The sequence below is a fragment of the Gordonia namibiensis NBRC 108229 genome (assembly GCF_000298235.1).
Lineage (GTDB): Bacteria > Actinomycetota > Actinomycetes > Mycobacteriales > Mycobacteriaceae > Gordonia > Gordonia namibiensis.
The window spans coordinates 1-55174 of the sequence record NZ_BAHE01000008.1 but is presented as its reverse complement, the minus strand read 5'-3'; the positions used below and the strand labels follow the sequence as shown (position 1 = coordinate 55174).

Sequence of the window (55174 nt, the reverse complement as noted above, 5' to 3'; positions counted from 1 at the left end):
TCTGCTGCGATTCGACGACGCCGTCGTCCAACGCGATCGCCGGACGCAGGCTTCGACCCTGGGCGATCTTTCCGGCGCGCGGGTCGATACCGATCTCGGCGGAGTACTTCTCGGCCCACGCATCGGGGTTGGCCTTGGCCCAGTTGCTGGCACGCGCGATGCCTGCCACCAGTTCACGAACGGCGGTGTTGCGGCGCGGATCGGCGAGCGCCTGGTCACCGGCGATGCCGAATCCGTAACCGTTGGAGACACCTTCGGCGGTCACCAGCGTCTTCGGGTTGTTCTCGAGCTGCACGATCGCGGTGTAGGGATCCCAGATGGCCCAGGCGTCGACGTTGCCGGAGGTGAACGCGGACAACGCATCTGCTGGTTGCAGGAACACCGGCTGCACGTCCTTGCCGGGCCCGAGGGTCAGATTCGCCTTGTTCAGCTGAAGCAGCAGGTGGCCGTGAGCCGAGCTGCCCTTGGCGACGGCCACCTTCTTGCCGGCGAGGTCGGCGACCGAGGTGAGGGTCGAGTTGCCGGGGATCAGGATGGCGTCACCGCTCGCGTTGTTCGCGAAGCCGGCCACCACCTTGACCTTCGCGTTCGACGCCGCACCGAAGATGGGCGGGGTGTTGCCGGTGACGGCGAAGTCGATCTTGCCCGCCGTGGCCGCCTCGATCTGCGGCGGACCCGAGGTGAAGGTGGAGAACTCGACGTCGAACGGCAGCTTCTCGAGTTCACCGGACGCCCGCAGAAGCGCTGCGGTGCCGCCCTTCTGGTCACCGACGTGCAGTATCAGGTCTTGCAGCGAGGAGACCTCGACGGTCTCATCGGCGATCGAGTCCGCGGTGTCGTCACGCTGCACGCAGCCGGCGAGCCCCAGTGTCAGTGCAGCCGTGGCCAGTACGGCCGCGAGCACCCTCCGTCGAGAGGACGGGGTGCGGGACGGGCGAGCGGGAACGTCGGTGATTCTCATAGGTGTTGCGGCGCTTTCGGTGTGGGTGAACGTGGACGAACCGGAATCAAGCGGTGGTCAGCGGGCGGCGTCGGCGACACCGAGGGCGGTGAGGAGTTCGGCACGCAGCCGCGGGATCTGCGGGTCGACGGCGTCGTCGGAGTCGTCTCCGGCGGCGCCGCCGCGGGGATCGGGGACCGCGATGTCCTCGACGATCCGGCCGTCGGCCAGCACGACGACCCGGTCGGCGAGTCGGAGCGCCTCGTCGACGTCATGGGTGACGAGCAGAGCGCCGAATCGGTTGTGGCGCCAGAGCGAGATCAGCAGTTCGTGCATGGTGCGGCGGGTCAGGGCGTCGAGCGCACCGAACGGTTCGTCGAGCAGCAGGAGCTGTGGACGTGCGACCAAGGCGCGGGCGAGCGACACACGCTGCGCCTGGCCACCGGACAGTTGGGCCGGCCAGGCACCGGTCTTGTCGGTCAGGCCGACCTCGTCGAGGGTTCGGCGGGCGCGTTCCCTGGCCTCGGCCTTGCCGACCTTCTCGCGGACGAGTCCGAACACGACGTTCTGCAGCACCGTGCGCCACGGGAAGAGACGCGGTTCCTGGAACGAGACCGCCGGGAATCCCGCAGTGCTCACCGTTCCGGATTCGGTTTGCGACAAACCTGCGAGCAAGCGCAAGAGCGTCGATTTGCCGCTGCCGCTGCGTCCGATGAGCGCGACGATCTCGTGCGCGCCGACGCGCAGCGTCACATCACGGAGGACCAGATTGTCGCCATAGCCGAGACTGGCGTTCTCGACCTCGGCGGCGTACGCACGGGCGTCGTTGCGCGCGGTGGGCACGGTGACCTCGAGGTCGCGGGTGGCGATGGCGGTCATGGGGGGCTCTCTCCTGCTCGGGGTGACTCTTGTCGGGGCAGCGCGTTGCACGTCAACGGTTCTGGTACCGGGTGGTGTAGCGCTCGAGGGCGCGAACGATGGCGTCGGTGATCAGACCCAGTGCGGCGTAGACGATCAGGCCGAAGAAGATGATGTCGGTGCGCAGGAAGTCGCGTGCGTTGTTGATCAGGTAACCGAGCCCGGAGGTGGCGGCGATCTGTTCGGCGACGATGAGACTGAGCCAGGCGATCGCGAGCGCCTGACGGAGGCCGACCAGGATCTGCGGCATCGCTCCCGGGATGATGAGGTCGCGGATGGTGGTGATCCGTGAGAATCCCAGCACGCGGGCGGTTTCCACGAGCCGTGGGTCGATCTGCCGGATGGCGGCGGAGGTGTTGAGGTAGAGCGGGAAGAGTGCCCCGAGGGCGACGAGCAGGACCTTGGGCATCTCCCCGATCCCGAACCAGAGGATGAACAGCGGGATCAGGCCGAACAGCGGCAACGCCCGGATGGCCTGCATGTTGGGGTCGACGATGGAGTCGGCGTACCGGCTCAACCCGACGAGGAGACCGAGTCCGACGCCGACCAAGACACCGATCGCGAGACCGATGGCCACACGCTGCGCGGATGCGGCGACGGCGTCGAGGAGATGACCGTTGGACAGCACCTCCCAGCCCGCCTCGGCGATCAGCGACGGCGCGGGCAGGCGATCTTGCGGGATGACGCCGAGCGCACTGCCCAGCTGCCACAACACGAGGACGGCGATCGGCGAGAGGGCCCGGATGACCGTGTGCAGTCGACGGTTCTTCGTCTTCGTCTGGGCGGATGCCGAATTCGCCGAATCGGACTCGTCGGGAACTCGTGCTCCGGGCGCGCTGATGCTCAGGGTCTGGTCGGCCACGGGGCCGACGCTACGAACCGGGGCAGGGTCGGCGACACCCTTCGATTCAGCTTGAGTGCAAGTCCACCTTCCGGCGATGTGTCGGGTACCGCACCTAGTCCCGCGGGATCGGCGGCGCATGATCGGGCGCCATGAGCGCCGCGATCCGCGAGAAGATCGGGTTGCCTCCGTTGTCGTAGGAACCGTCGGGACCGAACGCCTCTGCTTCGTAGGTCACCGCGACCGCGATGGACACCTTCTCCTCGGGCAGGTAACCGACCACGGCGGCATACCCGTTGAACAGCGGGTTCTGGACGATCCAGTCGCCGGTCAGGACCACGCCCATGCCGTAGGTGTAGCGCTCGCTCATCTCCAGGCACGTCGCGCAGCCGTACAGCGGGCGGGCGACACCGCGGAGCCGGGTCGAGGTCATCGTCTCGTAGGACTCCTTCGACAGAGTCTCACCGGCGAAGAGCTTGCGTCCGGTTGCCTCGACGTCGTAGATGTTCGAGGTCTGGATGGCCCCGTGGGTGATGCTCCACGACGGGTTCCATCCGGTGGTCTCCTCGTAGAACGGTGTGTCCGGCGGCAGATTCAGGAATCCGCGGCGTTCGGAGGAGTATGCGTGCAGGGCGGGCTCGGGGATGACCGCGGTCAGACTCGACACGGTGTTCTCGAGTCCCAGTGGCTCCGAGATCCGTTCGCGGAGCAGCTCTTCGACAGGCTTGTTGGTGATCTTCTCCAGCGCGAGGCCGAGGATGACGTAGTTGGTGTGAGCGTAGTTCCAGTTCGTGCCGGGCTTGTACAGCAGTGGCTTGTCCACCGCGTAGGACAGCATCTCGTCGGTGGTCCACGCCTTGAACGGGTTGGTGAGCTCGGTCGTCTCGAAGGCGTCGTTGCCGAGGACATAGTCCTGGTACCCGGAGGTCATCGTCGCGAGCTGACCCAGCGTGACCTCGTCGGCGTGCGGGATCTGCGGAACCCATCTGTCGAGGGTGTCGTCGAGGGACACCTTGTCCTCGTCGACGAGCTGCAGCAGGACCGCGGCCACGTACGCGATGGCGACGGCCCCATTGCGGAAGTGCATGTCGGGGGTGGCCGCGACACCGGTCTGTGATTCGCCATACCCCTTGGTGATCACCTCGTCGCCGTCATCGGTCACGCGGACGATCACCGCTTTCAGGTGTTTCGACGCCTTCAACTCCTCGACGATCCGCTCGATCGCCGCAGCTTTCTCCGGGGCCGACGAGGCGCCGGAGGATTCGGCAGGCCCCGATCCGCCGGAGCCACACGCCGCGAGTACCGCGACCATCAACATCACCACGATCGTCGACCAGCGCTTTGCCATACGGTCAGCGTCCGACATGGGTCGTGGTCGCGAGTCGGAACCGGCGGATTCGGCACGCAAACGCGGCGTACCGTCTTCTTCTGACCCGACCAGCACGACCCGAGGCGGCCACCATGACCACCACCCAGCCGATCATGCCGGCCGCGTTCATCGGACACGGCAACCCGATGAACGCACTCGAGCGCAACAAGTACACCGAGGCATGGCGAGCACTGGGGCAGGCGGTCCCGAAGCCGCGGGCGATCCTGGTGATCTCGGCGCACTGGTACACCAACGCGACGGCGGTGACGGCGATGCCGCGCCCGCGCACCATCCACGACTTCTACGGGTTCCCGCAGGATCTCTTCGACGTCCAGTACCCCGCGCCCGGTGACCCCGAGGTCGCCGAGATGGTCTCCGACGTCGTCAAACCCACGTGGTGCGGCCACGACCTGGACAGCTGGGGCATCGATCACGGCACCTGGTCGGTGCTCGTGCACACGTTCCCCGACGCCTCGATCCCGGTTCTCCAGTTGTCGCTCAACGCCTTCAAGGACTTCGAGCACCACTACGAGCTGGGCCGCAAGCTGGCGCCGCTACGTGAGCGGGGTGTGCTCATCATCGGCAGCGGCAACATCGTCCACAACCTGCACGCGATCGATTTCGCCAAGGCCGACTCCGGCTACGACTGGGCCCACCGGTTCGACGACGCCGCCCGTGAAGTGCTGCAGGACAACCCCTCTGACGTCCTGAGTCTCGACGGGCACCCCGACTTCGACAACTCGGTGCCGACGCCGGATCACTACCTGCCGCTGCTCTACATCGCCGGGCTCGCACAGGAGTCGCCGCTCGATCTGCTCGTCGACGGGCATGCGGCCGGTTCGATCTCGATGGCCGCCTACACGCACGGCCTGGACGTGAAGACGGGAACGTTCGGCGACGCGCCGGCCGCCGAACTTCCCGACGGTTTCCCGCCCCTGGACTCCAACATCTGAATCCCGCGGCCGAGTAGGCCCGAGGCGCCAGCCGAGCCGCCCCCGCCGGCCGAGTAGGCCCGAGGCGCCAGCCGAGGGCCGTATCGAGGTCTCAGGACTTCAGGAACTCGTCGATCTGGTTGATGGCCGCGGTGGAACCCTCGACGACACCCATGTCGAGCACCTTCTGAAGTGCTTCGGCGGATTCGAAGGTGCTGATGTAGGTGGCGACGGTCTTGCCGTCCTTCTCCACGAACGAGTACGAATTACGCGACCCGGGCATGTCGGTGATCGGGTTCATGTCCGCGTCGGCGAACCCGTCGAGAAACGTGAAACCGTGTGGCTCGTCTACGGATTCGACCTTCCAGTAGCCGCCGAACTTCTCTCCTTCGGGACTGGTCATGTAGTAGGTGACCTTGCCGCCCGGCTTGAACTCGTGGTCGACGACGGTCGCCGGGTAGGTCGGCGGGCCCCAGATCTTCTCCAGCTGGCGCGGGTCGGCGTAGATCTGCCAAACACGGTCGACGGGGGCGGCGAACTCCGCGTTGATGGTGATCGTGCGGGCGTCGAGGTCCGGGGTGATGTCGATGACAGGCATGGGTCATTCCTCCGATGATGTTGCAGTTGGTGGGGTTTCGAGCGAGAGCAGGTCGTCGATGCGCGCGATACGGCCACGCCACACCTGTTCGAGTTCGGAGAGCATCGAGGCCACCGAACGCACCGCGGCGACATCGCCGCTGGCAAGTTGCTCGCGCCCCTGACGTCGTTTCGTCAGCAGGCCCGCCTTCTCCAGCACGGCGACATGCTTCTGCACTGCCGCGAAGCTCATGTCGTATTTCGCGGCGAGCACCGAGACCGAGTGTTCACCGGCAAGCACGCGCCGCAGGATGTCACGGCGAGTGCGATCGGACAGCGCGTGGAACAGGGCATCGGCCCTGTCCTCCTCGTCTGGCGATGTGCCAGTGGTTCCGGCCACATCTCAAACATACAACCGATCAGTTGTATGTCAACCCCTGCGGCGACATTCACCGCGTTCAGGACCGCACGCCCCCTTGCTGCCTGAGGTGCGAGGAGCGCAAGCCGCCGGGCTGAGTAGTGACGAAGGAGCGTATCGAAGTCGACGAGCCACGAAGGCCTGGCGACCTACAGCTCGGTGACTCGACCACCCTCGACATGCCAGTGCCGGTCGACGCGAACGTTGGCGAGCATCCGCCGATCGTGGGTGACCAGGAGCAGCGCCCCGTCGTAGGAGTCGAGTGCCGATTCCAACTGCTCGATCGCGGGGAGGTCCAGATGGTTGGTGGGCTCGTCGAGCACCAGGACGTTCACTCCGCGGGCCTGCAGCAACGCCAGTCCGGCGCGGGTGCGCTCCCCCGGCGACAGCTCGCCGACCGCCCGGTCGACATGGTCGGCGCGTAGACCGAACTTGGCCAGTAGCGTCCTTACGTCGGCCATGGTGTGGTCGGGTACCAGTTCGGCAAAGCGATCGGCCAACGGCGTCGTACCGGTGAACTGCCCACGCGCCTGGTCGATCTCACCGATCGCGACGTTGGCGCCGAGTTGCGCTGTCCCCGAATCGGGTTCGAGGTGACCGAGGAGGAGTCGCAGCAATGTCGATTTGCCGGCACCGTTCGGCCCGGTGATGCCGATACGCTCTCCCGCGTTCACCTGGATCGAGACCGGCCCCATCACGAAGTCCCCCTGTCGCACAACGGCGTTGTTCAACGTCGAGACGACCGAGCTCGATCGTGGTGCGGAGCCGATGGTGAATTCGAGGACCCATTCCTTGCGCGGTTCGGCGACCTCGTCCAGGCGCGCGATCCGACTCTCCATTTGCCGCACCTTCTGCGCCTGTTTCTCACTCGATTCGGTGGCGGCGCGGCGTCGGATCTTGTCGTTGTCGGGCGCCTTGCGCATCGCGTTGCGCACTCCCTGACTCGACCACTCCCGTTGGGTACGCGCCCGTGCCACGAGATCGGCTTTCTTCGCGGCGAACTCCTCGTACTCCTCACGCTTGTGCCGGCGCGCCACCTCGCGTTCTTCGAGGTAGCTCTCGTAGCCGCCGCCGAAGACAGTGTTGGTGTGCTGGGCCAGGTCGATTTCGAGAACCCGGGTGACGCTGCGTGCGAGGAACTCTCGATCGTGACTCACGAGCACGACCCCGCCACGCAGACCTGCGACGACCTCCTCCAGTCGGGCGATGCCATCGAGATCGAGATCGTTGGTCGGCTCGTCGAGCAGCACGATGTCGAATCGGGAGCACAGGAGTGCAGCGAGGCCGACCCGCGCGGCCTGTCCACCGGACAGGGCGGTCATCGGCGTGGTGTCGGGGTCGATGACATCGGTGGCGAGACCGAGGTCGGCGAGGACCGCCGGGAGGCGTTCGTCGAGATCGGCAGCGCCGGTGGTGAGCCAGTGATCGAGTGCCGCCGCATAGACGTCGGCAGGGTCGTCGGCACCGGCCGCGGCGGACTCGTCCGCAAGCGCCTCGGCCGCAGCGTCCATCGCCTGCGTGGCAGCCGTGCAACCGGTGCGACGCCCCACGTATTCACGGACCGTCTCACCCGGAATCCGCTCGTGTTCCTGAGGAAGCCAGCCGACGAAGGCGTCCGACGGTGCCCGCGACACCGACCCCGCCAGCGGCGCGAGATCACCGGCCAGGACGCGTAGCAGCGTCGTCTTACCCGCCCCGTTCGCGCCGACCACCCCGACCACATCGCCGGGAGCGACGGTGAGGTCGAGGTGATCGAACAGGACGCGGTGGGCGTATCCGCCCGCGACATCCTTGGCGACGAGAGTTGCGGTCATCGGTCAATGGTCGCACCACCGGCGACGCCGGCCGTGCCCGGTCAGGCCCTGGTCTTCCCCTGCGTCGGCGCGGTGGCCGGTTCGTCGGGCGCCTTGCCCAGCGCGAACTTTCCGTCCTGGAACATGAGGGGGTAGAGGATGCCACCGATGAGGCCGCCCAGCAGCGGTGCGAGCCAGAACAACCACAACTGTCCGGGGGCTCCGTTGCCGTTGAAGAACGCGACCGCCGTCGAACGCGCCGGATTGACCGAGGTGTTGCTGATCGGGATGGAGATCAGATGGATCAGCGTCAGGGTCAGACCGATTGCCAGCGGCCCGAATCCGGCGGGTGCCCGGCCGTCGGTGGCGCCGAGCACGACCAGCAGGAAGAACGCCGTCAGGACCACCTCGGCGATCAGGACCGCCACGAGGGTGTAGTTGTTCGGCGAATGGTCTCCGTAGCCGTTGGCGGCCATGTTGCCGGTCGCCTCGAAGCCCGGTCGGCCGCTGGCGATCGCGTACAGGAGGGTGCCGGCGAGCAGGCCGCCGACGACCTGGGCGATCCAATACCCCGGCAGGTCTTTCACCGGCAGTCGGCCGCTGACAACCGCCCCGAGGGTGATCGCCGGGTTGAAGTGGGCGCCCGAGACGTGCCCGACGGCGTAGGCCATCGTGACGACCGTCAGGCCGAACGCCAGTGAGACGCCGAGCAGACCGATGCCCAGCTGGATCAGGGTGTCGTTGTCCTCGCTGGCGTTCGCGACGTACTTGGCCGCGAAGATGGCGCTGCCGCAGCCGCCGAAGACCAGCCAGAACGTGCCGAACAGCTCGGCCAGCAACCGGCGTGGAGTACTTGCTGTCATGAGACCGTGTCTCCTTCGCCCGGCTCGTCGATTACAGGCACGGCGACGCCGAGCCGGTATGTCCCCGCCACCGTGTCCCGAGTGGACCGCAGTCCCCGAGAAATGTCTGCCCGTTTACGAATCTCATGCTCAGAATTGACGCTCGCGTGTCCTTCGATGCTCATTCGACTGCATGAAAAACGGCATTCCGTGCGTTCACGAAATGGGCCGGGAACGCAATCTTCGCGACCTGGCACACCCGGCCTGAGCTGCGAAAACATTCGCTTGAATGCTACCGGGTCGACCTTTCTCGAACACCCTGTTGGGCGCGTTTGTGCGCGGTACTGTCGCGTAGTCGGTGACCGCCTCCGGTCGAATCTCGCGTAATCGCCTCAGAGAAGGAGCCCATCGTGGGTAGTCCCTACGATCCCAACCAGCCCACTCGGCTCGGCCCGCAGGATGGGCAGCAGCCGTACGGTCAGGAACCGTACGGGCAGCAACCGTACGGGCAGCAGCCCTACCCACAGCCGGGTTACGGACAGCAGCCGTACAGCCCACAGCCCGGTGGTCAGCAGCCTTTTGGTCAGCAGCCTTATGGTCAGCAGCCTCCCCCACCTCCGGCGTCGTCGGGTGGCGGCAAGAAGTGGTGGTTCATCGGCGGCGGTGGCCTCCTGCTCGTGCTGATCGTCGTGGTGGCGGTCGTCCTCGCGTTCACGCTGGGCGGCGGCGACAGCTCCGATGAGCCGAAGGTCCCGACGGCGTCGGCCGTCGCCCTCCTGCTGCCGGAGTCCGAGTTCCCGGACATCACCGGCGAATTCACGCTGGAGACCGAGCAGTCCGACGACGACTCCACCACTGTCGACAACGAGAAGTGTGCTCGATTGGTGAAGACCCCGGACACCAGCGCCGACTTCGCGCAACGCGAACTCTCCGAGACCGTCGACGGCGGCGAGGTCTTCTTCGGTCTCGACCAGTACAGCGCCGACGTGACCAAGCCCGCCGATGGCGGCTACGACGACTTCGACGAGATCCTCTCCGCCTGCGAGACCTTCACACTGAACCTCGAGGAGGACGGCGAGACCATCCCCGTCGCAATGAAACTCGACAAGCAGACCCTGCCCATCAGCGGCGACTACAAGGCCGTCCGGATGACCGGTCAGTTCTCCATCTCCGACATCGAGGTCCACATGGTGGGCACCCTCGTCGTCGGCGAGGAGCGCGGCGTGTCGTTCTCGGTGTCGCACAACACCTTCAGCGACAGCGCTCCGTCGGTCAGCTCGGAGGTCACGAGCAACCTCGCTGAGATGTACACCGCGCAGCGTCAACAGATCACCGACGCCGCCTAGTTACGACGCGCTACGAACCCGCCGCCTCCGAGACCGGTTCATCGGCTTCGGCCGATGTTCCGGTACCGGAGGCGGCGACCTCGCGTTCTGGCACCTCCCGGGGATTGAGAACGGCACAGATCGGGTATCGCTCGCACGTCAGATGGCCGGCAAGCGGAAGAGGTGGGTGTGGCCGGAACGGACGCGTTCGACAAGATGGTCGAGATCATCGACTACCCGGTGTTCGTCGTGACCACCGTCGCCGACGGTCGCCGGTCGGGATGTCTCGTGGGTTTCGCCACCCAGACCAGCATCGACCCCCGCCGTTTCCTCATCGGCATCTCGCAGGCCAACCACACGCACGGCATCGCGACCTCCGCCGAACACCTTGCCGTTCACCTCATCCCGAGCGCTCACCGCGAGCTCGCCGAACTGTTCGGAGGGCAGACCGGCGACGAGGTCGACAAGTTCGCGAGGTGTCGCTGGTCAGAAGGACCGTACGGGCTGCCCATTCTCGAGGACTCGGAGATGTGGTTCGCCGCAAGGATTCTCGATCGCATCGATGTCGGCGACCATACGGCGCACATCGTCGAACCGGTCGACGGCGCGGTGGTCGTCGACGATCCGTCGCGCGATTCGTGGGTCAGTTTCGCCGATGTCCGCCACATCGACCCGGGGCACGACGCATGAGCGACAAGACGCTGCAGGACCATCCGGATTTCGACGCCCCGACCTTCGCCGAACGCCATTACGCCGACTTCCCTGAGGGTGTGCGCACCAACATGGTGATGAGCATCGACGGCTCGGTGAGTTTTCGCGGTCGGGTCGGTCCGCTCTCCTCACCCGCCGACCGCGCCCTCTTCCATGCTTTGCGTGCGCTGTCCGACGTCGTGCTGGTCGGAGCCGCCACCGCGCGCGTCGAGAAGTACGGTCCCCCGACGCTGCCCGACCAGCTGCTCGCGTTGCGGTCGCGCCTTCGGTGGCCGGGGGCGTCGGACATCCCGCGCCTGGCGATCGTCTCGCAGTCCTGCTCACTGCCCGAGAGGTCGCTCGACGTCCCACCCGAGCAGCGCCCGATCGTCATCACCTCCGCTCTGGCCGACACCTCTCCGGTGAACGACCGAGCCGAGGTCATCGCCGTGGGTGACGAGACCATCGACCTTCCTGCGGCTATCGACGAGCTGCGGGCCCGGGGGTTGCGTCGCATTCATTGCGAGGGCGGCCCGAGCCTGCTCGACAAACTCATCGAGGCCGACCTCGTCGACGAATTCTGCGTGACGATGGCACCTCAGGTGACCGGCGAGGGCAGCCCGGTCACCGACCCCGCCGCCGCGGTTCTCAGCCCACTCGATGCCCCGCGTCGCTTTCGGCTCGCACACGCGGTCCCGCACCACGACGACGTCTTCCTTCGCTACGTGCGGTGACCGCGGCAGACCCGCCCCGTTTCCCGGCGGGGACACCGGGTACCCGTCGCCATGGCCACATCCAGCGAGTCCCGCCGGTTCGACGTCGTCGTCGTAGGTGGCGGCAACGCCGGCATCAGTGCCGCCGCACGCCTGACCCGACGCGGCGTCTCGGACATCGCGATTATCGAGCCCCAAGCCGTACACACCTACCGGCCGTTGCTGTCCTATGTCGGCGGCGGACAGGCGACACTCCGCGAAGCCGAGCGCACCCAGCGGTCGGTGACCCCGGAATCGGCGACCTGGCTCCGCGGTTCGGTGACATCCATCGACGCCGGCCGGCGGACGATCCGGTGCCGGTCGGGCACCGTTGTGGAGTACCGGGACCTTGTCCTGGGGGTCGGTCTCGTACCCGACTCGGAAGCAATGCCCGGCATCGGAGAGGCGATCGACGAGCCGGCGGTGACCAGCAACTGCCTCGACCGAGCGGCGAAGACCTGGGAGCTGGTGACCTCGATGCCGCGCGGCGGTCGAGCGGTGTTCACGGTGCCGCGACCCCCGGTCAGCTGCACCGGCACCACCCTCAAGCCGCTGTTCCTCGCCGCCGCGCACTGGGAACGCACCGGGATCCTGCCGACGCTCGACATCACCCTGGTCGTGGACCGTCCTCACCTGCTCGGTGTCGACGACCTCGACGCCCGCCTGTCCGCCCGTCTCGAGGAGCTCGGCATCCGTGTCCTCCTCGACTCCGGAGTGCAGTTGCATCCCGGTGACAGGCGGGTCACCGCAACGTCGGCCGCCCGCACCGAGGACCTGGAGTTCGACCTGCTGCACGTGGTGCCACCCTTCCGCGGCCCGTCGATGGTCGAGGAGTCCGGACTCGCCGGGGGCCAAGAACACGGACTCGTCGACATCGATCCGCACACGTTGCGACATCGCTCGCATCCCGAGGTGTGGGCGATCGGCGACGGGGCCGCGATCGCCACCGACCCGTCGGGCGGAGGACTCCGTAAGCAGGTGGAGATCCTGGTCGACAACATCCTCGCAGCACGCACCGGCGACCCCTTACGCGATTTCGACGGCTATACGGTGGCACCCATCGCGACCGCGTCTCACCGTCTCATCGCGGCCGAGTTCGACCGGGGCGGAACATCGATGTCGTCGATCCCGTCCTTCCTAGACCCCCTCAAACCGCGCCGCAGCGCCTGGGCGTTCGACCGTTACGTCCTGCCCCGCCTGTACTGGAATCTGATTCTGCGAGGGCGTGTCTGACGTGAGATCTGGCGGGACCAGAGGGTGCCGCCGCTAATATCCTCGTCCATGAGCAAGCCGAAGAAGAGCTGGAAAGAGCTATCCCCCAACGCAAAAGCCGCCATCGTGGCGGTCGCGGCCGTCGACGCGGGCACCCGGGTGTGGGCCCTGCGAGATCTCGCCGGACGCCGCCCCGAGGAGATCAACGGGCCCAAGCGTGCCTGGGCGATCGGCCTGTCGATCGGTTCGACCGCCGGTATCGGACCGGCGATCTACCTGCTGTGGGGCCGCAAGCGCCGCGGATGACGTCAGTCGAAGGCGGCGTCGAACGTTCCGCGGGACACTCGGCGCCGTCCTGCGACTAACGTCTGCGGCATGCAACAAGACCGCAGCCGGCAGATCATCTGGGTTCTCGCCGGAATCGCGACGCTCCTCGTGGCCGTGTTCGTCGTGCTCGCCACGTACACCTTCACCCGTGACCGCGACAGTGACGCCGACGCTGCTCCGGTCACCGTGACCGTCACGAGCAGCCCGGCCGAAGTACCGGCGCCTCAACCCGCGCCGGTGACGCCTCCCCCGGTCACCACCCAGCCGGAGCCGACCGGGTCGACGCCCTACGAGGGTGGTCCGTGTTTCGAATCGGAGGCACGTTCGTTTGGTACCGCAGCCGACGGAACGAGCCTCGTGTGCAACTACATGGGCGCGGACGGGGGCTTCAGGTGGGTGCAGCACGCCGACAACGACGGGTCAGTCCACAACCTCGGGGAACCCTGCGACCCTGCTGTCGACAAGGTCGCCCAGGACCCGTCCGGCAAGGCGATCATGTGCGGCGGCCAGTTCTGGGTCGACGGCCCGTGACGCCGCAGAATCGCGGGTTCAACCGCAGAACCGCTGGCCGTGAGCAGCGCGTCTTCGGACCGCCGGCAATCCTGTCCGTAGGCCTCAGACCAACTCGGGCAGTACGCATTCGGTGAGCGGCGCGAGGTCCGGCGGGAACGCCGAACCGTCGAGTGGTTGCCAGCGCAGTTCGGCGATCTCGGCGGCGGGGTTCAGCGTCCGCGCGTCCCGGTCGAGCACCGTCGTGGAGACGAAGACCGCTGCCTCCACGTCGAACCCGTCTTCGTTCGCGGCGACCGCCCGGTAGACGCCACGCGACTGCAGCTCCGACGGGTCGAGTTCGAGGTGCAGTTCCTCTCGGCATTCGCGGATCGCCGTCTGCAGCGCGGTCTCGCCGGGCTCGGGCTTGCCTCCGGGGAACATGAATCGCGCGGTGCCGCGCTTGCGCACGGTCAGGACCGCGCCGGCGGAATCCCGCAGGACCACCGCACTCACCCGGATGACAGCTGAATCGACCACGCAACCCACCTTAGTGTCCGCACCTACCGGGCGAATCGGCGGTCACGCTCGAGGGCCGAGTTACCGGCGACGTCGGGCGTAGGCTCGAATCATCGAAACTCTTTGACAGGGCGGACTTTCGGAGCAGTGACGCAGAGTAGGCACACGAGGGAGGCGACCACGGTGGCATGGACCGGCGACCCGATCTGGCTGGCCGACGTACTGCGCGCCGAGGGCCTGGCCGTCATCGAACACGCCGGGTGGCGTGGCCGCGGCCACGGGGATTTCCGCGACCTGCGCGGGGTGATGTGCCACCACACCGCCGGTGGTGGTCCCAACGACTGGCGGGTCGTGCAGGACGGTCGGCCCGGCCTGCCGGGGCCACTCGCGCAGCTCGTCCTCGAACGCGACGGGACCTACCGGGTGATCGCGGCCGGGGTGGCGTGGCATGCCGGGGCCGGCTCCCATCCCGGATGGCCGACCGACAACGCGAACTGGCACGTGATCGGGATCGAGGGCGTGAACAACGGCGTGGGTCAGGTCTGGCCGGCGGCGCAGATGAATGCCTACCGGCGTGGCTGTGCAGCGATCCTCCGTCGACTCGGCGGACCCGCGTCGGATTGCGTCGGTCACAAGGAGTGGTCGTCGGAGGGCAAGATCGACCCGAATTTCGACATGGTGTCGTTCCGTGCGGAGGTCGCCCGCCTCATCGCCGGCAGCCCGCCGGCACCCGTGGAGAACGAGATCGACGCCGAAGCCCTGGTGGCCCGGGCCTGGATCGGTGCCAGGCTCACACCCGGCGAACTGCCGACCGCGGACGGCGTCGGACGCTTCGCCCGGTTCGCCAACGGCACGATCTACTGGCACCCGTATGTGCGCAACGGCGAAGCGACGGCCGTTCCGGCGCATCTGATGAAGACCTACGCGCAGTACGGATTCGAGTCCGGCTTTCTCGGCTACCCGACCCTGCGCCACACCGTCGTTCCCGGCGTCGGCGACATCCAGGCGTTCGAGGGCGGCACCCTCTACCGCCGCTATGGATACGACGGCTTCCCGGTGCGGGGTGTCATCGGCAAACGCTGGGCGGCGGAGGGTTACGAGACCGGCCTTCTCGGCTGGCCGATCTCCGACGAGTACGACAACGGCACCGGCGGTCTCGCGCAGGACTTCGAGAACGGGCGCCTGCAGTGGGACCCGTCCGGTGCCGTGAAGGAGATCAACCGCGGCAGCGACGCGATGTGAACACAGCCGACGCGCACGTCCGCCTGGACTACCGTTTCGAGAACCGCGAATTCAGTTCTGCCACACGGGCTGCCCGGTTCTCTGGACGCATCCGCCCGGCACGTTCGAGCAGATGAATGCCGTGCAGGGCAGCCCAGAAGGTCTCCGTCGCACCGCCGCGGTCGTCGTCCCCGATGGTTTCGGCGAGAACATCGAACCCCGCCCGTAGATCCGCGGGCGTCTCGTCGCTGGCGAACTCGGCGTCGATGGCCTGCTGGAACATCGCTTCGTACACGGCGGGGTGGGAACGCGCGAAGTCGAGATAGGCGTTGGCAACCGACTCGACGCGACCCCCTGCGCCACCATCGCTCGCCGCCGCACGACACTGCCGCGTCAGCTCGACGAAACCCTCGAGCGCGACGGCGAGCATGATCTCCGACTTGCCTCCTGGGAAGTGGCCGTAGAGCACCGGCTGCGAGTATCCGATGGCCTCGGCGAGATGCCTCGTGGTGACCGACGACCAGCCCTCCGCGTCAGCACGACGCCGCGCGGCCTCGAGAATCGCACGACGCCGTTCCTCATAGCGCTTCTGCCGCGCCGTCTGTTCGGCCATCGGATCTCCTCCATTCCGTTGCGTTCGCTCGCGACCCGGCCTAGTCTAGCATTACTAGAACTTCTAGTGCCGCTAGAAATGGAGTCGTCATGTCCCCTGTTCTCTCCGTGGTCACCACCGTCGTCGTCGGACTGATGGTCGGCGTGGAACTCTCGGTCGCCTTTGTGATCAACCCGATCACCCTGGCGCTGCCCGCCCCCGCCTCGATGGCCGCCAGATCGCACGGAGCCCGCATGATGGGTCGGGCGATGCCGTTCTGGTACTTCGGCTCACTGATCCTCGCCGGCGCGCTCGCCGCGACGACGTGGGGCACGACGACGTCGACCGCGGCCCTCGTGGCAGCGGCGCTGCTCGCGGTCAGCGTGGTCATGTCGATCACACTGCTCGTTCCGATCAACAACCGGTCCAAGAACTGGACCGCCGACTCGTACCCGGAGGACTGGCGAGAGCAGACGCGGCGCTGGGACAACCTCCACTACATCCGGGTCGCGGTCATCGTGGCGGCCTTCACCCTCGTCGCGATCGCCGCAGTGGCTTTGTGAGTGCGAGAGATCGGGCGACTACCACGGGACCCGTCCGTCGTGGCGCATGAGATCGATCGCGGCGCCGGTGCCCGACGATCGCCTGACGCGCCCACCACTCGCCATGCCCGATTTGCCCGAAGCGATTGTTACTGTGCTCTGGGCCGTCACACCGGCCATCGGCTACCGAAAGGAACGGCGTGGCATCCTCGTGGGAGATCCTGAAGGCATCGGCGCGTATCTTGCGATCCCGCAAGGAACTGACGATGTTCCCGGTGCTGTCCGGTTGCACCCTGGGCATTCTCACCATCGCGTTGGGCGTCTTGGTCGTCAGCATTCCGGCACTGCGGGACTCCACCGCAGGGTTGATCATCGTGGTCGCGGTCTTCTACTTCCTCGGGGCGTACGTGCTCACCTTCTGGCAGGCGGCGCTCATCTCACAGGCGGACGTCACTCTCGACGGCGGCGACCCGAGCGTCGCAGGCGGTATCGCTCGGGCCACGCGAGCCGGGGTGCGTCTGGCCCCGTGGGCGGCGATCGTCGCAACCGTGTCTTACCTGCTGGACGTCGCCGAACGTCGTCTGCCGCAACTCAACATCGTGCTCGACATGGCCTGGAACGTGACTTCCTTCCAAGTCTTGCCGATGATGGTCCTCGAGGACGAGTCCGTGCCCGGCGCCGTGCGGCGCGCCAGAGAAGCGTTCCGGGAGGTCTGGGGCCGCAACATTCTCGGCGTCGCGAGCACCGGGCTGATCTCGCTTGTACCGGCTGTGCCCGGCGCGGTCCTGATCTGGTTGGCCCTCACCGAGCTCGACGGCGCGATGATCGTCGTCGTCGCGCTGATCGGGATTCTGTTCATCGCCGCGGGCGCCGTCATCGCATCCGCCCTCAAGGGCATCTACCAGACCGTGCTCCACCACTACCTGGTCGACCGTCGGATGCCTGAGGCGTTCGGCGGGATCGACGGTAGCCGGTTGGTTCGCACCCGACGCAGCGCTACGGCGTAGTCGCAGCCCACAACGACAACACCCCCTGCGAGGAGGGGGTGTTGTCGGTGGAACCACGCGTCGGTCGCAGACCGTCGCCTCACGCATCGCGAATCAACCTCTGTCACAAGGCTGGTCGGCCTTCCTGACACATTGGGGCCGATCAGCTACCGGTGTTGTCCAGCCACCGCAGGAGCGAGTACAGGAACCGCGTCGAGCCGGGCATGAAGTTGTTGCCGTGGTGGTAGGTGGGGTCCAGGGTGGTGGCGATGATCCGGCCCGGCGTGCTGACGGTGTCCTCGTAGAGGATTGCGCCGGCGTCCGCGCGGGCACCGGTCTCGTCGGGTTCTTCCGCGACCACGAGCGGCACGACGTCGGCCTCGGTGTGCAGCAACCCGTGGTGATGCCAGATCACGGACTTGGTGGACAGGTACTCCCACGCCTCGTGCTCGGGGTTGCGCGTACGGATCAACGGATCCGAACCCTCGAGCCACCACCAGAAGTTGGTGGGACGCGGACTCCACGAGACGCCCGGAAGCCAGGTGTGCGCGGCGTTCTCACCGAGCACGACGAGCGTCCCCCCACGTTGCGGTACCGCGAGGAGCTGCGCGGTGTGCTTGCGGACCAGTTCGGGATGGAGCCGGTCGGCGAGCACGACGGTGTCGAACGCGTCGAGATCGCCGTCGGCGAGGTCACCGAGGTAGACGAACTCGGGCTGATGGGCGATCACCGCCGGGTCCTTGAGCGTCTGCAGGTGGAAGTGTGAGCCGCCGTGAACGAAGGCGAGGCGCCGACGCGAGCGCGGAGCGCGGTCGGTACGCGCGAAGGGTTCGGCGACGGGATCGGTGGTCGTGGTCATGGTCATACCTGGGCCTCCTGCTGGGCGAGCCACGTGAGCAGCTGGGGGAAGATTCGGGCGGAGGTGTTCGGGTCCTCCTGGTAGACACCGACATCGAGACCGCCATGGACGAGCACCTGACCGGCGCCGAGCGGATACACGTAGTCGACCGGAAGTGCGTTGCGGCCGATGCGATTTGCCACGACCGCGCCCTCCGGCAGCTTGTCACTGTAACCGCGGGCGTAGAAACCGGATACCCCGCGCCGGAAGCTTACGTCGGCCGGATCAACTCCCTCCCACACCGGATGGGCCTCACCGGAGACGATCGCGAGGTCCTTGGGGCCGAAGTACTGCAGCTTGCGCCACTTGCCCAGACCGGGCAGGAAATCGGTCAGGGGATGCCCCATGATCGCGACCCGGCCCCCCGCGGTGACGAAGTCGGTGAGCAGGTCACGACGGCGTTCGAGGAAGATCTGGTCGCAGTTGCCGTTGATCAGCAGGCCGCGGACGGTGCTCAGATCCAACTCGTCGAGCGAGTACAGGTCGACGGGAGTGACCTGGTCAGAGACTTCGGTGCCGCCGGACATACCGGCATTCGACCCCATCGTCAGATGCAGAACGGGTGGAAGTGACTGCGGTGCAGTCGGATCGGTACTCATCGAGATACTTTCTGTAGGGATGGTGCCGCGGGGGCTGTGTCCGCGAACGTGTCATAACGGGTGTAGAGAACGGTGCGGGGCCCGCCGCGATCGTCGACGGTCGTGCTGACCACGTCGATTCCGTACAGCTCGCTGAGCACATCGTCGGTGACGAGTTCGGCGACGGCGCCGACTCGGATGTCGTCGACCGAACGCATCACCACGGCGCGCCCGCCGAGGTGCAGGACGTGGTCGGGGTGATGGGTCGTGAGCAGGATGCCCATCCCGTCGGCCGCCAGGTCGCGCAGCAGCTCGAGCACGCGGGCCTGGTTCCGCAGGTCCAGGGCCGAGACCGGTTCGTCGAGGATCAGGAAGTTGCAGTCCGACACCAGCGCTCGTGCGATCAGCACCAGCTGGCGCTGTCCACCGGACAGCGCCGCGAAGCTGCGCGTCGCCAGGTCGGCGATCCCGACCCGCTCGAGGATCTCGCGGGTGCGGGCGACGTCGGCACGACTGGGAGTGGCGAACGCCGACACCTTCTTGGCCCGCCCCATCAGGACCATGTCGAACACCGAGTAGGCGAAGTTCGACGCACTCGCCTGCGGGACATAGCCGATCGCGGCGTCATGGGTGACCGACCCCTCGGACAACCGGGTCAGTCCGGCGATACAGCGCAGCAGCGTGGTCTTGCCCTGCCCGTTGGGGCCGAGGATGGAGGTGATTCCTCCGTCGATGCGCAGACTGGCGTTCCGGAACACCCAGTCGCAGCGCGGGTAGTGGAAGCCGGCGTCCCGTAATTCGAGGGCGGTGTGATCAACCATCAATGAATGCCTGTCTGCGTGAATTGCTCAGGAGCAGAACGAAGACCGGGGCACCGATGATCGCGGTCAGGATACCCAGCGGGATCTCGCCGGCGCTGATGGTGCGCGACAACGTGTCGATGATCGTCAGGTACGCGGCGCCGAGGACAAACGTCGTCGGCATCGAGATCCGGTGGTCGGGTCCGACCCACAGCCGGGCCATGTGCGGGACGACGAGGCCGACCCAGCCGATCACCCCCGACACGGCGACGGCACCGGCCGTCATGAACGCCACCATCGTCAGCAACACCGCTCGCAACCGTCCCGGATTCAGTCCGAGCGCGGTGGCGTCGTCGTCGCCGAGCGAGAGGATGTTGATCCGCCAGCGCAAACCGATCAACACCGTCGAACCGATGAGGATCGGGATGGCGGCGATCAGCACCTTCCCCATGTCTGCGGTGGCCAGAGAACCCATGAGCCAGAACACGATCGACGGCAGCGTCGTGTACGGGTCGGCGACGTAGGTGATGAACGAGACCAGTGCCGAGAAGAAGGCGCTCGTGACCACGCCGCCGAGCACGATGGTGAGGATCGGTCCGCCCGCCCGGGTGCGCCCGATCAGCAGCACCATGCCGAGCGCGACCAGTCCGAACAGGAACGCACCACCGACGAGGAAGGCCGACCCCAGCCCGAAAATGAGCGCCAGCACACCGCCGAACGACGCCCCGGAGGACACCCCGAGGATCTGCGGGCTCACCAGTGGATTTCGGAACGCCGCCTGCAGGGCCGCGCCGCCGAGGGCCAGGCCACCGCCGACGAGCATGGCGAGCAGGACGCGCGGAAGACGAACGCCCAGAACCACGTTGGCCTCCGCCTCGGTCCAGGTGCGGGGCAGCGCGATCACCTCGTTGACGAGGATGCGGGCGACCTCGTTGACCGGCACGGTGTAGCGACCCACCGACAACGAGATCAGGCCCACCGCGACGATGCCGACGGTCAGGACCAGCGGCACCACGATGCGCGTCGACGTGCGCGTCTTCTCCGGCTCGGCGACGAGCTCATGCACGGAAGTCGTCATAGTCCGCGCTGCCCGCGTTGTCCGGCATCTGCAGGATGCGATCGATGTCGGCGTCGGTCACGTCGTAGGCGTACAGCGTCCGGTAGGTCTCCCGGATGCGCCCGCGCAGTTCGTGGTCGACGTCGGGGAAGAAGACCGAGTTGGCCCACATCCACATCAGATTGGATTCGTAGCACGGCGGGTCCCAGGAGAATCCGCCGATCGGAGCCTGGTAGACCCGCTTGTTCTTGACCGCCGACAGCGACGACCAGCGGGGATCGCCGTACATGTCGGCGGGGGTCGTGGGCTCGAAGTTGCCGAGGATCACGATCTCCGGATCCCAGCCCAGGACCTGCTCTCGGGTGACGCCGAAGCTCGAACCCTTGCCCGCACCCGAGGCGACATTCTTGCCACCGGCCAGTCGAATCCAGAAGTCCATGTAGCTGTTGTCTGCGCCGACCTTGATCTCGGGAGCGTTGTACATGTACAGCACGCGGGGGGCTGCGGAAGCGTGAGCCGCGGCGGCCTTCTCGACGACCTTGCGGTCGGCGGCCATCGTCGCGAGGACCGCGTCGGCCTGCGACTTCTTGCCGAGCAGTTCCCCGAAGATCGAGATCCACGCCTCGAGGTCCTCCTGGGTGCCGTACTTGAGCAGCAGCACCTTCAGCCCGGCGTTACGCAGCGGCGCGACGATGTCGTCGCCCTTGTCGCCCCACTGGATCACGACGTCGGGGTTGAGGCTCAGGATGTGCTCGACGTTGGGCACGAAGTCGTTGCCGGCGACCACCGGGGTGTCCAGGAACGCCGGGAACATCGTGCCCAGCATGCCCTTGGACGCCATCGAGATCGCGACCTCGTTGACGCCGACGTTGCGGGCGGTGGACTGATCCGAACCGATGATCATCGACGGAACCGGGATGATCGTCGACGCGATACGACCGACCGGGGTGTCGAAGGTGACCGTGTTCTGATACTGGTCGACGACGGTGATCGGACCGCCCGCGGCGCCGGTGCCGGCGGTCTCGGAGACTGCTTCGCGGGTCGAGCACGCAGTGACACCCAACGCCCCCAGGGCAAGCGCGGCAACTCCCATCGAGCGCATGAGGTCGCGGCGCGAGAGGTGTGCGGCAGGGGCGGACGGACGGGGGCGGGCAGCCATCTGGACTCCAGGACAAGCAGGCGGCGACGCGATGCGCTGATCAGCGCCTCGCGTCATCGGAACGGACATCTTCGACAATTAGGGGAGCTTATACTAACCAAGGCTAGCCTTGCTTCAGTGGTGATTCTGTGCCGACAATTCTGGGCACAGGGTGGCGAATTCCGTGCAGATATGGTGTGCGCGAAGGGGACCCGCAACGGGCGCAGGACAACAAGCAAAGGGTGGGTCAGACCCGAAAGTCTGACCCACCCTTTTGTGGAGTGGAGCTAAGGGGACTCGAACCCCTGACCCCCACACTGCCAGTGTGGTGCGCTACCAGCTGCGCCATAGCCCCGTATTTTTTTGTTCCGCCCTGTTCAAGGGCACTGTGAAAGTTACACCACTGCCTCGACGGCGACCAAATCCGCAGGAACCGGGCCCTTTGCCGGGCCCGGTCCCCCTCGGATCACGACTTGCCGGCGCCCAGAATCCCGTCGAGCCAGCCGGTGCCGTCGAGCAGTCCGTCGACGGGCTTGCCGTCGTGGAGCACGCTCGGGGTGCCCACCTGGCCGGCGGCCTTCTTGAGTTCGTCGCTCGACGTGGCGGCGTTCGCTTCCGCCTGCGCGACCTTCTCGTTGTCGGTGATGCACTTGGCGGTCGCGGGTGTCGCACCCTGCGAGGTCGCCAGGCGCGCCAATTCGGGGCTGGTGATGTTGCCGGTGCCGTCCTCCGCCGGCTGGGCGCCGAACAGCGCGCTGTGGAACCGGAGGAACAGGTCGGTGTTCTGCTCCTGCGCCACACAGGTCAGCGCGCCCGCGGCACGGGAACTGTAGTCACCGGTCGCCGACCGCGAGTTCAGGAAGTTGAGCGTGTGATAGCGAACCCGCAGCTTGCCCTCGGTGACCGCGGCGGTGATCGCGGGACCCGACTGCTGCTCGAACATCTTGCACACCGGGCACAGCGGGTCCTCGAAGACGTCGATCAGCGGCGCGTTCTCCGGTCCGACGATCATCGTCGAACTCGCCGCGAGCGCAGACTGGTCCGCGGTCCCCTTGTCGCGACCGCTCCACCAGATCCCGCCGATGACCAGGCCCGCGATCACCAGGATCGCGATACCTCCGAGGACGTAGGTCATCGTGCTCGACGGTGCGCTCGGCTGATACTTCGATGTGGTGGCGCGGGGCACGGAGGCTCCCGACTTACGCTTTTCGCTCACGTAACGACTTTATCCGCGCGGCACTGATAATCGGCTGAGTAGATGCGCCCGAAGCGCACCGAATACGTGCCGCTTTCGTGAATGATCTCGACACGGCTCGATCGGCGAAGGGACGGTCGATCGGCGAAGGGACGGTCGTTCGGCGAGGGGACGGTCGATCGGCGAAGGGACGGCTCGCCCGGCGACCCGCCACATACGTCGTTACGCTCACCGGGTGACCAACAGCGAGGTCGACGAGGAAATGAACCCGATCAGCCACGAGCACCCGGACGTCTCGGGCGGCCAGGTCCGCGCCGCGACCTTCGGCGCGATGGACGGCTTGGTCACCAACATCAGCCTCGTCGCCGGCGTCGGTGGCGCAGGTGCCAGTGCACACACGATCATCCTGTCGGGCGTCGCCGGACTGATCGCCGGCGCGTTCTCGATGGCGCTCGGCGAGTTCACCTCGGTGTCGACGCAGAACGAGCAGCTCGATGCCGAGGTGGAGGTCGAACGCTCCGAGATCGAGAAGAACCCCGGCGGGGAGATCCACGAACTCATCGAGATGTTCACCGAGATGGGCATGACCGAGGAGACCGCGACCACCGCGGCGCACGAGATCCACCAGGACCCCGAAGGTGCGGTCGACGTCCACATCACCCAGGAACTCGGCGTCGCCCCGTCGGACAAGCCCTCTCCGTGGGTGGCGGCGATCTCGTCGTTCGTGATGTTCGGCATCGGCGGCGTCGTCCCGCTGATCCCGTACCTGCTCGGGTTCTCTTCGCTGCTCCTCGGCCTGTCGGTGGGCGCCGTCGGACTCCTCATCGCCGGAGGCGTCGCCGCCTACGTCACCCGTCATCCGATTGCCCGGGGCGCGCTACGTCAGCTGTGCTTCGGCGTGATCGCCGCCGGCGCCACCTATCTGGTGGGCCTGGCGATCGGCATCCCCGCGGGCGGCTGATCAGCTCCCGAGCGCGGTGTCGACGACCTGCTGCGCCTCCTTCTGAACCTGCGCGAGATGCTCAGGGCCCTTGAAGGATTCGGCGTAGATCTTGTAGACGTCCTCGGTTCCCGACGGCCGCGCGGCGAACCACGCATTCTCGGTGGTGACCTTCAGACCGCCGATCGCCGCCCCGTTGCCGGGGGCGGTCGTCATGATCGCGGAGATCGGTTCACCGGCGAGTTCGGTGGCCTTCACCTGCTCCGGCGACAGCTTCGACAGCACCGCCTTCTGCTCGCGTGACGCGGGCGCGTCGATCCGGGCGTAAGAGGTCTCCCCGTACTGCTCGGCGAGTTCGGCGTACCGCTGCGACGGCGTCTTGCCGGTGACGGCCAGGATCTCCGAGGCGAGCAGCGCCATGATGATGCCGTCCTTGTCGGTCGACCACGGCGTGCCGTCGAACATCAGGAACGACGCGCCGGCGCTCTCCTCGCCGCCGAAGGCGACACGTCCGGAGAGCAGTCCGTCGACGAACCATTTGAAACCGACGGGGACCTCCAGCAGCGGCCGGCCGATCCCGGCGACCACCCGGTCGATCAGTGACGACGACACCAACGTCTTGCCGACCGCCGCCTGCTCCGACCACTGCGGACGATGGGTGAACAGGTAGTCGATGGCCACCGCGAGGTAGTGGTTCGGATTCATCAGGCCGGCGTCGGGCGTGACGATCCCGTGGCGGTCGGAGTCGGCGTCGTTCCCGGTCGCGATGTCGAAGGAGTCGCGCGCCGAGATCAGCGACGCCATCGCGTTCGACGACGAGCAGTCCATCCGGATCTTGCCGTCGGTGTCGAGCGTCATGAACGAGAACGTCGGGTCGACGGTCGGGTTGACGACGGTGAGGTGTTCGAGGTTGTAGCGCAGCCCGAGGTGGGCCCAGTACCCAACCGACGCACCGCCGAGCGGGTCGGCGCCGATGTGGATGCCGGCGTCGCGGATGGCCGTCATGTCGACGACGTCGCCGAGACCTTCGATGTAATCGAGCAGGAACGAGTAGTCCCGGACGAACTCACTGGCTCGGGCCCGTTCGAACGGAATCCGCTTCACGCCGTCGAGCTTCGCCGCGAGCAGTTCGTTGGCGCGGGCGGCGATGACCGAGGTGATGGTGGTGTCGGCCGGACCACCGGTCGGCGGGTTGTACTTGAACCCGCCGTCGCGAGGTGGGTTGTGCGACGGCGTCACCACGATGCCGTCGGAGAGCACACCGGGGTTCTCCTTGTTGAACGTCAGGATCGCGCGACTGACCGCAGGGGTCGGGGTGTACGAGTCGTCCTCGGCGGTCAACACCGACACCTCGTTGGCCGCGAGAACCTCGAGCGCGGTCCGCCACGCCGGAATGGACAAAGCGTGCGTATCGAAACCGATGAACAGCGGACCCGTGATTCCCGCACTGGTCCGGTATTCGACGATGGCCTGCGTCGTCGCGAGAATATGCGCCTCGTTGAATGCGGTGTCGAAACTCGAGCCCCGGTGGCCGGAGGTCCCGAACACGACCTGCTGCAACGGGTCCGACGGATCGGGGACGTTGTCGTAATAGGCACGCTCGAGTGCCTCCACGTCGACGAGGTCTTCGGGCAGGGCCAATGTTCCAGCGCGGGAATGTGCCATATCGCGATTCTGCCATCAAGATCCGAATTCGCCCGTCCGACGACACCAATTGGCGGAGGCTCAGCAGACCGGTCCGAATTCGTCCCGGAATCGAATCGCTAGGGTGAGACGATCGTCGACGTGCCGTTGGAGGCCTGCCGAACCATGTTGAACCCAGGTCCCCTGCGACCGCTCTCCCCCGGCCTGTTCTCGACCCGGCGCGACCCGGCGGGCCTTCTCGTCCTGGTGCTGCCCGGCGGCACCGACGACAGTCGCAAACCGTTCAGTCCATGGCAGGGCTCGGCAATGCGCATGTACCCGTTCACGTGGTCGCTTCGACTGCGCTACGGACGGGCCGTGCGCGTGCACCAGGTGCGGTACCGCGTCTACGGCTGGAACGGCGACGAGAACAGCCCCATGCTCCCGGCGCGCGCAGCGCTCGACGAGTTGTGCCGACGCCACCCCGGCGTCCCCGTCGTCGCGATCGGCCACTCGATGGGCGGCCGGGTCGCCGCGCAGCTGGCCGCCGACCGCCGGGTCATCGGTGTTCTCGCTCTCGCCCCCTGGTGGCAGTACGCCGATTGGCGACACATCCACCCCGGCGCCCGCGTGGTGGCGGTCCACGGCGACGCGGACGAACGCACCTTCGCCAAGCGCACGCGGAAGGGCATCGACGAATTGTCGGCGCAGGGCGTCGACGCCCAGTTCGTCAACGTCCCCGACGGCGGCCACGCGATGCTCGACCACATCGGCCTGTGGCAGCGCAGCGCACTCGACTTCGTGGGCGAGCGCTTGACCGCTGTGCACCGTAAGTAGACTCCGCAGGCTGACATCACCGGGCCCCCGATGGCCCGCACCATGAAGGAGTCCATCGCATGCACGCGATAACCGTCACCGATCAGGGAACCCAGATCTCCTACAGCATCGATGACGTGACCCGATACCACGGCCCCGGCTTCCCGGGCGGCGTCGCGCACGCGTTCAAGGTCCTCGAGCGAGCTCTGCCCCAGCTCGGCGAACCCGGCTCGGTCGAGCGTCGTGACATCGTCGTGGCCACGGCACATACCGGCCCCGGCGTACGGGACACCTTCGAGATGGTCACCCGTGCGGTGACCGAGAACCGCTTCACCGTCGACTCCGCACTGGAGCGCAACGATCGTGGCGCGACGCTCGAGCGCTACGTCTTCGAACTGTCCTACCGCGATCGGAAGGTTCGGCTGGAGATCCGCGAGGGGTTCGTGACCGACGAGTTCATCGCGCTGGCCCGGCAACCGGAGCGCACCGCCGAAGGAGAGGCGCGCCTGACCTACCTCAAGCAGGAGATGGCGGATCGGCTCCTGGCCGCGCCGGCCGAGGCGGTCTACGACGTGGTGAACGGCTGACACCGCCACCACGTCGGCCCACCGCCTATCCCTGTCGCCGGGCTCCGGACAGTTCCTCGACGTACTCCGGATAGAACTCGACGTAGGTGTCGCCCGAGAGCACGTACATCGGATCGTCGCCGGTCTCGGAGTAGGCCTGCTTGCGCAGTTCGGTGCGCATGTTCTTGAAGGTCGACGTGTGTTCGAGCTGGTCGACGATCCGGACGAACAGCGGCACCGCGTAACTCGGGAGTCCCTTGCGGACATGTGCGGCGAAGCCCGCGGCGTCGAACTCCTGACCGTCGTGGAGACTCACCGCCGCCATGCCGGCCTTGCCGTCGACGCCGGGCACCGGCACACCGAAGACGACGGCCTCCTCGACCGAGTCGTGTGCGTCGACGACCGCCTCGACCTCGGTGGTGGCGACGTTCTCGCCCTTCCAGCGGAAGGTGTCACCGATGCGGTCGACGAAGCCGATGTGGTGGAAGCCCTGATCGCGGACGACGTCGCCGCTGTTGAACCACTGGTCGCCCTTCTTGCGGGCGTCGCGGACGATCTTCTTCTCGGTGGCCTTCGGATCGGTGTAACCGTCGAAGGGGACACGCGAGTTGATCTGCGCGAGAAGCAGTCCCGTGCCGCCCTTGCCGACCTTCTTCACCCGGCCGTCGGGTCCGCGCAACGGTTCGCCGGTCTCCTCGTCGTACTCGACGACGATGTACGGCAACGGTGAGAAGCCCGCGGTCTTCGACAGCCCGAAGACGTTGACGAAACCGATGTTCGCCTCGCTGGCCGCATACAACTCGACGATGCGGTCGATGCCGAACCGTCCGGTGAAGTCATCCCAGATGTCGGGGCGCAAGCCGTTGCCGACGGCCAGCCGGACGCGGTGCGCGCGGTCGGTCGGCTTCGGCGGCTGCGCGAGGAGATACCGGCACAGCTCGCCGATGTAGCTGAACGCGGTGGCATCGTTCTCGATGAGCTCGTCGAAGAAGCGGGACGCCGAGAACTGCTTGCCGATCGCGAGGCAGGCACCGGAGTTGAGCACCGACGACAGTGAGATCGTGAGCGCGTTGTTGTGGTAGAAGGGCAGCGCCGTGTACATCACGTCGTCGCTGCGCAGTCGGATCCCGAGACCGCCGATGCCGTTCATGGCGACCAGCCAGCGGTAGTGACTCAGCTTGCTGGCCTTGGGGTATCCGGTGGTGCCCGAGGTGAAGATCAGGATCGCCGTCGAGCCGACCTCGACGGATTCAGTGGCCTTCGGATTGACCGGCGAGCACGGCGCGACCAGCGACGGCAGCTTCTCGAAGGTGAATTCCTTTGCCGGACGCGCACTCTGCGGTACCGAGTCCAGGGCCTCGACCAGATCCTCCTGGTACAGAACGACCTTGGCGTCGAGGAGCCCCAGGCTGTGCTCGAGTACTGCGCCGCGCTGGTGGAAGTTGATCATGCCGCAGATCGCGCCGATCTTGACGATGCCGAGCATGGCGATCACGACGTCGGGGTGGTTCTTCGACAGCACCGCCACCACATCGCCCTTGCCGACGCCCTCGCGCGTCAGGAAGTCGGCGAGACGGTTGGCCCGGGCGTTGGCCTCGCGGTAGGTGATCGACGAGCCCTCGAAGCGCAGGAAGTCGCGGTCGGGGTACTTGTCGACGGACTGCTGGAAGCGCTTGCCGATGGACATCTTGGTCGTCGGCGGCTTGGGCAGCATCTCCGGCAGCACACGCAGAACGGTCCCGATGTCCTTGCGCAGCGACGCGACGCCCGCCGCCATGTCGGCGAGACGGATGTCGGGCAGGAGCCCGGTCCCCGATGCGTGATCAACCATTCAAAGCCTCCCCAGTATGTGTTCGACGACACACACCATAGCCGGAGATGCGCGACAATGGAACGCAAGATTCGATTCGTTCCAACCGTAAACCGACCCTTCGTATTGGCGTTGCACCTGTGACCGGCCACACTGTCTCCCATGACCGACAACACCGTTGCCGCGCCGAACCGAGAAGGAGCCCCGGCAGGACCGCTCGAGGGCGTCACCGTGCTCGAGCTGGGCACCCTGATCGCGGGCCCGCACGCCGCCCGACTCCTCGGCGACATGGGCGCTGACATCATCAAGATCGAGCCGCCGAACAAACCCGATCCGATCCGCACCTGGGGTCAGGCCGAGGTCGACGGCCACCGCTTCTACTGGACGGTCCACGCCCGCAACAAGAAAGCGATCACCCTCGACCTGCGCTCCGACCGCGGGCGCGAGATCTTCCTCCAGCTCGCCGATCGCGCCGACGTCGTCGTCGAGAACTTCCGCCCCGGCACGCTCGAACGTCTCGGCATCGGCCCGGACGTGCTGTCGGAGCGCAACCCCGGCCTCGTCATCGTGCGGGTGTCCGGTTACGGCCAGACGGGTCCGGATGCGACGCGCGCCGGCTATGCATCCGTCGCCGAAGCAGCAAGCGGCCTAAGGTATCTCAACGGCTACCCCGGGCAATTGCCTCCGCGACTGGCACTTTCGATCGGCGACACCCTCGCCGGCATGTTCGCTGCGCAAGGCGCTTTGGCTGCCCTGTATCGCCGGACGGTGACCGGCAAGGGCCAGGTCGTCGACACATCCCTCATCGAATCCTGTGTCGCCGTGCAGGAATCGGCGATCGCCGACTACGACGCGGGCGGCGTGGTGCGCGGACCCTCGGGCACCCGACTCGAAGGCATCGCGCCGTCGAACCTTTACCCCACCAGCGACGGGACGCACGTCATCATCGCTGCCAACCAGGACTCGGTGTTCGCCCGCCTCTGCCAGGCGATGGGCCGGCCCGAACTCGCCACCGACGAGCGGTTCGCCGACCACACCGCGCGCGGTCGCAACCAGGACGAGCTCGACGCGATGATCGGCGAATGGTCGGCGCAGTACTCCGCCGAGAAACTCACCGAGGTGCTGAGCGCCGCGGGAGTGGTTGTGGGACCGGTCAACACAGTTGCCGAGGTGGTCGCCGACCCTCACCTGCGGGCGCGCGGCATGATCGCCGAGCACTACGACGAGGGCGCCCAGCGAACCGTCCTCGGACCCGGCGTCGTCCCCCAGTTCAGCGAGACGCCCGGCGGCATCCGCAACGCCGGCCCGCCCACGCCGGGGTACGACAACGAGACCGTCTACGGCGAGATGCTGGGACTGTCGGCCGACGACCTGACCGAACTCCGGGAGTCGGGCGTCATCTGACCGGCCGCCGCTGAAATCCGCCCCTGAGATGCGCCCTCCACAGCCGGGGCGGCGACGATACGTCGTCGGACGCGCTCAGGAGGGTGTCTATCAGGGGCGGATTTCGTACGAATGCTGTTTGCGGCTCCCCCGAGGTAGAAAGTTCGGCTTCCCGAAACTATAGTGTCGGCATGCCCAAGGTGCACGCGCGTCGACTGCTGTCCGTCGGGGCGCTGATCCTTGCCCTGTGCACGGCCATCTCCGGCTGCACCCTGTCCAGCCGGCTCCCCGACGAGAAGGTCGTGCTCACGACGTTCACCGTGCTCGCCGACATCGCGTCTAATGTCGCGGGAGATCGCCTGCGGGTCGAGTCGATCACCAAGCCGGGCGCGGAGATCCACGGTTACGAACCCACTCCTGGCGACGTACGACGCACCGCGACGGCCTCGCTCGTCGTCGACAACGGACTCAACCTCGAGGCGTGGTTCGGCCAGTTCGTCGACGGGCTCGACGTTCGGCACGTGGTGGCCAGCGACGGCATCGATCCGATCGACATCGCCTCGGATGCCTATGCGGGCAAACCGAATCCGCACGCGTGGATGTCCCCGGTCAACGTCGGCATCTATGTCGACAATCTGGTCGAGGCGTTCACCGACCTCGACCCCGAGGGCGCCGAGATCTTCGCGGCCAACGGGGCGTCGTACAAGGAGCAGCTGCAGCAGGTACAAACCGAACTGGTCTCGGCACTCGACGACCTGCCGCCCAACGAACGCGCGCTGGTCACCTGCGAGGGCGCCTTCTCCTACCTCGCACGCGACGCCGGACTCGCCGAGCGCTACATCTGGCCGGTCAACGCCGAACAGCAGGCCACCCCGCAGCAGGTCGCCGCGGCCATCGACTTCGTCCGCAAGAACCGGGTGCCGGCGGTCTTCTGCGAGTCGACGGTCTCCGACGCGGCGATGCAGCAGGTCGTCGGCGCAACCGACGCCCGCTTCGGCGGCACGCTGTACGTCGACTCCCTCTCCGAGGCCGACGGCCCGGTGCCCACGTACCTCGACCTGATCCGACACGACGCCCGGACCATCGTGTCGGGACTGACGGGAGACATCCGATGATCACCTCGCATGCCATCGAGGTCGACGACGTGACGGTGCGCTACGGCCGCATCCTCGCGCTCGACCACGCCTCGGTGCGCGTGCCGACGGGCCGCATCTGCGCGCTCGTCGGCATGAACGGATCGGGCAAGTCGACGCTGTTCAAGACCATCGTCGGGTCGGTCACCCCGACCACCGGCTCGGTCACACTCGCCGGCAGATCCCCCGCCGCCGCTCGCAAGTCCGGCCTCGTCGGGTACGTCCCGCAGTCCGAGGACATCGACTGGACGTTCCCGCTCTCGGTGCGCGACGTCGTGATGACCGGCCGCTACGGCCATCTCGGCTTCACCCGCCGACCCAAGCGCGCCGACCACGACGCCGTCGACAAAGCACTCGCGCGCGTGGAACTCACCGACTACGCCGACCGTCAGATCGGCCAGCTCTCCGGTGGCCAGCGCAAGCGCGCCTTCGTGGCCCGCGGCATCGCACAGGAGGCCTCGATCCTGTTGCTCGACGAGCCTTTCGCCGGCGTCGACAAACGCACCGAGGCCACCATCACCGCGTTGCTGCGCGAACTCGCCGATTCGGGTGTGACGATCCTGGTGTCCACGCACGATCTGCAGGTTCTGCCGACGCTCGCCGACGAGGCGATCCTGCTGATGCGGCGGGTCGTCGCACAGGGTGACCCCACCGAGGTGATCACCACCGACAATCTGGTGCGCGCCTTCGGGCTCGACCCGCTGGACCGGACCGTACAGACTCCCGGCGACCGCCAGGAGGAGGCGTCATGAGCATCGTCGACCACCTCCTCGACCCCTTCGCCTACGCCTTCATGACCCGGGCATTGTGGGCGACGCTGATCGCATCGGTCGTCTGCGCGCTGTTGTCGTGCTGGCTGGTGCTGATCGGTTGGTCGCTGATGGGTGACGCCGTCTCCCATGCCGTACTGCCGGGAGTCGTGCTCGCCTACATCGTCGGATTCCCGTTCGCCATCGGCGCGGTGGTCTTCGGGTTCCTCGCGGTGGCGATGATCGGTGCGGTCCGCGACGGCGGCCGGGTGAAAGAGGACGCCGCAATCGGCATCGTCTTCACATCGCTGTTCGCCCTCGGGCTGGTCCTGATCTCGGTGACGCCGAGCCAGACCGACCTGAACCACATCATCTTCGGCAACCTGCTCGGTGTCTCGGCGTCGGATCTGATCCAGATCGCGATCCTCGGTGCCATCGTCGCGGTGATCCTGCTGCTCAAGCGCCGCGACTTCACCCTCTACGCCTTCGATCCCACCCACGCCTTCGCCATCGGCCTCAGCCCGAGGCTGCTGGGCGCGGTACTCCTCGCCCTGCTGGCTCTGACCGCCGTGACCGCGCTGCAGGTGGTCGGCATCGTGCTGGTGGTGGCGATGCTGATCATCCCCGGCGCGACAGCGCAGATGCTCACCAACCGCTTCACCCGCATGCTGGTCATCGCGCCCGCCACCTCGGCACTGTGCGGCGTCATCGGCCTGTACGTGTCCTACTACCAGGACACCTCACCCGGCGGCATGGTCGTGCTGGTGCAGGGAATCCTGTTCCTGCTCGTCTTCCTGTTCAGCCCGACCCACGGCGTCATCAGCAAGCGACGTCGTCACCGTGAGCACGCGCTGGCCGACGCGGCTGCGGCCTGAGCCGCGGCGACACCGAGCGGCGTCCGACGGTCGGTCATCGTTCGGCGCATTGTCGGGTGTGACGGGGGTAACGTGAAAGGTGCTTGCAGCAGCGTCGAGCATCCTAGTAACTGCGACCTCCGGAGTGTGCGCGGTGATCATCCTCGGAATCATCCTTCTTGTTCTCGGATTCATCTTCGGCATCCCGATCCTGTGGACCCTGGGCATCATCGTCGCCGTGATCGGCGTGATCCTCGCGGTTCTCGGTGCCACCGGGCGCGCGGTGGGCGGTCGAGCCCACTACTACTGAGATAGGCCTTCGGAGCGTCGGCACCAGGCTCACGCCGCACTCGAACGCCGAGGTCAGCTCGGTTCCCGAACCGACCCTGTAGAAGCCGCTGTACGCAAAGCGCCCCACCTGCGAACAGGTGGGGCGCTCTGGCCGTGGAGCTGCCGGGAATTGAACCCGGGTCCTCCGTCGTGTTGGTAGGGCTTCTCCGTGTGCAGTCCGCTATGTCTCTACTTGGATCTCTCGGTCACGCGAACAAGCCGAGATGACGATCCCAGTCGCTGTTTGATGTTCCGACCTCGCCCGCGACCGGCGAGGACGGTGAGCTCCCTGAGATGATGCCGGCATCCGGATTCGGGAGCACAATCCGGGCCGACAGACTAGCCGTCGCTACTTAGGCAGCGAGGGCGTAGTCGCGCTGATTGGAATCGGCGCTTAATTGGTTGCTGCGACGCTTATACGGTGGTCTCCAGCCTGCACCGACACGCTTCCCCTACCTCGACGCACGTAGTCGAAACCGATCAGCCCCGAGACAGGTACCCGCCGACCGAAGTCAGCGAGCAATTCAGTCTAACAAGTCCGACAGCGGACTTCATTCCTGGTTTCGACGGAGCTCAACCAGCGGGAAGAACGCCAGCTCAACCAGCGGGAAGAGCGGAGCTCAACCAGCGAGAAGAACGCCAGCTCAACCAGCAGGAAGAACGGCGCTCGACCAGCGCGAAGAACCGAGCTCAACCACCGGCGAGCACGATCGGCGCGAACATGTCGACGACGCGGTCCTCCCAGTCGTCGCCGACGCTCCCCGACCTGGCCCGTTCCGCGACGAGTGTTCCGACGATGCTGTCGATGAGCGTCTCCGGGTCCACGGTGGAAGCCACGAGTCCGCGACTCTTGCCATCGTCGATGACTCTCGTGAGGTCGGCGCGGTGCGTCGACAACACGGTGCGAAAGATCTCGGTGAAGGCGGGATCGGCGTCGGTGATCAGCGCCGCCATCCCACCGAAGCCGATGCCGTCGGACACCATCGACGCCGCATGGCGGACCACCCATCGAAGGCGTTGATCCCCCGACAGCTCGTCGTCGAGACCCGGCGGCGTCCCCACGGCGACGAGCGCCGCGGTGAGCATCTCGTCGCGATTGCGGTATCGGCGATAGATGGTGGTGCGGGCGACGCCGGAGTGGGCGGCGACGGCCTCGATCGTCACGCCCGACGGCCCCTTCGTGCGCAGCAGTTCCAGCGCAGCCGTGATGATCTTCGGACCGCTGTCAGCAGGCAAGCGCGGAACCCTTCTCCAGTCGGAACCGGCGCTGTCGAGCACCGGTGCTTCAGGAATATCACGGCACGCTCAGCCGCTACACAGAGTGTTGCGCTACAGTCGCCGTAGCGATACACACTATGTATCGGAACCCGTTTACCCGAGGAGGTTGTTCGCCGTGCGCTCCGCACCCCGTCCAAGATCGTTCGCCTTCGCCGCTTACCTGGTGATGCTGCTCGGATTCCTGTTCCTGGGACTGTTCGTGATGTCACTTGCCGGTGGCGTCGATGCACCGTCGTGGATGTTCGGACTCGCGATGGCCGGTCTGTTCGCAGGTGCCCTCACCGCGTTCCGCATGCAGATCCGACTCAGCGAGGCCACCCGCGACAGCGATGTGTACGTGTCGTCGGACCCGCTCACTCCCCCGTTGCGGCGTACCGACGTCGAACGATACGAACGCACCTACCGCCGCGCGCCGGCGGCGACCGCCGAGATCCCGCCGGCGACCGAGGGCACGCGCCTCTACAAGGCCGCCTGAATCGACCGATCCGGTCGGTCAGCCCATCCCCTTCACGCGACGGCCGACCTCACGCTCGACCTCACGCTGCGCGGTCCGCTTGGCGATGTCGTGGCGCTTGTCGTGCGCCTGCTTACCGCGGGCGAGCGCCAGCTCGACCTTGACCCGTCCGTCGTTGAAGTACAGCGACAGCGGCACGAGCGTGAGGTTTCCGTCGCGGATCTTGCCGATCAGATTGTCGATCTCCCGACGATGCATCAGCAGCTTGCGCTTGCGTCGGACCGCGTGGTTGGTCCAGGAACCGTGGCCGTACTCGGCGATGTGCAGGGCATGCAGCCACACCTCGCCGTCGTCGATCGTGGCGAACGCGTCCACAAGGGACGCCTTACCCGCGCGCAGGCTCTTCACCTCGGTCCCCACGAGAGCGATTCCTGCCTCGTAGACGTCGAGGATGGCATAGTTGTGGCGCGCCTTGCGGTTCTGGGCAATCACGTTGCGTCCCTTTTCCTTGGGCATCGCGCACTCACCTCCTCGTGGATCGACGGCTGGCAGGGTCGAATAGACCGTAGTCAAGCCTGTGTGGAACGCCGGCGGCGGGTCCGCTCATTCCCGGACGTACACACGAAGAGTGACATATGCCGTCGCACCCGCCAACACGATCCCGCCGAGGATCAGCCACGGCGCGACGAACAAGACGTCCGCCAGTTCGATGCGGGCGAAGAAGCTCACGCCGTAGAGCTCCTTCAGCGCGGTGTCGAAGAAGAACTTCTTCGCGAGCAGCAGACCACCGATCGCGAGCAACGCACCGACAAGGGCGGACACCACCGCCTCCAGGAGGAAAGGCAGCTGTGTGTACCACCGCGTCGCGCCCACCAGGCGCATGATCGACACTTCGGTACGTCTTGTGAACGCCGCGATCTGAACGGTGTTGATGATCAACAAGATCGCCGCGACCGCGAGCACCGAGGCGATCGCGAACGTCGCGTTGCGCACCCCGTCGAGCACACTGAAGATGCGTTGCACCAGTTTACGGTCGTCCTTGAAAGCGTCCACACCCAGGTCTTTTCGGCCCGCGTACTCGGTGAGCACCGCGTCGAACTGGGCCGGGTCGGACACCCGCACCCGCAACGACGCCGGCAGTGTGCCCTCGACGATGTTCTCGGCGAGGTCCGGGTTGTTCGCGAAGATCTCCTTCGCACGCTTGTAGGCCTCGTCCTTGTCGAGGTAGGTCACCGAGGTGACGCCGGGCTCGTTCTCGAGTCCCCGTCGCAACTGCGCGCAGGGATCGGCCTGACACTGCGGATCGCGTTCGGTGACTTCGGGATTGAGGTAGAACTCCATCTCCACCCGGTCGAGGAAGATCTTCTGGCTCTTGTCGGCCATCTGGATCACCAAGAGGCCACCGCCGAACATACCCAGCGTGATCGCCGTGGTGATGATCATCGCGATGGTCATCGTCGCATTGCGGCGCAGTCCGTTGAGAACCTCGCTGATGATGAAATTCGCTCGCATGCTTGCTCAGACGTCCTTGGGGGTCGTTGTTGTGTGTCGGGAGTGGGCTGAGCCGTCAGCCGATTCCGTACACACCCTGCGGGTCGTTGCGCACGAGCTGCCCGTTGTCGAATTCGAGGACACGGCGGCGCATCGCGTCGACGATGTGCCGGTCGTGGGTGGCCATGACCACCGTGGTGCCCCGACGGTTGACGCGGTCGAGGACGTCGACGATCTCCTCGCTGGTCTCCGGATCGAGGTTTCCGGTCGGCTCGTCGGCCAGCAGCACGAGCGGGCGGTTGACGATCGCGCGGGCGATCGCCACGCGCTGCATCTCGCCGCCGGACAACTCGTTGGGCATGCGGTCGTGCTTGCCCTCGAGACCGACATACTCGAGCACCTCGGGCACCACGCGCTGGATCGTCGACTTCGGTCGCCCGATCACCTCGAGCGCGAAGGCGACATTCTCGGCGACGGTCTTCTTCTGCAACAACCGGAAGTCCTGGAAGACACAGCCGATCGACTGGCGGAGCTTCGGAACCGAACGGGCCCGCATCTTGTTGACATGGAACTCACCGAGGTACACGTCGCCGCTCGTCGGCCGGTCCTCTTTGAGCAGCAACCGGAAGAACGTCGACTTGCCCGATCCGGACGGACCGATCAGGAACGCGAACTCCCCCTTGTCGACCTCGAAGCTCAAATCCTTCAGAGCCGGCCGAGAGGATGCCTTGTACTGCATCGTGACGTTCTCCAGCTTGATCACGATGAGCCAGTGTAACGACGCCGCCTGAGAGTCCGTTCAGGCGCAACACACCGGGTCGAAGATGGCACTGACCTGCGGTTGCGCGGAAGTCAGCGTGTCGGAACCGGAGTGGTCGGCGTCGGGGCACCGAAATTCGGGATCTCGATGCCCGGCAGACCCGGGATGGTGTTGCGCGGCGCGGACTCCTGCGACGGCGACCGGGTCTCCCCCGGCGGCAGCGGCGCGTCGGTCCCGCCCTCGGTCCTGCCGTCGGATCCCGGCTCGTCGGTCGACGACTCCGACGGCGTCTCCGAGGTCGACTCCTCGTAGGTCGTCGACGGCAGCGGCTCGGTGTACGCGGGTTCCTCGACGACGTGCGACGTCCTCGGTGCGGGTCGCGGGGGTTCCGGCGAGACGACACCGTACCGCTGCGAGGTGTAGCCGTAGAGGATGCACAAGAGGATGAAGATGACGAAGAGGATCGCCGTGCTGATCCGGATCGACGTCCTTCCGATGTGCTGATTCCATCGGAAGTTGCGCCGACGACGACCGTCGTCCGAGCCGTCCGGCGTCGACTGATCGGACTGGGTGCCCTGGGATTCGGCCATCACTCGTCCTCGTCCCGGTCGCGACCGGTCTGATCGGCCAGGGTCGCCGGCGGTCCGCCCGCAGCCTGGACCTCACGCCCGGCCGGCACCGTGATCCCCTCGCGGGCGAGGGCGCGGATGATGTGGACGCGCAGCGCTCGGCCCACCTCGAACTGCTTGCCCGGCAGGGTTCGCGTCACCATGCGCACGGTGATGGAGTCGAGTTCGAGGCTGATCACGCCCAACGACGACGGCGCATCGAGCAGCAGGTCGTGCCAGCGCGGCAGCTCGTAGAACTGGCGGCCGACCCGGTCGAGCGTGTCGTTGACGAGCCCGATGTCGGCCTCGGAGGGCACCGGCACGTCGACGACGGCGCGCGCCCAGTCCTTAGACAGGTTGGTGGCCTTGATGATCTGGCCGTTGGGAACGGTGATGACCTCGCCCTCGGTGGTGCGGAGCTTGGTCACCCGTAGGGTCACGTCCTCGACGGTGCCCTCCGCCGGCGCATTGCCGGTCACGGTCAGGTTCACCACGTCGCCGTAGCCATATTGCTTTTCTGCGACGACGAAGAAGCCGGCCAGGATGTCCTGCACTATGCGCTGCGCGCCGAAACCGAGGGCAGCACCGATGACTGCGGTCGGTCCGGTGAGTCCGCTGAGCGGAATCCCGAACACCCCGAGGATGTGGACGATGACGACGATGGCGATGCCGACGATCAGCGACCACGCCACCACGTCGACCAGCGCCCGACGATGTTTGGCGTCCTCGGTCTGAACGATCAGATCGCTGGTGGAGAACCGCGATTCGACCCGATTGGCGTACTTGCCCGCGAACCACCGGATGACGCGGGCCAGCAGCACCGCACCCAGGATCCAGATGACGATCTCGAGGCCGTTCGTGGCCAGCCAGACATAAACCCGACCGATGAGGATCTCGGTCGGGGACGGCGCAGCGGCCAGCAACTCGGCTCCCGAGGTCACGGTCACGCTTCGGCAGACGCCATCCGCCAGCGGATGCCGGCCTCGATGAACTTGTCGAGCTCGCCGTCGAGCACCGCGGTGGGGTTGTTGTCCTCCACGCCCGTCCGCAGGTCCTTGACCATCTGGTACGGGTGCAGCACGTAGGACCGCATCTGGTTGCCCCAGCTCGAGCCGCCGTCGCCCTTGAGCGCGTCGAGTTCGGCGCGCTCCTCCTGGCGCTTGCGCTCGAGGAGCTTGGCCTGCAGCACGCGCATGGCCGACGCCTTGTTCTGCAGCTGGCTCTTCTCGTTCTGACAGGTCACGACGATGCCGGTCGGGATGTGGGTCAGGCGCACGGCGGAGTCGGTGGTGTTGACCGACTGGCCGCCGGGGCCCGACGAGCGGTAGACGTCGACCTTGATGTCGTTCTCGTCGACGTCGATGTGGTCGGTGGTCTCGACCACCGGCAGCACCTCGACCTCGGCGAACGAGGTCTGACGACGGCTCTGGTTGTCGAACGGGCTGATCCGCACAAGTCGGTGGGTGCCCTGCTCCACCGAGAGGGTGCCGTACATGTAGGGCGCCTTGACGGCGAAGGTCGCGGACTTGAGGCCGGCCTCTTCTGCATAGGAGGTGTCGTAGACCTCGACGCCGTAGCCCTTCCGCTCGGCCCAGCGGATGTACATGCGCATTAGCATCTGCGCCCAGTCGGCGGCGTCGACGCCACCGGCGCCGGAACGGATGTTGACCACGGCCTCGCGGGAGTCGTACTCACCCGCGAGCATCGTCTTGACCTCCATGGCCTCGATGTCGGCACGCAGGCTGGCCCGCTCCTCGTCGGCGTCGGCCAGGGCCGCGGTCTTGTCCTCGCCCTCCTCGGCGTCGGCGAGCTCGTAGTGCACGGGCAGGTCCTCGAGGCGCTGACGCAGCTCGGAGACCTTGCGGAGTTCGGACTGCGCGTGCGACAGCTCGCTGGTGACCTTCTGCGCGTGGTCCTGGTCGTTCCACAGGTCGGGATCCGAGGCCTGCATCTCCAGCTCGTCGATTCGACGACGGAGCTCCTCGAGGTCGAGCACCTTTTCCACGGTGGTCAGGGTGGCGTCGAGGGATTCGAGGTCTGCGGCTACGTCGGGATGCACAATCATCCAGAGTACCGACCGCGGGCCGGGTCAGACAGCGTCAGGCCCCGTGGGCGGCTGCGGATCGGGCAGGACGCCGAACTGCCAGGACGTGACGGCCTTGTGCGGCTTGTAGATCACCGGCAGGTCGTCGCCCACCTGCGGCCACGGATCATCCGGCCCGAGCACGAGGGTTCCGTACACCTCGGACGGGTTGGTCTCGGGTCCGACGATGGTCCCGGTGATGGTGTAGAAGCGCTGACCGTTCTTGTCCGTGGCGCTCTGCGGATCGGACTGGTTGTCGGAGACACCGACGATCGTCAGCGTGCCCTGCACATATTGCGAGGCCTTCCCGGCGGACATGGCCCGTGGGTTGCGTCCCCGCTGCCACTGCATGACCAGCACCACCACCAGCGCGGCGAGCAACAGGGTGAACGTCACGGTGAGCAGCATGAGGGCTACCCTACCGGGCATGTCCGCCGACTCCGGTCCGAAGAACCCCAGCACCTCACAGAGCTACGACGACGACCTCGAACTCGCACTGTCGCTCGCCGATTCCGCCGATGTGCTGACCATGGACCGGTTCGGTGCGGTCGACCTCCGCGTCGACGACAAACCCGACCTCACGCCCGTCTCCGACGCCGACCTCGCCTGCGAGACGCTCATCCGCGAACGGCTTGCCGCCCGCCGGCCCGCCGACATGGTTCTCGGTGAGGAGTTCGGTGGAGACGCCGCCCTGTCCGGTCGTCAGTGGGTCATCGACCCCATCGACGGCACCAAGAACTTCGTGCGCGGCGTCCCGGTGTGGGCCACCCTGATCGCCCTGCTCGTCGACGGTGTGCCGACGGTCGGCGTGGTGTCCGCACCCGCGCTGCGCCGACGCTGGTGGGCCGCCGGCGGTCTCGGCGCCCACACCTGTTTCGACGGCGAGGACGCCCGCGAGCTCTCGGTGTCGGGCGTCGCCGACCTGTCGTCGTCGAGCCTGGCCTTCTCGAGCCTCTCCGGCTGGGCCGACCGCGGCATCCGCGACCGCTTCGTCGATCTCACCGACCAGGTCTGGCGCGTGCGCGGCTACGGCGACTTCTTCAACTACTGCCTCGTCGCCGAGGGCGCGGTCGACATCGCTGCCGAACCCGAGGTCTCCCTCTGGGACCTCGCACCCCTCGACATCCTCGTCCGCGAGGCCGGCGGTCGGTTCACCGCACTCGACGGAACCCCCGGCCCGGCCGGCGGCAGTGCCGTCGCCACCAACGGACTCCTGCACGACGAGGTGCTCGCCGCGCTGCGGCCCTAGACCTCCGTACCGGTCTCCTCGTCGAGCACCTTGAACTCGGTCGCGTCGTCCTTCATGTCCGACAGCCGGGCGTAATGGACGGCTGAACCCGCGTCGGACAAGACCGCCTGGTGGATCGGGACCGCGACCCGCGGCGCCATCGCGCGGAGGTAGTCGACGGATTCGCTCAGTTTCATCCACGGCGCCGCCGAGGGCAGCGCGAGGACATCGACGTGCTCGAAGGGGATGTAGAACGAGTCGCCCGGATGCATGAACTGTCCCGGCTTCTCGGCGGTGCCCAGGATGTAGGCGACATTGTCGATGACCGGGATCTCCGGGTGGATGACCGCATGCCGCCCGCCGGTGAATCGTGCGGTGAGCGAACCGATCTCGATCTGGTCACCTCCCTGTGCCGCGGTCCAGGCGCCGGCCACGTCGTCGCCGTTGAGCTGTGCCGTGGTCTGCGGGTCGGCGTAGAGGACGGCGTCGGGGTTGGCCTCGACGAGGTCGGGCAGCTTGGCGACGTCGCAATGGTCGGGGTGCTGATGGGTGATCAGGATGGCGTCGAGACCGCTGATGCCCTCGAAGCCGTGCGAGAAGTTGCCCGGATCGAAGAGCACCTTGGTCCCGTCGATCTCGACGAGCAGACAGGAATGGCCGAAGTGGGTGATCTGCATGCATCCACTCTGCCTTCTTCACACCACGATCGGGAAGATCCCCCAACCCGCCGCGGCATCGACGATGCGCACCAGTCCGTAGGTCAGCCACGCCCCCAGGAGGATGGCGCCGGCACGACCAAGCACCACGTCGCGCCAGCCCTCGAGCGGAGAACGCCTCCGCCGCACCAGGGTTGCGACCGCGAGGCTGACGGTGACGATCGTCAGGATGAGCAGGATCGGGCCGAAGACATTGAACCGGAACGACGCCCCGCTGTCGCCGTGCATGAACGCCACCCAGCTGCGGGTGAGCCCACACCCCGGGCAGGGCAGGCCCGTCATGAACGCGAACGGGCAGATTCCCGGTCCCTCGGCGATGCCGGCGGGGGTGAACGCGCAGGCGGCTCCGACCGCCGCGGCACCGGACAGTCCGACGACCGCCGCGCCGAGTGCGCCGGTCGGCGATAAGCGCAGGTCGGAGCGGGCTTCCACGGTCACCCGGCCAGCCTAGCGCGCAGGCCGTACGACGGCGTCGGACAAGTAGGTGACAAACTTCTTACTACGGAGTAAGGTTTGGACTTACTACCGAGTAAGATCGGTCCGTAAAAACTCGTGCAGAGGCCCCTGATCGGGGCTACTGGAAGAAACGGCTGGTGATCATGACAACTCACACCGAACCGCGCGACACCTCCGCAGTCGGCCGAAACCCGCATCCCCGCAACTTCATCGGCACCGCGATGCGTGTGCTGTCGACGGTGACGGGTTCGGAGTTCGCCGACAAGTACAAGATCCGCGAGCCCATCAACCGCGTCGCCTACCAGGCCACCAAGACCGGGTTCCAGACCCTCGGTGCGGCGAACCGCGCGTTCAAGGCTGTCCAGGGCGGTTCGGGCGACGCCAAGCGTCTGACCACCGCACCCAAGGACTACTTCAACCTCACACCTGACGACGAGCAGCAGATGATCGCGGAGACGGTGAAGGACTTCGCCACCGAGATCCTGCGCCCCGCCGCATACGACGCCGATGCCTCGGCCACCGCGCCCGAGGACATCGTCAAGCGCTCGGCCGAGCTGGGCATCACGATGATCAACGTGCCAGAGGACTTCGACGGCGCGGCCACCGAGCGCGGCGTGGTCACCAACGCACTCGTCGCCGAGGCGATGGCCTACGGCGACATGGGACTTGCGCTCCCGCTGCTCGCACCCAGTGGCGTGGCCACCACCCTCACCAACTTCGGCACCGACTCCCAGCAGCGCACCTACCTGCCCGACTTCGCCGGCGAGAACGTGCCGCAGTCGGCCGTCGTCATCGCCGAGCCGAGGCCGCTGTTCGACGCATTCTCGTTGAACACCAAGGCAACCCGTGTGCCGAGCGGCTATCGCCTCAACGGCGTGAAGTCGTTCGTCCCGGCCGCCGGCTCGTCGGAGCTGTTCATCGTCGGCGCCCAGCTCGACGGCAAGCCCGCACTGTTCATCGTCGAATCCGACTCCAAGGGACTGATCGTCGAGGCCGACCCGGGCATGGGCGTCCGCGCCGCCGGCATGGGCCGCCTGCTCCTGCAAGATGTCGCCGTTCCGGAATCGGCACTGATCGCCGGCGAGGGCGACGCCGCCGGCGCCGCCTACCGCGACGTCGTGCGCCTCTCGCGTCTGGGCTGGTCGGCGTTGGCCGCCGGCACCGCGCGGGCCGTCCTCGACTACGTCATCCCCTACGTCAACGAGCGCGAGGCCTTCGGCGAGCCGATCTCCAACCGCCAGGCGGTGGCGTTCATGGTCGCCAACATGGCGACCGAGGTCGACTCGATCCGGCTGGTCACGCTGCGCGGCGCCGCTCGCGCCGAGCAGGGCCTGAGCTTCGCCCGCGAAGCCGCCCTCGCCCGCAAGCTGACGATCGACAAGGGCCTGCAGATCGGCCTCGACGGGGTCCAGCTCCTCGGCGGTCACGGCTTCACCAAGGAGCACCCGGTCGAGCGCTGGTACCGCGACCTGCGCGGCGCAGGTATCGGCGAAGGCATCGTCGTCCTCTAGACCGTCTCCTGACCCAAGGAATCTGACATGAGCATCAATCTCGAACTCCCGAAGAAGCTGCACGTCACCATCGATCAGGCACATCAGGCGGCGGCGGAGATCTTCCGACCCATCTCGCGCAAATACGATCTGCGCGAACACGATTACCCGGTCGAGCTCGACACCCTGGCCAGCCTCTACGACGGCCTCTCGGAGACCGGCCAGGCCGGTGCGGGCGCCGACGGCGGTCGCAGCCAGCAGAAGAAGGCCAAACCCAAGGCTGAGGGCCAGGTCGTCAACGGCGGCAACATGCAGTCCGTCGTGAACGTCATGGAGACCTCGTGGGGCGACGTCGGCCTCATGCTCTCCATCCCCTATCAGGGCCTGGGCAACTCGGCGATCGCCGCGGTCGCCACCGACGAGCAGCTCGAACAGTTCGGCAAGGTGTGGGCCGCAATGGCGATCACCGAACCCAGCTTCGGCTCCGACTCGGCCGCGGTGAGCACCACCGCGACCCTCGACGGCGACGAGTACGTCATCAACGGCGAGAAGATCTTCGTGACCGCCGGCTCGCGCGCCACCCACATCGTCGTGTGGGCGACCGTCGACAAGAGCCTCGGCCGTGCCGCCATCAAGAGCTTCGTGGTTCCGCGTGAGCATCCCGGTGTGGAAGTCGTTCGCCTGGAACACAAGCTGGGCATCCGCGTCTCCGACACCGCGGTCATCCGCTTCGAGAACTGCCGCATCCCCAAGGAGAACCTGCTCGGCTCCCCCGAGGTCGACACCAAGAAGGGCTTCGGCGGGGTCATGCAGACCTTCGACAACACGCGTCCCCTCGTCGCGGGTATGGCCGTGGGTGTCGCGCGTGCAGCGCTCGAGGAGCTGCGTCGCATCCTCGACGAGGCCGGCATCGAGGTCGACTACGACCGCCCGGCCGCCGACCAGCACGCCGCGGCCGCCGAGTTCCTGCGCATGGAAGCCGATTTCGAGGCCGCCTACCTGCACACCATGCGTGCTGCGTGGATGGCCGACAACAAGCAGCCCAACTCGACCGAGGCGTCGATGTCGAAGGCCAAGGCCGGACGCACCGTCACCGACATCACCAACAAGGTGGTCGAGCTGACCGGCACGCTCGGCTACTCCGAGCGCCTGCTGGTGGAGAAGTGGGCGCGCGACTCGAAGATCCTGGACATCTTCGAGGGCACCCAGCAGATCCAGAACCTCATCATCGCCCGCCGCGTGCTCAACAAGAGCAGCGCCGAGCTCAAGTGAGCGCCTGACGCAACAGCATTCGGCCCCGCCACCTCATCGAGGTGGCGGGGCCGATTCGCTGTCGAGAGACGGCTCGCCTCAGACCGCCCAGACCACAGCCAAACCCGCTGCGCACGCCGCCGCCGACACGAGCAGGGTGAGGACTGCGTACGCACCGGCGACCAGTCGCTGTTTGTTCTCCGCCAGGCGGACGACCTCGAAGCTGGCGGTGCTGAAAGTCGTGTAGCCACCGCAGAATCCGGTCCCGATGATCGCCTGCAGTTCATGCGGTGCACCGTGGAACAGCACCAGACCGGCGAGTACACCGAGCAGCGCCGAACCGCTCACGTTGATGACGAAGGTGCCCCACGGGGTGATGGTCGGCCACTTCCACTTGACCGCGCCGTCGACGACGAAGCGCGTCACCGCGCCCAGCGCTCCCGCAACCATCACGGCCAGGGCGATCAACGTCGTGCCCATCGAGTCGCGAACCCCGAGGCGAGCGCGATGCCACTGGCTGACGCCAGCAGACCGAGGACGACGCTGACCACCGCATACGCGAGTGCGGTCACGACCGCCGAGGCCCGTGTCAGTTCCGAGATCTCCAGTGCGAAGGTGCTGTAGGTCGTCAGCGCCCCGCAGATGCCGGTACCGCCGAAGAGCCTCACCCGCTGACGCCACCCCTCGTCGTGCCCGAGGCGGGCAAGCAGTTCGAGGAGCGCACCTAGGACCAACGCACCGATGACGTTGACCGCGAAAGTCGCCCACGGCCAGTGCCCCTCGGCGGAGGGAAACGTCTCCTCCGCCCAGTACCGCACGCCCGTACCGATCAGCCCGCCCGCGAACACCCACGCCAGAGCGTGCACGCGCAGGTGCAGCGGACGTTCGTCGGGGTCGACGGGGAGTTCGTCGTGCTTGTCCACCTGCACGCGACCCAGTCTGCGCTAGGTGACGACGGTGTACAACACGATCAGGTAGACCGGCACCAGGACGTCGAAGAAGAAGATCGGTCCGGCGTTGCCCGGCTTGAAGTTTCGCCTGGTCACCATCTCTCGCACGTGCCCGACTGCGGCGCCCAGGTAGAACACGGAGAACGCGATGATCGTGGCCAGGGTGAACTCGTCGCCGAACCCCGACGCGATCACACCCAGGACACCGGTCGCGAGACTCGCGAGCCCGACCTCCCACTGCCACGGCGTCTTCGACGGCCAGCCGATCGAGTCCGCGATCGGCTCACCGAAGAACATGTGTCCACAGCCGGTCATCCAGCCCTGCACGCCGATCATCCACAGCACCGAGTTCTCGAGCAGATCCCGGCCGAGGTCACCTCCCGGTGACAGCGCATCGATCACGGTCATGACGACCGTGCCGACGAGTCCGACGAAGGGGACGACGGCTATCGCGATACGGAGGATGCGGTCGCTCACGGCGTCGGACCTTCTCAGCCCTTCAGCTGTTCGGCGAGCGCGGTCAGCACGTCCGGGTCCTCGATGGTCGACGGAACCGTGTACTCCTCGTGATCGGCTATCTGGCGCATCGTCTTGCGCAGGATCTTGCCCGACCGCGTCTTCGGCAAGGCCGGCACCACGGTCACGTCGCGGAAGGTTGCGACCGCGCCGATCTCCTCACGCACCTTGGCCACGAGTTCACTGCGCAGCGTGTCGGCCTCGATGTCGACGCCGGACTTGAGCACCACATACCCGCTCGGCCGCTGCCCCTTGAGGTCGTCGTGGATGCCGATGACCGCGCACTCGGCGACGGCCGGGTGCGACGCCACCACAGCTTCGATGCTTCCGGTCGAAAGGCGGTGTCCGGCAACGTTGATCACGTCGTCGGAGCGGCCGAGGACGAACACGTAGCCGTCTTCGTCGACGTAACCGGAGTCGCCGGTGAGGTAGTAACCGTCGAAGGCGGCCAGGTAGGACTTGCGGTAGCGGTCCTCGTCGCGCCACAGACCGGCGAGCGTCCCCGGCGGCAGCGGCAACTCGATGACGATGCTGCCCTCTTCCCCGGCCGACACCGGCTTGCCCTCGGCATCGACGACGCCCACGGCATAACCCGGTACCGGCACGGTGGGCGAACCCGCCTTGATCGGCATCGGTTCCAGGCCACGGAGATTCGCCGCGATCGCCCAGCCGGTCTCGGTCTGCCACCAGTGGTCGACGACCGGGACGCCGAGGGTGTTCGACGCCCAGGTGAAGGTGTCGGGGTCGAGTCGCTCGCCTGCGGCGAACAACGTCTGCAGGGACGACACGTCGTACTTCGCCAGCTCTTCGGCGTTCGGGTCGGCTTTGCGGACGGCGCGGATCGCGGTCGGTGCGGTGAAGAGCGCCTTGACGCCGTGGTCGGAGATGACCCGCCAGAAGGCGCCTGCGTCCGGGGTTCCGACCGGCTTGCCCTCGTACATCACGGTCGTCGCACCAACGAGCAGCGGCGCATAGACGATGTAGGAGTGGCCGACGACCCAGCCGACGTCGGAGGCCGTCCACCAGACGTCGCCCGCGGAGATGTCGTAGATGTTCTTCATCGACCAGGTCAGCGCGACGGCGTGGCCTCCGTTGTCGCGGACCACACCCTTGGGCTTTCCGGTGGTGCCGGAGGTGTAGAGGATGTAGAGCGGATCGGTCGCGGCAACCGGTACCGGATCGGCGGCCTGCGCGTCGGCCATCGCCGTGTCCCAGTCCAGCCACCCGTCGTGATCGGCAGCGGAACCGGCGATCTCGGGACGGTCCTTGACGATGACGGTCTGCGGCGCGTCGGCCGACAGTTCGATCGCCTTGGCCACCATCGGCAGGTACTCGACCGCGCGTCCGGGTTCGAGACCACCGGAGGCGGTCACGATCGCGACCGGCTCGGCGTCGTCGATTCGGGTGGCGAGCTCGGGTGCGGCGAAGCCGCCGAAGACCACCGAGTGCACGGCACCGATCCGCGCGCAGGCCAGCATCGCGATGGCGGCCTCCGGGATCATCGGCATGTAGATGACGACGCGATCGCCGGAGGTGATGCCGCGGGCAGCGAGGACGCCCGCGAACCGGGACACCTCGTCCAGCAGTTCGGCGTAGGTGTAGCGGCGGACCTCGCCGACCATCGCCGAGTCCCAGATGAGGGCCGTACGGTCACCCTGTCCGGCCGCGACGTGGCGGTCGAGGGCGTTGTACGAGGTGTTCAGCTCGCCGCCGGGGAACCAGCGGTAGAACGGCGCGGCCGAGTCGTCGAGGGCGCGGGTGGGCTCGGTGGTCCAGTCGACGGCCTTCGCGGCCTCGAGCCAGAAGCCTTCCCGATCGTCGACGGCCTGGGTGAATGCTTCGCTGTACTGGCCCATGGCCATCCTTTCGTCCGCGCGCTCATGGCGGGACACCCTCACGTGTCGCGCCGCCCCTAGAGCGTATCGGTGTGACGTCCGACACCAAATCGGGTCGCGCGACCTGCGCCGACCGGTCGCCCCCGCGCGACGAACGGTCGTCGAAGGGCTAGTACAGGATCTTGCGGAAGTTCTCCTCCGAGTACCGCTTCTCCAGCGCCGCCTCGTCGACCTCCGGCATCACCTGTTTCGTGATCGCGGCGGGCGACGGCAGCACGTCGGGGGTCCAACTCTCCGGTTTCCACAGATCCGACCGCAGGAACGCCTTGGCGCAGTGGAAGAAGACCTCTTCGACGTCGATCTCCACCGCGAGGATCGGCCGCACGCCCTTGACCGCCAGGTCGTCGAAGTAGTCGCCATCGTCGACGATGCGGGCCCGGCCGTTGACCCGCAGCGTGTCTCCGCGCCCGGGGATCAGGAAGACCGTGCCCGCGTGGGGGTTTCGAAGGATGTTGAGGTACCCGTCGACCCGCTTGTTACCCGGCCGCTCGGGGATGGCGATGCGGGAGTCGTCGACGACGTGGACGACCTTTCCCCGCGGGTCGCCCTTGGGGGACACATCGATCCGACCGTGTTCGTCCGAGGTCGCCAGGAAGACCATGGGAGATTCGGCGAGCCACTCCCGGTGGATCTCCGACAGGGTCGGCTTCACCTTGTTGCGGACCAGATCGACAGGATGCCCGACGATCTCCCGAAGACGTGCCTCGTCGGTGATGTGCATGGGCACATCCTGTCACGCGATCAGTGAACGGCGAGGCCTCGTTGCGGCACAACCCAGCCCGGTACTCGGCGGACGGTCCGCAACGACGCCGCGCGCGTGGTGGTCTGGCGACGATGATGGGTGACCCCGTTGGTGACAACGAGATCCACCCCGGCGCCGAGGCGTCGCGCAAGTGCACGCGCCGTCGAGCCCGGACGGCCACTCGCCGTGCCGAGCACTACCGTCCCGACGTCGAAGCGGTCCGCAGCGTGTTCCACCACGGTCGGCGGATCTCCGTAGCCGGTGTGGGTCACCACCGACCCGGCACCGAGCCAGATGGCCAGTTCACGTGCGGTCCGCAGCTGCTCGGCGACCGCGGCCTGTCCGGTGAGCAGGTAGGACTCATCCTTGAGTGCATCGTGGAGTGCGGTCGGGGCCTGCTCGCGCCGGCTACGTCGTGTGGCGCAGACCAGGATGAGGTCAGCTGTTCCGCCGGTTGCCTTCACCGCGGCCTTCAGGGCCCGGCGCGACGCCTCGCTACCGGACACCCCGACGAGCACCGGCCGCCGCGTGGACAGCCCGGGTGGTTCCGATACAGCGGGCGACGCGACCCATCGCGAGCCGTTGCCTCCTGGGAGCATCATCATCTCGTCCTCTCTCTGATGGTGGAAACGTGCTGCTCACAACGCTATGGAGACGTCGGCGCCAAATCGCCATGCCGCGGGATGAACCGCTCTCCACCCGTGGGTGGAGAACAGAATCCATCGACGGGCGGAGGTGGGGACCGGCTGCGGACCTATCCTGGAACGGTGACGAGCTTCACAGCAGCTCTCGGCGCCGAGCTACGCCGCCGGGTCGAGCGGGCCGGCGGGGACTACCCGCCGCTGTACCCGGCGGTCATCCTGTCGGCGAGCGTGGCCGTCACCGTGGTCTCAGCGGCCCAGCGATACCCGTTCGAGCATCCCGGCTGGGTGATCGCGGGACTCGTGCTCGCATGCGCCACTCTCGTACTCGATCTCAGCGTGCCGCCGTCGACCTACGTCTGCTTCACGGTCCTCGCGAGCACTCTGTGCTTCCTGATGGTCCCGGTACCCAACGATGCCGCGCCCCTTCAGCTGATCCTCACGGCGGCAATCGGCGCCGCGATGTACTCGCTGCGCACCGGAATCCGCGTCGCGGTGCTGTGCGTCGCGTTGGTCGTCGCGTTCGGCATCCTCGGTGACCTCGGGTCCCCCGCGTTGTACGCGCTGGGCGTCGCCTGCGGGTGGCTGATCGGCTATATGGTCCTGATCCAGAAACGTCTGTCCGACAACCGCGCCCGCGTTCTACGTGAGCGCGCCGATCGCGCCGCCAGCGATGAACGGCGCCGCATCGCCCGGGAGATCCACGACGTCATCGCGCACTCGTTGTCGATCACCATGCTCAACGTCACCGGCGCGCGGCGAGCCCTGGAACAGGATCGCGACGTCGACGAGGCGATCGACGCCCTGACCGACGCCGAACGCCAGGGCCGCCAGGCCATGTCCGAGATCCGGAACATCGTGCACGTGCTCGGCGCGAACGAGGAGCAACCGCCCACGACGCCGGCCGGCGACCGCGATCTCGCCGCACTGATCGACGACTACCGGAAGGCGGGCATCCACGTCTCCTACCGCGTGGACGGCGACCTCGCCTCACTCCCCGATCCGGTCGCCGCGGCGCTGTACCGGATCACCCAGGAATCCCTCGCCAACGTCGTCAAACACTCGACCGCCAACCGGGCCACGGTGAGTGTCACCGTGGGTGACTCGGTCGAGATCGCCGTCGAGAATCCATACCTCAATGGACCGGCGAGAGACCGCGACGGCGCCGGGATCGACGGCATGACGCAACGGGCCGCTCTGCTCGGCGGCACCCTCGAGACCTGCCACAACGACGGGACCTGGAAAGTACGGGCCTCGCTGCCGACCCGGGTCATGACCGACGGGCTCGGCGTATGACCACCACCGGTCCCACCGACATCGACGCCGATCCGATCCGTGTACTGCTGGTCGACGACCAGGAACTGATCCGCACCGGATTGCGACGCATCCTCCGGCTCCGCGACGGGTTCGACATCGTCGGCGAATGTGCCGACGGCTCAGAGGTTCTCGCGGCCGTGGCCGAACACCGGCCCGACATCGTGGTGATGGACCTGCGCATGCGCAACATCGACGGCATCACCGCCACGACGATGCTACGAACACTTCGCGAACCGCCGCCGGTGCTGGTGCTGACCACCTTCGACGACGACGATCTGCTGTCCGGTGCGCTGCGAGCGGGTGCTGCGGGTTTCATCCTCAAGGACTCGCCTGCTGAGGCGCTGATCTGGGCAGTAAGAGCCGTCGTTCGCGACGGCGCTTTCCTCGATCCCGCCGTCACCGAACGCGTGCTGAACGGTTTCCGACGGGCCGGACGCGAACAGACCTCGACCGCACCGGACCTGACCGAACGCGAGACCGACGTCCTGCGCCTGATCGCTCGCGGTCTGACGAACGGAGAAATCGGTTCAGCACTGGGTATTTCGCAGGTGACGGTGAAGAGCCACGTGAACCACATCTTCACCAAGCTCGACCTACGGGACCGCGCCGCGGCGATCGTCTACGCCTACGACCGGGGACTCGTCCTGGCCGAATACGACTGAGCGGGCCGCTGGGATCCGCCCCTGAGCTGGGCCCGTGAGCTGCGCCCTCAGCAGGGTCGTCGACGACGATGTGTCCGCCGTACCGTTACCGAAGGTCTTTGCGGAGGTGGTCTTCAGCCGACCAGGCGGACCTCGACGCCGTCGGCGAAACGGTACGGTCCCGCCATCAACAGACCACCGAAACGCTTGCGCAGCCTCGACATCTCGGCGCGGACGGTCACCGTCCGGTCGTCGACGCCGAAGAGGTGGGTCGACATCTGCGCCGCGGTGACCCCGCTGCGGTGTCGCGCGAGATAGGTGAGGATGTCGCCGTGCCGGGGCGAACACCGGTGGGTCCACCCGCCGCTGGCTCCCTCGACCGAGACCTCGACGGACTCTCCCCCGGCGGCGGTCATCACCGTGCGCATGGAAACCCGCGTCGTCGACCTATCCGCGGCGTCGGCCACGCGCACGAGCCAGCCGCCCGGTAGCGCCTCGACGTCACATTCGCCGAGTGCACCGAAGAAGGACCGGCCCGGTCCGACGCCACGCGGCAACACCAGCCGCGAACGCGGGGACACCGCATCCACGGCCGCCACCCACCCGTCGACGTCGACGGCCAGCGCCGGCCCCGGCGAGCGGGCGAGAATCGGTGCAGCCACCGCCCGGAGACAGTCGAGCCGTCGGTGATGCTGTTCCCGCAACTGCGACTCCGCCAGTCGGGCCACTGCATGCACGAGAGCCAGCGTGGTCGGGTGGATCGTCGCAGCCGGACCGCTGACGTCCACGACGCCCAGAATCTCCCCGGTGCGCGGGTCCTTGATCGGCGCGCCGGTGCACGTCCACGAGTGATGACTTCGGACGAAATGCTCGGCGGAGAACACCTGGATGGACCTGCCGGACATCAGGGCGGTGCCGATCGCATTGGTGCCCACCGAGCCCTCAGCCCAGTCGGCACCCTCGATGAACCCCAGCTGATCAGCACGATGCAGCACTCTCGACGACCCGCTCCGCCACAGCACGTGACCCCGCGCATCGGCGATGACCAGAATGTTGTCCCCGTCGGCGATCAGCGAGTCCAGATTGCGAGCGAGTTCGTCGACGACCTCGTGCAGTCCCGATTGACGCCGCCGCTCTTCGAGTTCCTCGACATCGAGGCCCCGCTCGACCGCAGTGTCGGCGTCCGGCGACAGACCTGCCCTGCGGAGCCGCTGCCACGAGTCGTCGATGACGGCCCGCGGACGAGCCGGCATCCGCCCACCTGACATCGCCGCGTCATGGACGGCGCTCAGGACGTGGGCGAACTCCCGCGGATCGTCGCCGGCCTGGACGGCAGGCTCCAGATCGGAGACATGGTCGGAAATCGTCATCACGACGATTGTGCGTCACGTCACAGAACCGGTGCAACGAGGGGGTAGGTCGCAACGGGCTGCAACCCTTGCCGCGGTGGGCACCCGGGGCGTCTGCTGTCCTCAGCAACACTGTGGCCCGCGTCACTGTCGGCGGCCACCCCGAACTGCACGAGGAGAGACCATGACCCAGACGATGGAGCCGGTCGTCAGCACCGGCCGCACCCCGCAGCAGCGCGTCGACGCGTGGCTGGAGGAGTTCGAAGCCGCGCTCGCCGCACTGGATGTAGGGCGTGCGACAAGTGCGTTCCTCACCGACAGCTACTGGCGTGATCTCACGGCCTTCACCTGGAACATCAAGACCGTTGAGGGACACGAACAGATCAGCGACATGCTGACCGCACGTCTGGCCGACACCCGTCCCGCCGGCTTCGCGACGACCGAGGACGCCACCGACGACGGGGACGGCGTGGCGTCGGCCTTCCTCTCCTTCGAGACCGCCGTCGGACGCTGCGAGGGCCATGTGCGCATCCGCCCGGACGCCGACGGCATCGACCGCGCCTGGACGCTCCTCACCACCATGCAGGAGCTGAAGGGATACGAGGAGAACCGCGGCCCCACCCGCGTGCTCGGGGCTGTGCACGGCTCCGATCCGGACACCCGCTCGTGGGCCGAGAAGAAGGCCGACGAAGAACGTGAACTCGGTCGGACTGCACAGCCCTACGTCCTCGTCATCGGCGGCGGACAGGGTGGCATCGCGCTCGGAGCGCGCCTCCGTCAGCTCGGAGTGCCGTCGATCGTCGTGGACCGCCATGAGCGCCCCGGCGACCAGTGGCGCAAGCGATACAAGTCGCTGTGCCTGCACGATCCGGTCTGGTACGACCACCTCCCTTACCTCCCCTTCCCGGAGAACTGGCCGGTGTTCGCTCCCAAGGACAAGATCGGTGACTGGCTCGAGTTCTACACCAAGGTCATGGAGGTCCCCTACTGGAGCAAGACCACCTGTCTCTCGGCGAACTACGACGAGGAGCAAGAACGCTGGACAGTTGAGCTCAACCGCGACGGCGAACGACTGACACTCCACCCGACGCAGCTCGTGCTCGCTACGGGTATGTCCGGCAAGCCCTCGATCCCCACGGTTTCGGGGCAGGACATCTTCGCCGGCGAGCAGCACCACTCCAGTCAGCACCCGGGCCCGGACTCCTACGCCGGCAAGAAGGTCGTCGTGATCGGGTCGAACAACTCCGCCCACGACATCTGCAAGGCGCTCGTCGACAACGGCGTCGACGCCACGATGGTGCAGCGCTCGTCTACACACATCGTGAAGTCCGACTCGCTCCGGTCGATCGCACTGGGTGGGCTCTACAGCGAGGAGGCTGTCGCCTCCGGTATGACGACCAAGAAGGCCGATCTCACCTTCGCCTCGCTGCCCTACCGGATCATGCATGAGTTCCAGGTGCCGGTGTACAACCAGATACGCGAGCAGGACAAGGAGTTCTACGACCGCCTCGAGGCCGCCGGCTTCAAACTCGACTTCGGCGACGACGACTCGGGCCTGTTCATGAAGTACCTACGACGCGGCTCGGGCTACTACATCGACGTCGGCGCCAGCGAGCTCATCGCCAACGGCACCATCAAGCTCGTCCAGGGGCAGCTCGACCACCTCACCGAGAACTCGGTCGTCCTGGCCGACGGCACCGAGCTCGAGGCCGACGTCGTCGTCTACGCAACGGGATTCGGATCGATGAACGGCTGGGCTGCCGACCTGATGGGACAGGACGTCGCGGATCGCGTCGGCAAGGTCTGGGGTCTGGGCTCCGACACCACGAAGGACCCCGGCCCGTGGGAGGGCGAGCAGCGCAACATGTGGAAGCCGACGCAGCAGCCGGGCCTCTGGTTCCACGGCGGCAATCTGCATCAGTCCCGCCACTACTCGCTATACCTGGCTCTCCAGCTGAAGGCTCGGTATGAGGGCCTCGACACCCCGGTCTACGGACTGGCCGAGGTCCATCACCTCAACTGAGTACGTGCAGACGACGAATGCCCCGTGACCAGAAGGTAGCGGGGCATTCTCATTGTCTGTGGTGTGCCGGCCGGCTCGGGGAGTTTGTAGAAGTTGTGCGCGCTAGAGCCGCAGTGTTTCTACATCCTGGC

The 55174-nt window shown here is 66.9% G+C and carries 60 protein-coding genes, 1 tRNA gene and 1 other RNA gene (1 of these 62 cut by a window edge); 25 read left to right on the top strand and 37 right to left on the bottom strand.

All coding sequences use genetic code 11. The annotated features are described in order from the left end of the window. The 4 genes from GONAM_RS04220 to GONAM_RS04205 form a co-directional block, all read right to left on the bottom strand. Positions 1–961, bottom strand: the 5' portion of a protein-coding gene (locus tag GONAM_RS04220) for an ABC transporter substrate-binding protein (protein WP_040535350.1). The gene continues 119 nt to the left of window position 1, outside the view; only the first 961 of its 1080 coding nucleotides appear in the window; it begins with the start codon at positions 959–961; its stop codon lies beyond the left edge, outside the window. A gap of 57 nt (positions 962–1018) precedes the next feature. Continuing rightward, positions 1019–1819 carry an ABC transporter ATP-binding protein gene (locus tag GONAM_RS04215; protein ID WP_006865535.1) on the bottom strand — a complete coding sequence of 267 codons (801 nt, stop codon included), beginning with the start codon at positions 1817–1819 and terminating at the stop codon, positions 1019–1021. A gap of 52 nt (positions 1820–1871) precedes the next feature. Continuing rightward, entirely contained in the window at positions 1872–2720 is an 849-nt protein-coding gene (locus tag GONAM_RS04210) for an ABC transporter permease (protein ID WP_006865534.1), read from the bottom strand. Positions 2721–2814: 94 nt separating this feature from the next. Then, positions 2815–4047 carry a serine hydrolase domain-containing protein gene (locus tag GONAM_RS04205; RefSeq protein ID WP_040535347.1) on the bottom strand — a complete coding sequence of 411 codons (1233 nt, stop codon included), beginning with the start codon at positions 4045–4047 and terminating at the stop codon, positions 2815–2817. Between the two features lie 134 nt (positions 4048–4181). Between GONAM_RS04205 and ygiD the strand changes: the two genes are divergently transcribed. After that, complete coding sequence (ygiD, locus tag GONAM_RS04200) at positions 4182–5021, top strand: 4,5-DOPA-extradiol-dioxygenase (protein WP_500784348.1); 840 nt, start codon at positions 4182–4184, stop codon at positions 5019–5021. A gap of 91 nt (positions 5022–5112) precedes the next feature. On the opposite strand, the gene GONAM_RS04195 is transcribed toward ygiD, so the two are convergent. From GONAM_RS04195 to aqpZ, 4 genes are all read right to left on the bottom strand, one after another. Next, positions 5113–5598 (bottom strand): SRPBCC family protein, encoded by a 486-nt coding sequence (locus GONAM_RS04195; RefSeq protein WP_006865531.1) that lies wholly within the window; start codon positions 5596–5598, stop codon positions 5113–5115. 3 nt (positions 5599–5601) lie between these two features. Beyond that, entirely contained in the window at positions 5602–5976 is a 375-nt protein-coding gene (locus tag GONAM_RS04190; protein ID WP_006865530.1) for an ArsR/SmtB family transcription factor, read from the bottom strand. Between the two features lie 167 nt (positions 5977–6143). After that, positions 6144–7808: an ABC-F family ATP-binding cassette domain-containing protein gene (locus GONAM_RS04185; protein WP_006865529.1), complete on the bottom strand. Its 1665-nt coding sequence runs from the start codon at positions 7806–7808 to the stop codon at positions 6144–6146. Between the two features lie 41 nt (positions 7809–7849). Further along, positions 7850–8650 carry an aquaporin Z gene (gene aqpZ, locus GONAM_RS04180; RefSeq protein ID WP_006865528.1) on the bottom strand — a complete coding sequence of 267 codons (801 nt, stop codon included), beginning with the start codon at positions 8648–8650 and terminating at the stop codon, positions 7850–7852. Positions 8651–9039: 389 nt separating this feature from the next. Here aqpZ and GONAM_RS04175 point away from each other — a divergent pair, with 389 nt between their 5' ends. The 6 genes from GONAM_RS04175 (at position 9040) to GONAM_RS04150 (ending at position 13466) form a co-directional block, all read left to right on the top strand. Further along, the gene (locus GONAM_RS04175; RefSeq protein ID WP_006865527.1) at positions 9040–9975 is read left to right on the top strand and encodes a DUF4106 domain-containing protein; all 936 of its coding nucleotides are present in this window, start codon (positions 9040–9042) and stop codon (positions 9973–9975) included. A gap of 195 nt (positions 9976–10170) precedes the next feature. After that, complete coding sequence (locus tag GONAM_RS04170) at positions 10171–10644, top strand: flavin reductase family protein (RefSeq protein WP_051992474.1); 474 nt, start codon at positions 10171–10173, stop codon at positions 10642–10644. After that, positions 10641–11378, top strand: a complete 738-nt coding sequence (locus GONAM_RS04165) for a pyrimidine reductase family protein (RefSeq protein WP_006865525.1) — start codon at positions 10641–10643, stop codon at positions 11376–11378. Before GONAM_RS04170 ends, GONAM_RS04165 begins: the two co-directional genes overlap by 4 nt. Before the next feature lie 51 nt (positions 11379–11429). Further along, the gene (locus GONAM_RS04160; RefSeq protein WP_006865524.1) at positions 11430–12629 is read left to right on the top strand and encodes an NAD(P)/FAD-dependent oxidoreductase; all 1200 of its coding nucleotides are present in this window, start codon (positions 11430–11432) and stop codon (positions 12627–12629) included. A 48-nt stretch (positions 12630–12677) separates the two neighbouring features. Beyond that, a complete protein-coding gene (locus tag GONAM_RS04155; RefSeq protein WP_006865523.1) occupies positions 12678–12914 on the top strand; it encodes a hypothetical protein in 237 nt (78 codons plus the stop codon). A 69-nt stretch (positions 12915–12983) separates the two neighbouring features. Continuing rightward, on the top strand, positions 12984–13466 hold the full coding sequence (locus GONAM_RS04150; RefSeq protein WP_006865522.1) for a hypothetical protein: 483 nt from the start codon (positions 12984–12986) through the stop codon (positions 13464–13466). Between the two features lie 84 nt (positions 13467–13550). On the opposite strand, the gene GONAM_RS04145 is transcribed toward GONAM_RS04150, so the two are convergent. After that, complete coding sequence (locus GONAM_RS04145; protein ID WP_006865521.1) at positions 13551–13973, bottom strand: NUDIX hydrolase; 423 nt, start codon at positions 13971–13973, stop codon at positions 13551–13553. Positions 13974–14126: 153 nt separating this feature from the next. Here GONAM_RS04145 and GONAM_RS04140 point away from each other — a divergent pair, with 153 nt between their 5' ends. Beyond that, the gene (locus GONAM_RS04140; RefSeq protein ID WP_006865520.1) at positions 14127–15185 is read left to right on the top strand and encodes an N-acetylmuramoyl-L-alanine amidase; all 1059 of its coding nucleotides are present in this window, start codon (positions 14127–14129) and stop codon (positions 15183–15185) included. A gap of 28 nt (positions 15186–15213) precedes the next feature. Here the strand turns inward: GONAM_RS04140 and GONAM_RS04135 are convergent, their stop codons facing one another. Next, a complete protein-coding gene (locus tag GONAM_RS04135; protein WP_006865519.1) occupies positions 15214–15777 on the bottom strand; it encodes a TetR/AcrR family transcriptional regulator in 564 nt (187 codons plus the stop codon). A gap of 89 nt (positions 15778–15866) precedes the next feature. Here GONAM_RS04135 and GONAM_RS04130 point away from each other — a divergent pair, with 89 nt between their 5' ends. Together GONAM_RS04130 and GONAM_RS04125 are read left to right on the top strand one after the other, a co-directional pair. Then, positions 15867–16319, top strand: a complete 453-nt coding sequence (locus GONAM_RS04130; protein WP_006865518.1) for an anthrone oxygenase family protein — start codon at positions 15867–15869, stop codon at positions 16317–16319. A 179-nt stretch (positions 16320–16498) separates the two neighbouring features. Then, a complete protein-coding gene (locus GONAM_RS04125) occupies positions 16499–17305 on the top strand; it encodes a DUF6159 family protein (RefSeq protein ID WP_006865517.1) in 807 nt (268 codons plus the stop codon). Between the two features lie 142 nt (positions 17306–17447). On the opposite strand, the gene GONAM_RS04120 is transcribed toward GONAM_RS04125, so the two are convergent. The 7 genes from GONAM_RS04120 to GONAM_RS04090 all read right to left on the bottom strand — a co-directional run bounded on the left by GONAM_RS04120 (position 17448) and on the right by GONAM_RS04090 (position 22971). Then, a complete protein-coding gene (locus tag GONAM_RS04120) occupies positions 17448–18143 on the bottom strand; it encodes a hypothetical protein (protein ID WP_040535379.1) in 696 nt (231 codons plus the stop codon). 2 nt (positions 18144–18145) lie between these two features. Continuing rightward, positions 18146–18781: a hypothetical protein gene (locus GONAM_RS04115; RefSeq protein ID WP_006865515.1), complete on the bottom strand. Its 636-nt coding sequence runs from the start codon at positions 18779–18781 to the stop codon at positions 18146–18148. Continuing rightward, entirely contained in the window at positions 18778–19581 is an 804-nt protein-coding gene (locus GONAM_RS04110) for an ABC transporter ATP-binding protein (RefSeq protein WP_006865514.1), read from the bottom strand. The genes GONAM_RS04115 and GONAM_RS04110 overlap by 4 nt, the downstream gene beginning before the upstream one ends. After that, positions 19574–20638, bottom strand: coding sequence for a FecCD family ABC transporter permease (locus GONAM_RS04105; protein ID WP_040535344.1), 1065 nt, complete (start codon positions 20636–20638; stop codon positions 19574–19576). Before GONAM_RS04105 ends, GONAM_RS04110 begins: the two co-directional genes overlap by 8 nt. Further along, positions 20619–21776: an ABC transporter substrate-binding protein gene (locus GONAM_RS04100; protein WP_006865512.1), complete on the bottom strand. Its 1158-nt coding sequence runs from the start codon at positions 21774–21776 to the stop codon at positions 20619–20621. The genes GONAM_RS04105 and GONAM_RS04100 overlap by 20 nt, the downstream gene beginning before the upstream one ends. Before the next feature lie 261 nt (positions 21777–22037). Then, positions 22038–22110 (bottom strand) — tRNA-Ala (locus GONAM_RS04095). A gap of 111 nt (positions 22111–22221) precedes the next feature. Further along, complete coding sequence (locus GONAM_RS04090) at positions 22222–22971, bottom strand: DsbA family protein (protein ID WP_006865511.1); 750 nt, start codon at positions 22969–22971, stop codon at positions 22222–22224. A gap of 241 nt (positions 22972–23212) precedes the next feature. Between GONAM_RS04090 and GONAM_RS04085 the strand changes: the two genes are divergently transcribed. Then, complete coding sequence (locus tag GONAM_RS04085; protein WP_051992472.1) at positions 23213–23911, top strand: VIT1/CCC1 transporter family protein; 699 nt, start codon at positions 23213–23215, stop codon at positions 23909–23911. On the opposite strand, the gene pgm is transcribed toward GONAM_RS04085, so the two are convergent. Then, positions 23912–25555 carry a phosphoglucomutase (alpha-D-glucose-1,6-bisphosphate-dependent) gene (pgm, locus tag GONAM_RS04080; RefSeq protein WP_006865509.1) on the bottom strand — a complete coding sequence of 548 codons (1644 nt, stop codon included), beginning with the start codon at positions 25553–25555 and terminating at the stop codon, positions 23912–23914. A 144-nt stretch (positions 25556–25699) separates the two neighbouring features. Here pgm and GONAM_RS04075 point away from each other — a divergent pair, with 144 nt between their 5' ends. After that, a complete protein-coding gene (locus GONAM_RS04075; protein WP_006865508.1) occupies positions 25700–26350 on the top strand; it encodes an alpha/beta fold hydrolase in 651 nt (216 codons plus the stop codon). 59 nt (positions 26351–26409) lie between these two features. After that, entirely contained in the window at positions 26410–26916 is a 507-nt protein-coding gene (locus GONAM_RS04070) for a hypothetical protein (protein WP_006865507.1), read from the top strand. A gap of 25 nt (positions 26917–26941) precedes the next feature. Here GONAM_RS04070 and GONAM_RS04065 read toward each other — a convergent pair whose 3' ends face one another. Continuing rightward, positions 26942–28726 carry a long-chain-acyl-CoA synthetase gene (locus GONAM_RS04065; RefSeq protein ID WP_006865506.1) on the bottom strand — a complete coding sequence of 595 codons (1785 nt, stop codon included), beginning with the start codon at positions 28724–28726 and terminating at the stop codon, positions 26942–26944. 141 nt (positions 28727–28867) lie between these two features. Here GONAM_RS04065 and GONAM_RS04060 point away from each other — a divergent pair, with 141 nt between their 5' ends. The 5 genes from GONAM_RS04060 to GONAM_RS22550 all read left to right on the top strand — a co-directional run bounded on the left by GONAM_RS04060 (position 28868) and on the right by GONAM_RS22550 (position 33134). Next, a complete protein-coding gene (locus GONAM_RS04060; protein WP_006865505.1) occupies positions 28868–30109 on the top strand; it encodes a CaiB/BaiF CoA transferase family protein in 1242 nt (413 codons plus the stop codon). A 170-nt stretch (positions 30110–30279) separates the two neighbouring features. Then, positions 30280–31203 carry a metal ABC transporter substrate-binding protein gene (locus GONAM_RS04055; protein WP_006865504.1) on the top strand — a complete coding sequence of 308 codons (924 nt, stop codon included), beginning with the start codon at positions 30280–30282 and terminating at the stop codon, positions 31201–31203. Further along, positions 31200–31973: a metal ABC transporter ATP-binding protein gene (locus GONAM_RS04050; protein ID WP_006865503.1), complete on the top strand. Its 774-nt coding sequence runs from the start codon at positions 31200–31202 to the stop codon at positions 31971–31973. The genes GONAM_RS04055 and GONAM_RS04050 overlap by 4 nt, the downstream gene beginning before the upstream one ends. Then, positions 31970–32845, top strand: a complete 876-nt coding sequence (locus GONAM_RS04045; RefSeq protein ID WP_006865502.1) for a metal ABC transporter permease — start codon at positions 31970–31972, stop codon at positions 32843–32845. The genes GONAM_RS04050 and GONAM_RS04045 overlap by 4 nt, the downstream gene beginning before the upstream one ends. 133 nt (positions 32846–32978) lie before the next feature. After that, complete coding sequence (locus tag GONAM_RS22550; RefSeq protein WP_006865501.1) at positions 32979–33134, top strand: DUF6131 family protein; 156 nt, start codon at positions 32979–32981, stop codon at positions 33132–33134. Positions 33135–33266: 132 nt separating this feature from the next. Here GONAM_RS22550 and ssrA read toward each other — a convergent pair. Then, positions 33267–33642: a transfer-messenger RNA gene (ssrA, locus tag GONAM_RS22335) on the bottom strand. Between the two features lie 202 nt (positions 33643–33844). Then, complete coding sequence (locus GONAM_RS04040; protein WP_006865500.1) at positions 33845–34390, bottom strand: TetR/AcrR family transcriptional regulator; 546 nt, start codon at positions 34388–34390, stop codon at positions 33845–33847. A gap of 157 nt (positions 34391–34547) precedes the next feature. Here GONAM_RS04040 and GONAM_RS04035 point away from each other — a divergent pair, with 157 nt between their 5' ends. Next, on the top strand, positions 34548–34907 hold the full coding sequence (locus GONAM_RS04035) for a hypothetical protein (RefSeq protein ID WP_006865499.1): 360 nt from the start codon (positions 34548–34550) through the stop codon (positions 34905–34907). Between the two features lie 18 nt (positions 34908–34925). Here the strand turns inward: GONAM_RS04035 and smpB are convergent, their stop codons facing one another. The 7 genes from smpB to GONAM_RS04000 form a co-directional block, all read right to left on the bottom strand. Further along, entirely contained in the window at positions 34926–35402 is a 477-nt protein-coding gene (gene smpB, locus GONAM_RS04030) for an SsrA-binding protein SmpB (RefSeq protein ID WP_006865498.1), read from the bottom strand. 87 nt (positions 35403–35489) lie between these two features. Beyond that, positions 35490–36398 carry a permease-like cell division protein FtsX gene (gene ftsX, locus GONAM_RS04025; RefSeq protein ID WP_006865497.1) on the bottom strand — a complete coding sequence of 303 codons (909 nt, stop codon included), beginning with the start codon at positions 36396–36398 and terminating at the stop codon, positions 35490–35492. Positions 36399–36453: 55 nt separating this feature from the next. Continuing rightward, a complete protein-coding gene (gene ftsE / locus GONAM_RS04020) occupies positions 36454–37140 on the bottom strand; it encodes a cell division ATP-binding protein FtsE (protein WP_005198440.1) in 687 nt (228 codons plus the stop codon). Positions 37141–37229: 89 nt separating this feature from the next. Continuing rightward, the gene (locus GONAM_RS04015; RefSeq protein WP_006865496.1) at positions 37230–37727 is read right to left on the bottom strand and encodes a hypothetical protein; all 498 of its coding nucleotides are present in this window, start codon (positions 37725–37727) and stop codon (positions 37230–37232) included. Further along, entirely contained in the window at positions 37727–38692 is a 966-nt protein-coding gene (locus GONAM_RS04010; RefSeq protein ID WP_006865495.1) for a mechanosensitive ion channel family protein, read from the bottom strand. Before GONAM_RS04010 ends, GONAM_RS04015 begins: the two co-directional genes overlap by 1 nt. Then, positions 38689–39804, bottom strand: a complete 1116-nt coding sequence (prfB, locus tag GONAM_RS04005; protein ID WP_040535376.1) for a peptide chain release factor 2 — start codon at positions 39802–39804, stop codon at positions 38689–38691. The genes GONAM_RS04010 and prfB overlap by 4 nt, the downstream gene beginning before the upstream one ends. A 30-nt stretch (positions 39805–39834) precedes the next feature. Beyond that, the gene (locus GONAM_RS04000) at positions 39835–40236 is read right to left on the bottom strand and encodes a hypothetical protein (protein ID WP_006865493.1); all 402 of its coding nucleotides are present in this window, start codon (positions 40234–40236) and stop codon (positions 39835–39837) included. Between the two features lie 19 nt (positions 40237–40255). On the opposite strand from GONAM_RS04000, the gene hisN reads away from it, so the two are divergent. Next, on the top strand, positions 40256–41077 hold the full coding sequence (gene hisN, locus GONAM_RS03995) for a histidinol-phosphatase (protein ID WP_006865492.1): 822 nt from the start codon (positions 40256–40258) through the stop codon (positions 41075–41077). On the opposite strand, the gene GONAM_RS03990 is transcribed toward hisN, so the two are convergent. Next, positions 41074–41733: an MBL fold metallo-hydrolase gene (locus tag GONAM_RS03990; RefSeq protein ID WP_006865491.1), complete on the bottom strand. Its 660-nt coding sequence runs from the start codon at positions 41731–41733 to the stop codon at positions 41074–41076. The genes hisN and GONAM_RS03990 overlap by 4 nt on opposite strands. 18 nt (positions 41734–41751) lie before the next feature. Further along, complete coding sequence (locus GONAM_RS03985) at positions 41752–42210, bottom strand: DUF2752 domain-containing protein (RefSeq protein ID WP_006865490.1); 459 nt, start codon at positions 42208–42210, stop codon at positions 41752–41754. Positions 42211–42371: 161 nt separating this feature from the next. Between GONAM_RS03985 and GONAM_RS03980 the strand changes: the two genes are divergently transcribed. Together GONAM_RS03980 and GONAM_RS03975 are read left to right on the top strand one after the other, a co-directional pair. Then, complete coding sequence (locus GONAM_RS03980) at positions 42372–43739, top strand: acyl-CoA dehydrogenase family protein (RefSeq protein WP_040535373.1); 1368 nt, start codon at positions 42372–42374, stop codon at positions 43737–43739. Between the two features lie 27 nt (positions 43740–43766). Beyond that, entirely contained in the window at positions 43767–44990 is a 1224-nt protein-coding gene (locus GONAM_RS03975) for an acyl-CoA dehydrogenase family protein (RefSeq protein WP_006865488.1), read from the top strand. A 78-nt stretch (positions 44991–45068) separates the two neighbouring features. On the opposite strand, the gene GONAM_RS03970 is transcribed toward GONAM_RS03975, so the two are convergent. The 6 genes from GONAM_RS03970 to GONAM_RS03945 all read right to left on the bottom strand — a co-directional run bounded on the left by GONAM_RS03970 (position 45069) and on the right by GONAM_RS03945 (position 49677). Further along, complete coding sequence (locus GONAM_RS03970) at positions 45069–45449, bottom strand: fluoride efflux transporter FluC (RefSeq protein ID WP_006865487.1); 381 nt, start codon at positions 45447–45449, stop codon at positions 45069–45071. Further along, entirely contained in the window at positions 45434–45898 is a 465-nt protein-coding gene (crcB, locus tag GONAM_RS03965) for a fluoride efflux transporter CrcB (protein WP_006865486.1), read from the bottom strand. The genes GONAM_RS03970 and crcB overlap by 16 nt, the downstream gene beginning before the upstream one ends. Before the next feature lie 15 nt (positions 45899–45913). Continuing rightward, positions 45914–46396, bottom strand: coding sequence for a DUF6790 family protein (locus GONAM_RS03960; protein WP_006865485.1), 483 nt, complete (start codon positions 46394–46396; stop codon positions 45914–45916). A gap of 14 nt (positions 46397–46410) precedes the next feature. Further along, a complete protein-coding gene (locus GONAM_RS03955; protein ID WP_006865484.1) occupies positions 46411–48291 on the bottom strand; it encodes a propionyl-CoA synthetase in 1881 nt (626 codons plus the stop codon). 148 nt (positions 48292–48439) lie between these two features. Continuing rightward, entirely contained in the window at positions 48440–49051 is a 612-nt protein-coding gene (locus GONAM_RS03950) for an MSMEG_1061 family FMN-dependent PPOX-type flavoprotein (protein ID WP_006865483.1), read from the bottom strand. A gap of 20 nt (positions 49052–49071) precedes the next feature. Continuing rightward, the gene (locus tag GONAM_RS03945; RefSeq protein WP_040535333.1) at positions 49072–49677 is read right to left on the bottom strand and encodes a universal stress protein; all 606 of its coding nucleotides are present in this window, start codon (positions 49675–49677) and stop codon (positions 49072–49074) included. Between the two features lie 162 nt (positions 49678–49839). Here GONAM_RS03945 and GONAM_RS03940 point away from each other — a divergent pair, with 162 nt between their 5' ends. Together GONAM_RS03940 and GONAM_RS03935 are read left to right on the top strand one after the other, a co-directional pair. After that, positions 49840–51009: a sensor histidine kinase gene (locus GONAM_RS03940; RefSeq protein WP_006865481.1), complete on the top strand. Its 1170-nt coding sequence runs from the start codon at positions 49840–49842 to the stop codon at positions 51007–51009. Further along, positions 51006–51692, top strand: a complete 687-nt coding sequence (locus tag GONAM_RS03935) for a response regulator (protein ID WP_006865480.1) — start codon at positions 51006–51008, stop codon at positions 51690–51692. Before GONAM_RS03940 ends, GONAM_RS03935 begins: the two co-directional genes overlap by 4 nt. 113 nt (positions 51693–51805) lie before the next feature. On the opposite strand, the gene GONAM_RS03930 is transcribed toward GONAM_RS03935, so the two are convergent. Continuing rightward, positions 51806–53041, bottom strand: coding sequence for a helix-turn-helix domain-containing protein (locus GONAM_RS03930; protein ID WP_006865479.1), 1236 nt, complete (start codon positions 53039–53041; stop codon positions 51806–51808). Between the two features lie 163 nt (positions 53042–53204). Here GONAM_RS03930 and GONAM_RS03925 point away from each other — a divergent pair, with 163 nt between their 5' ends. Continuing rightward, positions 53205–55043, top strand: coding sequence for a flavin-containing monooxygenase (locus tag GONAM_RS03925; RefSeq protein ID WP_040535331.1), 1839 nt, complete (start codon positions 53205–53207; stop codon positions 55041–55043). The last annotated feature ends 131 nt before the right edge of the window (positions 55044–55174 follow it).

What these genes read in the sequence shown, in the direction of transcription:
- GONAM_RS03930 (WP_006865479.1), bottom strand. Translation starts at nt 53,041, where the DNA reads ATGACGATTTCCGACCATGTCTCCGATCTGGAGCCTGCCGTCCAGGCC.
- GONAM_RS04165 (WP_006865525.1), top strand. Translation starts at nt 10,641, where the DNA reads ATGAGCGACAAGACGCTGCAGGACCATCCGGATTTCGACGCCCCGACC.
- GONAM_RS04050 (WP_006865503.1), top strand. Translation starts at nt 31,200, where the DNA reads ATGATCACCTCGCATGCCATCGAGGTCGACGACGTGACGGTGCGCTAC.
- GONAM_RS04155 (WP_006865523.1), top strand. Translation starts at nt 12,678, where the DNA reads ATGAGCAAGCCGAAGAAGAGCTGGAAAGAGCTATCCCCCAACGCAAAA.
- GONAM_RS03990 (WP_006865491.1), bottom strand. Translation starts at nt 41,733, where the DNA reads ATGCAGATCACCCACTTCGGCCATTCCTGTCTGCTCGTCGAGATCGAC.
- GONAM_RS04100 (WP_006865512.1), bottom strand. Translation starts at nt 21,776, where the DNA reads ATGGCTGCCCGCCCCCGTCCGTCCGCCCCTGCCGCACACCTCTCGCGC.
- GONAM_RS04160 (WP_006865524.1), top strand. Translation starts at nt 11,430, where the DNA reads ATGGCCACATCCAGCGAGTCCCGCCGGTTCGACGTCGTCGTCGTAGGT.
- smpB (WP_006865498.1), bottom strand. Translation starts at nt 35,402, where the DNA reads ATGCCCAAGGAAAAGGGACGCAACGTGATTGCCCAGAACCGCAAGGCG.
- GONAM_RS03980 (WP_040535373.1), top strand. Translation starts at nt 42,372, where the DNA reads ATGACAACTCACACCGAACCGCGCGACACCTCCGCAGTCGGCCGAAAC.
- GONAM_RS04195 (WP_006865531.1), bottom strand. Translation starts at nt 5,598, where the DNA reads ATGCCTGTCATCGACATCACCCCGGACCTCGACGCCCGCACGATCACC.
- GONAM_RS04115 (WP_006865515.1), bottom strand. Translation starts at nt 18,781, where the DNA reads ATGAGTACCGATCCGACTGCACCGCAGTCACTTCCACCCGTTCTGCAT.
- GONAM_RS04065 (WP_006865506.1), bottom strand. Translation starts at nt 28,726, where the DNA reads ATGGTTGATCACGCATCGGGGACCGGGCTCCTGCCCGACATCCGTCTC.
- GONAM_RS04070 (WP_006865507.1), top strand. Translation starts at nt 26,410, where the DNA reads ATGCACGCGATAACCGTCACCGATCAGGGAACCCAGATCTCCTACAGC.
- GONAM_RS04170 (WP_051992474.1), top strand. Translation starts at nt 10,171, where the DNA reads ATGGTCGAGATCATCGACTACCCGGTGTTCGTCGTGACCACCGTCGCC.
- GONAM_RS04205 (WP_040535347.1), bottom strand. Translation starts at nt 4,047, where the DNA reads ATGGCAAAGCGCTGGTCGACGATCGTGGTGATGTTGATGGTCGCGGTA.
- GONAM_RS03950 (WP_006865483.1), bottom strand. Translation starts at nt 49,051, where the DNA reads ATGCACATCACCGACGAGGCACGTCTTCGGGAGATCGTCGGGCATCCT.
- GONAM_RS03975 (WP_006865488.1), top strand. Translation starts at nt 43,767, where the DNA reads ATGAGCATCAATCTCGAACTCCCGAAGAAGCTGCACGTCACCATCGAT.
- aqpZ (WP_006865528.1), bottom strand. Translation starts at nt 8,650, where the DNA reads ATGACAGCAAGTACTCCACGCCGGTTGCTGGCCGAGCTGTTCGGCACG.
- GONAM_RS04110 (WP_006865514.1), bottom strand. Translation starts at nt 19,581, where the DNA reads ATGGTTGATCACACCGCCCTCGAATTACGGGACGCCGGCTTCCACTAC.
- GONAM_RS04150 (WP_006865522.1), top strand. Translation starts at nt 12,984, where the DNA reads ATGCAACAAGACCGCAGCCGGCAGATCATCTGGGTTCTCGCCGGAATC.
- GONAM_RS04085 (WP_051992472.1), top strand. Translation starts at nt 23,213, where the DNA reads ATGAACCCGATCAGCCACGAGCACCCGGACGTCTCGGGCGGCCAGGTC.
- GONAM_RS04120 (WP_040535379.1), bottom strand. Translation starts at nt 18,143, where the DNA reads ATGACCACGACCACCGATCCCGTCGCCGAACCCTTCGCGCGTACCGAC.
- GONAM_RS04075 (WP_006865508.1), top strand. Translation starts at nt 25,700, where the DNA reads ATGTTGAACCCAGGTCCCCTGCGACCGCTCTCCCCCGGCCTGTTCTCG.
- GONAM_RS03945 (WP_040535333.1), bottom strand. Translation starts at nt 49,677, where the DNA reads ATGATGATGCTCCCAGGAGGCAACGGCTCGCGATGGGTCGCGTCGCCC.
- pgm (WP_006865509.1), bottom strand. Translation starts at nt 25,555, where the DNA reads ATGGCACATTCCCGCGCTGGAACATTGGCCCTGCCCGAAGACCTCGTC.
- GONAM_RS04015 (WP_006865496.1), bottom strand. Translation starts at nt 37,727, where the DNA reads ATGGCCGAATCCCAGGGCACCCAGTCCGATCAGTCGACGCCGGACGGC.
- GONAM_RS03955 (WP_006865484.1), bottom strand. Translation starts at nt 48,291, where the DNA reads ATGGGCCAGTACAGCGAAGCATTCACCCAGGCCGTCGACGATCGGGAA.
- GONAM_RS04130 (WP_006865518.1), top strand. Translation starts at nt 15,867, where the DNA reads ATGTCCCCTGTTCTCTCCGTGGTCACCACCGTCGTCGTCGGACTGATG.
- GONAM_RS04105 (WP_040535344.1), bottom strand. Translation starts at nt 20,638, where the DNA reads ATGACGACTTCCGTGCATGAGCTCGTCGCCGAGCCGGAGAAGACGCGC.
- ftsX (WP_006865497.1), bottom strand. Translation starts at nt 36,398, where the DNA reads ATGCGAGCGAATTTCATCATCAGCGAGGTTCTCAACGGACTGCGCCGC.
- GONAM_RS03925 (WP_040535331.1), top strand. Translation starts at nt 53,205, where the DNA reads ATGACCCAGACGATGGAGCCGGTCGTCAGCACCGGCCGCACCCCGCAG.
- ygiD (WP_500784348.1), top strand. Translation starts at nt 4,182, where the DNA reads ATGCCGGCCGCGTTCATCGGACACGGCAACCCGATGAACGCACTCGAG.
- GONAM_RS04135 (WP_006865519.1), bottom strand. Translation starts at nt 15,777, where the DNA reads ATGGCCGAACAGACGGCGCGGCAGAAGCGCTATGAGGAACGGCGTCGT.
- GONAM_RS04185 (WP_006865529.1), bottom strand. Translation starts at nt 7,808, where the DNA reads ATGACCGCAACTCTCGTCGCCAAGGATGTCGCGGGCGGATACGCCCAC.
- GONAM_RS04000 (WP_006865493.1), bottom strand. Translation starts at nt 40,236, where the DNA reads ATGCTGCTCACCGTGACGTTCACCCTGTTGCTCGCCGCGCTGGTGGTG.
- GONAM_RS03935 (WP_006865480.1), top strand. Translation starts at nt 51,006, where the DNA reads ATGACCACCACCGGTCCCACCGACATCGACGCCGATCCGATCCGTGTA.
- GONAM_RS04215 (WP_006865535.1), bottom strand. Translation starts at nt 1,819, where the DNA reads ATGACCGCCATCGCCACCCGCGACCTCGAGGTCACCGTGCCCACCGCG.
- hisN (WP_006865492.1), top strand. Translation starts at nt 40,256, where the DNA reads ATGTCCGCCGACTCCGGTCCGAAGAACCCCAGCACCTCACAGAGCTAC.
- GONAM_RS04060 (WP_006865505.1), top strand. Translation starts at nt 28,868, where the DNA reads ATGACCGACAACACCGTTGCCGCGCCGAACCGAGAAGGAGCCCCGGCA.
- GONAM_RS04055 (WP_006865504.1), top strand. Translation starts at nt 30,280, where the DNA reads ATGCCCAAGGTGCACGCGCGTCGACTGCTGTCCGTCGGGGCGCTGATC.
- GONAM_RS03970 (WP_006865487.1), bottom strand. Translation starts at nt 45,449, where the DNA reads ATGGGCACGACGTTGATCGCCCTGGCCGTGATGGTTGCGGGAGCGCTG.
- GONAM_RS04045 (WP_006865502.1), top strand. Translation starts at nt 31,970, where the DNA reads ATGAGCATCGTCGACCACCTCCTCGACCCCTTCGCCTACGCCTTCATG.